The organism is Bacillus cereus group sp. BceL220 (assembly GCF_051776965.1).
GTDB lineage: Bacteria > Bacillota > Bacilli > Bacillales > Bacillaceae_G > Bacillus_A > Bacillus_A cereus.
The window spans coordinates 1-40,944 of record NZ_JBPWBC010000025.1 but is presented as its reverse complement, the minus strand read 5'-3'; the positions used below and the strand labels follow the sequence as shown (position 1 = coordinate 40,944).

Here is a 40,944-nt window from a genome sequence, read left to right as displayed (position 1 = left end):
CTGATGAAAGAGGAAATATGCCAGGTAGTCCAGTTGGAGATAGTTTAGAAGAAATCCAAGGAAATGAATTACTTAACGCAGTTGGAGCTGGGGATGTTCAAGCTAATACTAGCACAGTACAGATTCTTACACCAAGAACTCCTATTATCAGCAATACTTTAGGAAATAAAGGCCATGCATGTACCATTACTAAAGAATGTCAAAATATGTGCAATTAAATTTTTAAAATTATTAACAACTTAGATTTAACGTCCAATTTATATATATAAATTGGACGTTAAATCTATTCGTTGTCTTAATTTCATTAAAAGCAGTTTTAATTACTATGTATTTTTATTACTTTTCTTTAATTAATACATATTAGAGTAGAGAGATAACCTACTTATCTTTTCATAAATCATCTATTATAGAAAGGTGTTACATAAAATGATTACTCATCCAAATAAGTTAGCAACATTTTCAGCTGAACGAAAGATAAAAAAGGAAGAATTCAATGAACATGGTAAACAACGTGTGAAATTGTGGGAGAGTTATTTTAAAGAAAAGGAAGATAAATTTCATGAATCTGTAGCTACCCTTCTTTCTTTATCAAAAAATGAACTAACAGCCTTAGCATCTAGTGAAATTTATGATATCAAGAAAATCAAATATGGTAATGAAGAATATATTCAGTATTTAGAGGATTTATTTACTTCTAAGTATGAAAATATAGATTTAAATCCTTTTTTAAAATTAACAGTACCGAACATCCCTTTCCATAATTTTTATGTTCCTTTTATGAAAATAGCGGTAGGAAAATTAAAGCAAGGACTGAATACTCTCTTCCCATCCAATATAATTTCAAATATGTTGTCACACCTTGAACAAGAACTATCAAAAATATGTTTTAAAACTTTAATATTAGAATTAAATGTCGCAAGACTTTCAGGACATTTAATTGGAGAATCCCCTACCAATAGATTCGAGTATTATTCAGATATTCTTTTGAACGATCAAAAATTTTTAAATGGTTTTTACAATGAATATTCCGTTCTTGTCCGAGTTGTCTTAACTAAAATACATTACTGGATTGAAAATATCAAAGAAATTATTGAAAGATTTGAACAAGATAAAAATTTAATAACGCAGGAATTTCATCATGGAAAATCTGTAGGAAGTTTAATAAATATTAATTTAAGTTTAGGAGACAGTCATAAACAAGGAAAGGGAGTTGCTTCACTAGAATTTGATAGTGGCTTAAAAATAGTATATAAACCTCGTTCTTTAGAGATTGATATTAAATTTCAAGAGTTTCTTTATTGGATTAATCATAAAAAATCTACTAATTTTTATAATTTAACGGTACTAAATCAAAATACCTACGGTTGGATTGAATTTATTGAGTACAAGGAATGTCTCAATCAAGAAGAAGTTGAGCAATTTTATATTAAAATGGGGCATAATTTAGCACTTTTATATGTATTAGATGCGGTAGATTTTCACAATGAAAATTTGATTGCATTTGGTGAACATCCAGTATTAATCGATTTAGAATCTCTTTTTCACCAGATACCTGATGATGGGAATCCTGATGGTGAAACAGCTGTTGAACAAGCTTACTCTATACTTAATAGATCAGTTAAATCTACAGGGTTATTACCATCTTTATCCTTTTACCAAGGAGAAAATCCAAATTTAAAAGGGATTGATGTTAGTGGATTAGGTGCATCCGTAGAACAAATATATCCATTTAAAGTTCCTTATATTTCTCAAGAGCATACTGATACAATGCAACTTCTTAAGGATTACACGACAATAGGTAAGGCTGAAGCAAATAAACCTAAGTTAAATGGCGTTGAAATTATTGCAAATGATTACTTGGAACAAATTAAATTAGGGTTTAAAGAACTTTATTCTTGGTTTTTAGAAAATAAAGAAGCTGTAAAGAAAAAATTAAGTCTATTTGAAGATACCGAAGTACGTTGTATTCTACGACCAACTGTGCATTATGGTGAACTTCTAACAACTATGTATCACCCTGACTTCCTTCGGGATGGCTTAGATTATGAATTTGTAACTCACCAATTATGGTTAGATACAACTGTTCGTCCTAGTTTGAAACAAATTGTTTCATCTGAAAAAAAAGATATTCTTAACGGTGATATTCCTTTCTTCACCTATAAAACAAATCAACGTCATCTGTATGATAGTACAGGAAAAATTATTAATAACTTCTTTAAAGAAACTGCACTCAATAAAACTTTAAAGAAAATTGATAAATTAAACATCAAAGATTGCGAACAACAATTGCAAGTTATCCACATGTCTATGCTTGCAAGTAATGCCAAATCTAATGCAGATCTTACTGATATTGATCCTTATAAAAAAATAACAGGGAATATAAATAAACAAGATTTTTTAAATGAAGCTCAAAAAATTGGAGATTACCTATTATCAACAGCGATTTCTGGAACACGTGATGGTGAAGAAGAACTAAGTTGGATTAGTACAGTATTTTTAGGTGGTAATGAAATTAAATGGGAAGTACAACCTATTGGTACAGATTTGTATAATGGTAGTTCTGGTATTGCTCTATTTTTCGCATATCTATCAGAGCTAACAAGAGAAAATAAATATAAGGAAGCCGCAAAGAAAAGCTTGGTTCCAGTAAAAAATATGTTAAAAGATTTATCAGATATACCTGGTGAAATGACTAACATAGGAGCATTTGTTGGATTAGGTGGAAACATTTATACTTTAAATCACCTATCTAAATTATGGAATGATCAATCCTTATTAAATAATGCTATATCGACCATACCATTTATAGTTAAGGGAATTAAATATGACAATGTATTTGATTTTGTAGCAGGTGCCTCAGGTACTTTAAAAGTTTTAATTGGATTATATAAACAAACACATGATAATGAAATTTTAAATGCTGCTATAGCTTGTGGTAACCATTTATTGGAACATATTGAACTGAACAAAGATGGAGCTGCTTGGGTTACACCTTGGGATCCATTAGCTTCTATTGGTTTTGCACATGGAGTAGCGGGAATTATCAGTTCACTGTCAGAGTTATATTCTATTAACAAAGATGATAAAATACTTGAAATCATTCGAAAAGGCCTAATGTATGAAAGAAAATGTTTTGTGCCCTCTGTTGGTAATTGGCGGAGTCCTCAGAAAAAAAACGTTTCAACCGCTTGGTGTCATGGGGCTCCTGGTATTTTACTTAGTCGTTTATTATTAAAAGAAGAAGGCTACTATGATGATCTCCTAGATAATGAAATTGAAGTAGCTTTAGAGACAACTATTAAACAAGGATTCGGTAATACTCGTTCCCTGTGCCATGGAGATTTTGGTCAAATTGAGATTTTACAATTTGCTGCAGAAGTGCTTGGTCGTAATGAATTACTTGATATAGCTAAATCTGTCTCATGGCAAGTCCTTAATTCATTAAAAGATAAAGGCTGGAATAAGGGAATTTGTCGGGGAACAGAATCAGTGGGGTTAATGGTAGGCTTATCCGGCTTAGGGATTGGATTATTAAAACAATATAACCCAGATATCATTCCCGGAATTCTTCGTCTAGAAAATAAATTAACAAATTAATTATGTCATAGCTTAAGAGGGATTTTGAGAGCTTTATTCCCTCTTAGACTATGAATATATAGAATCTTAATATACAATAATTCTCTTAACCATAGAAGTTAAATCCATGTAAAGCTATGGTCTACTAAAATATCTTCATTAAAAGGGTGATTTAAATTGAATATTATTAAAAAAATAATGCTTCTAACACTTCTATTAACTATATGTTTACCTTCATATTGTAATTCAAATCAAATCAAAGCAGAAACAAATAATAGTAAATTCTTTTTAATATTAAAAGATTCAAGTAAAACAGTGAAGGTAGAAGAATTTATAAATAAAAATTTCCCTACTATTCAAACAGATGTTATTGAAGAAATTGGGATAATTAATTTAATATTAGACAATCCCAAACAATTAAAATCCATTTCACAAACATTAAAAAATAAGTACCCAAATCTTATTGATTCTTTTGGAGCAAGTTCTAAAATATCTTTACCAAAAATAGAGAAAAAACATCAATCTAAAAAGTATACGTTTCAAACAAAATTAGCTAGTATAGATGCAATTAATGATAATAGTATCTATACTAACTATACATGGAATCTCTCAGATGTTACCAATAACTATCAATCTTATAAATTAAGCAAAGGTGATAGTACGACTTCCATTGCATTGTTAGATAGTGGTATCGATATTAATCATCCTGATTTAAAACATAGTATTAGCTTAAGTAAAGCAAAATCTTTTGTAGAAGGAGATCCTAGTTTAGAAGATAAACTGGGGCACGGTACCCAAGTAGCAGGCATAATTTCAGGAAATGGTAATATAAAAGGTATATCTCCTAAAACTCAAATTATTCCTTATAAAGTAATAGGAGAAAAAGATGGTGAATCCAAATGGGTAATTCAAGCAATTGTACAAGCGGCTAGAGATGGAAATGATATCATTAACCTAAGTCTAGGTACATTTAAATCTGTAGAAAAAAATTCTGATAAAGCAACCATACGTGCATATAAAAAAGCAATTGAATATGCTGAAAGTAAAGGATGTGTAATTGTTGCTTCAGCGGGAAACGATAGTATAAATCTGGATGAACCAATTGAAAAAAACAATTCAGATGGAACTAAAGATTTTCAAATATATTTACCTAGTAGTCTTCAAAACGTTATTACAATTTCAGGTAGTGCAAAAGATAACACAATAGCTTCGTATTCTAACTATGGAAATATTATTGACTTTTCAGCCCCATCTGGAGATTATGGACCTAATTTCAAAAAAAATTTCCAAATAGATTTTAAGGAATGGATTATTACCACATCCCCTACTAATATAGAGGGTTCCGAAATAGACCAGTACTTAGGAATACCAACGGGATATACACTATCTTTAGGAACTAGTTTAGCTTCACCCCAGGTAAGTGCTACAGCCGCTTTAATTATATCTAAATATCAGGAGATACATCACCATAAACCTACTGCAAAACAGGTCATTCAATATTTAAAGGATGGTGCAATTGACTTAGGTAATGATGGAAAGGATTCATTTTTTGGGTATGGTAAAATTAACGCATATAATAGCCTAATGTCTATTAAATAGAATCTATATCAATTTAAATCCATTCAGTTTTAGATATTTAAAGCATTACCCTCCCCAACAAGTTTAAGTTTTAAAGAAATCTAAAAAACATCTTCTTATTTTTCATTCACAGTCATAATGAAAAATGGGAAGATATTTTTATATTTTTATAATATGTTTTTTTGATTTTATCCTAATTTGTGAAATATTATACGATTTTTATAAAAGGTTTAATCAAAACTTACTTAGAGTTATTTACTTAAGGGAGTAAAACATCGTAACTTTATTCCAAATTAACATGTAAAATCAAGGTTATTCTCTATTAATTAGATATAAAATCTAACTTTCTTAATATAAATTTCCATATCTATTCTTCTCCTTTTACTACAGAAGCTTTGCCTACCATTCCTGTATGTAGCTCATACAATACCTGTTTTTCAATTGTTGCCTCCAATTCATAAACATACCCTTTAGAATCTTTATCAAAAATAGGATGTGCTGATATGTACGTCACTTTTCCCATTTGTTTATCCGTTTTATTTAACTTAAACGAATACTGTACCTTATCCCCTTTTTTAATCCCTCTTATCACTTGAGCAGTGAACAAAATTTTCACTTTTTTTCATCTTCTCTTGGAATAATTGAAACGACCTCTTGGCCTGAATCAATTAAATCACCGGGTTGTAAATTGGAAGTGAATTGTACAACTCTATCTTGATGCGCTTTTATAGTCATCGTTTTATCTTGATTATATAATCCAGACAAGTCCTGGTTTTTTATAAATATCTCTTGTTCTAAAGATTGAATACACTGGTTTACAGAAACAATAGCACTTTCTCTATATTGATTTAAAGCGTATTCCTTTTACTTTTGTTTCCCTTCCTTCGTTGTATCAACTTTCTTTCACTATCTAACGTTCCTTTTCTTTGCTCTATTCTTTTTTCTATATTATTTTGTTGAGATTCTAAAGTTAAAATTTTATCGTCCAATACTTGTTTTTGTTCATCTAATATGTTTTCTTTATCTCTCTGTTTATTTATGAATTTAATTTCTCTTTGTATATTTTCCTTTTCTGCAATCAATTCTTGTAAAGTCTCATCTTGTTCATTTGATAATTTACTATTACCTATCACATTTATTTCATTCTCTTTTTCATTTTGCAAGGATTGATAACCTTGCTCATATGCTTTATATTCTTCCCTTATTTTTTTATCCACTTCATTAGTAAAAGATAATTTATGGGATTGAATACTCTTTTTCAACTGTTCTAACATTTCTTTTTGTCCTTCTAAATGCTTAACAATTTGATCCATTTGATTTTACTTATCCATTGATTCCTTGTTTTTTAATTGAAGCAAAGTATCTCCCTTTTTCACTGCATCTCCGGATTTAACAGAAACAGTATCTACAACACCTGGAATTTGAGTTCGAGAAACACTTATATCTGACTGATTTTGTATTATTGCAGTTCCTTTACTCACAATGTCTACTTTTCCAGCATATGCCCAAATCATAAATCCAAATAGACTTATACAAAGAAAACATAGTAATCCCGTAATAAACCGAGGGGGCTTTTTTTCCAATAACTCCACACTATCTGTTAATTGATCAAAAGAAGATATTTTACTCATGTTGACCACCTCGCATTGCATATGATTGTGGTTCTATATGTTCTACGTGAACTGTTTGGTTCTTCCAAAGACGATAATACTTACCTTTATGAAATAATAATTCTTCATGAGAACCTCGTTCTATAATATTTCCTTTTTCCATTACAATAATTTGATTTGCATGCTGAATTGTGCTTAATCTATGCGCAATCATGATAACTGTTACTCCTTGTAAACCTAATTCTTTTAACATATCCGTAATATATTTTTCAGTTGTAGAATCTAAATCACTTGTGGCCTCATCTAATATTAAAATATACGGTTTTTTAATAAATCTCTCACTATTGCCAAACGTTGGCTCTGCCCACCCGATAAATTCGAAGCATTTTCCTCTAATAAAGTTTCATAACTTAAATGTAGTTCACTAATAAACTCATGAATACAAGCTAATTTACAAACGTGTATCATCTCTTCTAACGAAACTTTTTGTTCTAATCCAAAACGTAAATTTTCATAAATAGACGTACTAAAGAAAAAGGATTCTTAAGAAACATAAGCAATACGTTCTCGTAATGCAGTACGATTTATTTCTTTAATATGATAATCTTCATAATATATATTTCCTTCTTGCGGTTCATAATAATTCATTAACAATTTTGAAATTGTTGTTTTTCCGGAACTACTTTCTCCTACAAATGCCACTTGACTACCTTGTTCAATAGAAAAACTTATATTGTTTAAAACATTCTTACGTGTTCCATAACAAAATGTAACATTTGAACATTCAATTTTTCCAGATAACTGTTTAGGAGAAACTTTCTTATGTTCTTTTTCATTTTTTTCAGCATCTAAATCAAAGATTTCATTTAATCGTTCTCCTACAACCAATGCCGATTGCATAGTTGGCTGAATTCCTATTAAATTTTCAATCGGATTTAAAAAATAGCCTAAAAGGGCATTATATGTAATGAGTTCTCCTATAGTCATACTCCCTTTTAATACTTGCATAGCACCAACCCAAAGAATAACTGTCCCCCCAATTAATTCAAGCCCCATCTTAATAGAACCTTGTAAATTAGATAACATACCTCTTTTAAATGTACATCTTAATAGATTAACAAAACGATTTTCCGTTTGAAAAAAACTTCTTTTTCAGCGTTATAAGATTTTATAGTCGCAATCCCATTTAAAGACTCTACTAAATATGAATTTAATTTCGCATTACTTTCCATCTCTTCTCTATTAATATGTTGATATGGTTTACGAAAAGCAAAAATAATACCTATATAAAAGGGAATTAATAATAAAGTAACACTAAATAAAACGGGACTATGTATATATAATAAAACAGCTCCTAATGTAACCATTACCGTATCTATCATTAATGTAACTGTTATTGTTGATAATGCATCTCTTATTTTGCTTGCATCCATAAATCGAGAAATGATTTCCCCTACTTTTCTCGTTTTAAAAAAATTCATTGGTAATCCAAAAACATGTCGATAATATCCAAGCATCAATTGAATGTCTATTCGTCGACTTAAATATAAGATCAAATGAGTACGAAAATAGGATAAAAAAACTTTAAAAATATACAATATAACAATCCCAATTGATATAATATGAAGTGTCTGTAATAACTGATTTGTCACAATATCATCAATTAAAAATTTAAAATAAAACGCTCCTAATAATCCAAATAAAATAAAATAAAATAAAAGCAAAGAATAAACTTTAATATGTATTAATCCAAACAAGAGAAGATGATTCATGTGAAACAATTTACTAAATTTCCTCTGACATTTTTAGTTATGTTCCTAGCCAATTTAGCGAACTATTATTTTATCCTATTTATGTAATAATAAAAGCCTTCCTAATTATAGGAAGGCAACGTTCTAAAATGAAAACCTATATTTGATTTATAATTAAATTACCTCAAACTGATAATATACACTTTTCCCATTTTCCCTAGTTACTTTAACTTCAGCAAACCCTTTGCCAATGACATCCATCCTAACCATTCCATCGTCTTGTAATGTAACTTTTACAACTTTTTCTCCACCTTTTATTGTATGCTTTGCTGCAACTCCTTCCTCAACTCTAGATTGACCAACACGCCAACAGTCACTGCACTTTTTTTTGGCTCTTAGATGTCATTTCATTTTTTACATGTACACTGTTAGTAGATGCATCAGCAATACCATTTGTACTCAACAAAATTAAGGAAGTTACTAAACCTATTCCCAGTTTCTTTAACACTATTTCATCCCTCCTGTGTTAATTTATACTTTTATATTAAACTGAGATTCTTTCAGGTAACTTTCATTTACCTTACAATAACCTTAAATACCTTTCTGTAGATATTGAATTCTTTGGAATAAAGAATTCACATATTCATCAATTTAAAAGTTGTAAAAGGAATTCAAGGCAAAAAATTATACACCTTCACTTGAGAATATCAATTTTCTCATTTTAGGCATTTCGTTTATTATCTTATTAGGAATGTGGAGACATATTAGGCTTTAGAAACCTTATTTTTTCCGTCTATTACGCTGACCTTTCCTTAACGACATACAAGACATCCAGTGTTAAAGTCACCTCTTATTTCCTTTACCAATATCCATTTGGTCCAAAATAAAAAGTTCACCAATTAAGGCGAACTTTTTATGTACTATTGCTGCGAGTTTCGTTCACATCATTCTGTCCGTTATTTGAAAAACAAAGAAGTTTTTCATGATATATAATATGTATCTCTAAAAATAATGTGCTTATACCCAATTTCTTTTTAGGTGTTAAATTTATTCATTATTGTGTAATTTCTATATAACAAAGAAAACATACTAAGATTAGTAGTGTAGACCAAGGCATTGGTTCGCACTACTATTTTTTATATAGTAGAAGTGAAGAAAGGGTCGTGGGTGCTTTGGGATTTTGAATCCGTAAAAAACTGACCTTCTTCACTTACCTTATTTGAATCAGTTTTTAGTATGTTGGTCCTCGAGATCGTGTATAAGAAATGGGAATCGATAAGTGTAAGATGAAGACTTCAATTTTCCATCAGGAGGAACTTTATGAGACACGTAATTGCTTTTGATATCAGTATGGGTAAAAGTTATATGGTAATTTATAATGCACAAAAACAATGTATCTTTGAAAAGGAAATCCAACATTTGAAGCCTGATTTTAAAGAGCTACAAAAAAAGATATATGAGCTTACCGAGAAAACTGGTAAATTACCTGAAATTGTGTTCGAGGCAACAGGAATTTATTCTAGACAGCTAGAACGATTTATGCAGGTAGTTTTTCTGTAAAGAAATATAATTCATATTAAACCAATGACTAAAACTAGGTTTTATGAGGATGTTTTCAGTTTGATCACACACTAAGTTTAGACTTCTTGAATTTGAAAGTATAAACATTGCCATGTTCAAGTAAAGGTTTGAACATATTTTCCATATAGATTGGCCCTACATTATTAGCTAATGAAGGTGAAATTTCTTTATAAATTAAAGAAGGAAAATTTATTATAGTATTTTAACTTAATATACAAAACAATATTAGTACACCTATGACACTCTAAATTGTCACAGGTATATTTTCTAAAACTCTTTTTTATCACCCTGTTTTAACTCCCTCCCCAGCCCCCTACATTGTAATTTTAATAATCTAGTCTCGGCACATACCTTTTTTTTGTAGAAAAACTATAGTAAAATAAATAACCAAAAGATCTATTTCCAGATTGTCCCCATTTATGTACCTTTCAGTTCATTTTCTGCTATTAGTTCCTTTGTTACATACATCAAATACATAATGACTGGGAAAATTAGATAACTAACAGTTTTACCTTTATCAGTAATAGGATGCCTTTCTTCGACTAGAGCGACTTTTATTATTAACAGAGTTCCCCTAGATCAAATGTAACAATTTATGAGTAGAAGAATATTTTCTGAACTTTAATGTAATGTAAAATTAGTAAAGAACGTATTTCATGAAAAAATGTTAACTAATAAAGAATTAGAAGTGATCATGTGAATAAATTATTACTATCATGTTTATTAGTTACATTCTGTCTAAATACCGCAGGATGTTCTAATGATATGACTATACTAAAGGATAGTTCTAAACCTTCAACACCTACGAAGGTTAAATGCATTAACAAAGCGTGGTACAAAAAATATATACCATGTAATAGTTTATGATAAAGGTCATAAGGCGAAATTATTATATATTAATCATGCTATAAACATGTTGTAATTAATTGTTCTACATTTACCTAAAAAGGCTATCAATAATGGTGGTCTTGTTTATATTGGTGAGATTGTACTAGTATGATGGAATAGATTTAACTGTATGACGTAGGGTGGTTGGTTGCTGTCCTTTCTCTTTTTTATATAGAGGGAAAGGAGGTAACTCCTATGATGGAATATTTACTGTCTTTGCTACAGGATTTGTTGAAAGTATTTTTGACAATTCTTGTTACTGGTTATGGAAACAAACTAGTGAGTAATATTAGCAAAAAACGTAAAAGAACCTCCCTACGCCGTCGGAAGCAAAAGGGAAGTTCTAGAAAAAGAAAATAACTTTATTTAGTAACTATCCGCCTTACGGCAACAGTTACCAGAAGAGATGTATAGAGCATCTCTTCTTTTATTATATACCCAAGGTATTACTGTAATACTACTGTAGTAATAATTATATCAAATGAACATAAAAAATCAATGTGTAAACAATGGGTGTAATGGATAAAAGAAAAGACACCCTAAGGTGCCCTCCTCCGACTTATAAATCAAATCTATATTTTATTCACTTTATTCAGTATGGTGATGATGGCCTTTGTATAGCACTAGAACCAAATCACGCTATAAGCATTAGTGGACATCATGACATTCAAAATCAGTCTTTTATCGTTTTCCGACAGAAGACTCCTTCCTCAAAAATGTGAAGGTGTGAAACACCAATTTTAGGTGGAAGATGAATGTCGGTTGGCATAAGCCAACATATTTGTTATCATTTACTTGTACAGATTGCTCTTCGAAAACTGAAGATATGAGGTTGGTTGCAGAAAAACGTTGCAACCGTAAAATCTTCAACGTTCTATCGCCCCACGCTTCTCAAAATTGCGAAAACCAAGCTAAAGTAGATAGTGTGGTGAGTCAGCGTACAAGATACTTATGTTCTCACCGTAGGGACTGCGGGTAGAGCCTGCTAAGATAACTGGTGGATACATCGGTGTTCGCAGGAATCTCCCACTTCAAACGTCCGTTAGGACGTTAAGTGGTGAGTAGTTCAAGTCCGCTAATACTTAACGTAAGTTTTGGTTTTGTTATTACACAGACTACTATATCCTCTCTAATGACTGTGGTTGCATTGTCAAATACTAAAAGTATAAAATCTATTTATATCATTTTAATGATTTTATTTCCTCGTATTCCCTCATTTTCTTTTAAAATATCGCTTTCTTTATGCCAGCCTTGTCCATGAACTCAACAGCTTTGATCTTCCCTGCCTTCCATTCCTTGCTTGTTATCCTCTTTCATGTACCAAGCATTAGAATTGAAACCTTTGAGATTACTGTTTCCTTAACCGCAAAGAAAACGCTAAACTTCATATATACTTTTGAGGATGTTCTGTAATACTAATCGGTTTTTATGATAATTATTCATAAGTGGATAATTCACTACGGACCTCGTCTATTGTATCCCTAGCACTTCTTAACGATTTTAAACATTTTCCTAATTTCGCTAAATCTGTTTGGCTCGCAGCATCTCCATAGTTGTCTATAACAAATTGCAAGTTATCCATCGCCTTTAAAATAGATGAATGTAGACCCTTTAATTCTGTTGGGGGTTCTACATATCGTACACTTGAGATGAGATAAGACATTTTATAGAAAACATCGCCTACATCTGAAACCCATGATTTGTTTATAGTACCCTTAATTTCTGCATCAGCCTCTAAAATACTAAATCTGTTCGCCACATCAGATAGGTCCTTTAAATAATCATCCATTACCCATGCATAATGCTGCTTGTCTAAATGTTTATAATCACTTGTTTCGGCTCCTTGCTTTACTTCTTTTTGATTTCCTATATTTTTTTTATCCGCAGTGAATTCCTCAACTGCTGCTGTAATGGTTTTTATACCTTTTTTGCTACCAACAAGAGCGTCGATAGTTAAAATACTACAGATAAAAATCACAAACATGGCAATCCACTTAGCCCATTTCAGCATAAAAAAACTCCTTACTTAATATATTTCTCCTAAATTATAATAAAGGATTAACGACCATCATAAACACTATGTCTCTTTACCTAATACCTTACCTTCTGTTTTACCAAAATCGACATCTTTAAGTAAATCTATATCATGTCAAAAATTCATTTTTAAATAACAAATTATTAAATCATAATATAACACTATATTATTTTTATATCAAGAATATTTTTCCAAACTAAAGATCATTCATAGCCCCTCTTTTCACCATTAAACCTAATTTATATATGATAAATAAAAAAAGAGGATCGCCCCATACTAGAGCAGATCCTCTCTTTCACTTCACATACACATAGGCTTCTTTTGCTGTTATATAATATGTTTTACCTTTACTATTGTGCACTCTATATTGTGGTGAATTATTTACAATTACCTTTGTATCAATAATGAATCCTAAACCCATATCTACAGTACCGGCAACATCTTTATCCTGCCAAGATGGAGAATCATAGAAACGTAAATTATTTACTTTTGAAATAACTCTTTTACCAATTACTGTAGCAGGTTCATTGCCTTGGCAACGAATATATGAAGAATTATAATAAATCCATTGGTTACCACCAAAATGTAACCAGTTCCCTAATTTATTCCATACTTTATAAGCCTCACCTTTTTGTAGCTTACGAATAACACTATTTTCTGTTGATGGTCCAGAGCGGAGATTTACATTGTATCCTTCAATATATGCAATACCATTCGACTCTACTGTACCAGATATTTCATTTGGTTTTTGTGGTTTGGTATCCACTGTAACCGTGCTCCCGTTATAAACCTTTAACACGTCTGCTCGGAACTTAGCCTCAGATACGCCATGACTACGAAGATAATCCAGTGGATCTTCATGGTCTGTCCCACCTAATTTATAAGTAATATCCCTATGTGTCCATAATCCTTTAGAGGGATGAATATTTCGTTCTCGCAAGATTTCCCCAATTAATTCTATATATTTTTCATATGAACGTTTAAATTTCAATGGATCACTTGTCTCACACAATTCCACATGAACAAATCTAGCATTTGCTGCTGGACCTGCCCCCCATGCCTGATGTTTTGTAGATGCAATTTGAATCTTCTCATCCCAATCCACTGCGTAGTGAACAAACGCTGAACGCCATGTACGAGACTCATATTTTTGAATATTAATTGCTGGCGCCTCTGGGGTAGCTGTAGAATGTGCTACAACACCTTCATAGGCTCCAACACCATAACGGTATGGTTGTTTTGGTAAATCAGGAATAAATAGAATTCTATCAGCAAATACATTTGTTTCAATTGATAATACTAAAATAATAGCAACAACTATGGATAAAATATGCTTGTATTTCTTTTTCATTTTCTATCGGCATCCCTTTTTATAATTTTTGTATGGTCAAATAATCCACTAGCTGACAATCCGATAATCATTCCTTGAAATAGATTCATTTTAATATCTTGAGACAAAAATAAAACACCTAGCGTAATGCCAAGTGTTAAATTAAATAACGGAATATATTTTGTTTGCAGTCCAGTTGTTTTTGCAATTTGTGAAATCCCTACAACAACCCCAATCATTGCTGTAATTTCAATCATTACATACCTCCTCCTTTCAAAAAGAAGGTAAGAGCAGCTCCAATTAGTCCACCAATAATAAGGCGTAGGATCCAAGTTGTATTAGCACTGATTTTGTCTAATTGCTTATTAATATTAATAATGTCCTTTTCATTACCTGTCGTCCGCATTTCTAAACTTCTAATCTCTAATCGTATTTCCTTAATATCTTGCCTTATTTCCTGAACATCACCCTTCACCTCTTGTAAACTATCCATTTTACCACCTCTTTCCTACTTCTTATTTAATTCAACATAAACAAATTACGCACTAAACTACTCCTTTTATTCTTGAATCGATACATAAAAACAACTTAGTATAGAACACTACTTACATTTTCTATTTCCAATCATACTCCAATCCAAAAATTAAATAGCCACTCATACGAGTGACTCTAATTCTTTAACCTTATCTCACATCAAAATGTTCTTCTTTTACCCATGCATTATTTCCAATCGCCAAATAACCATCTTTTCGTGCCAAAATTCTATATGGAACAGACCCGTCTACAAAGCCTGTATAATTTCCGTTAGGACCATCATACGTGTTAATACCGCCACCTGGTGGATATTTTGAATAAGCACTGAACCATTGTACATCGAAATGTTCCAGAGCAGCCCATGCCTCGTTTCCGAGACAAATCATAGGATTTTCATACCACGCTGCATCTATAATAAGATACGGTGTTTTATCATAAATTACCCTCGTAAAATATCCTCCTTGCGGTTGGCTATATAAATTAATCCCTCCATTATTCGGATATTTATTTACAGCAATCCCCAGACCTACTGGCTGTATTGGTTTATTATTATTGTTGTTAAATGCTTTATTTACTTTCTCAATGAATTGATCCAACCTTCCCTCGTCAAGCATACGGTGTGGACAATGTTTCCCACTCCACGATTTATGTGTACGTACATTACTAATTGGAATGTTGAATTGTTTCATTAACTGAGCTATAACGATTGCTGCATTATCTTCCGCCTTATAATATCTATCCCCACCGCTTAAAGAATAGCAAATTTCCACTCCGATGGATTTACGATTACCATTTCCGTTACCATCACCAGCATGCCAAGCATTACGATCAAACGGAATACCTTGTACTGCTTCTTTGTCATCTACTGCAACATGGAACGAAACTGCATTATTATTTCCAATCATATAAGAAATTTCATTTTCAGCTGATGCATCATTGTACGTATTATGTACTGTGATGAATTCTGGCTTCATTGCATTGGGACATTTTATAGCATATTTACTTGAATCCACTAATTTTTTTCTAATCTCCATTACTGAACATCTCCTTTTTATTCTCTCGTTTTTATTACTTAAAATTCTCACTGCATTATTTAGTACATCTAGTAACCTAATCTCCATACGGCCAGCATTATCTCTAATAAATTCCTTGTCTTCACCTGCTAAAAAAGAAAAAGAGCAACTGTTTATCAGTTGCTCTTCCTTTAATTCCTCTCTACACTCCTACACCATCGTTTTAAACGAATTCATAAAAAAGTATCACACTGCTTCTTCCATTTAATTTGATATTTATAGATTTCAAAATACTATCTCACATTAAAATGTTCTTCTTTTACCCATGCATTATTTCCAATACCCAGGTAACCATCTTTTCTTCCTAAAAGTCTATACGGAACAGACCCATCTACAAAACCTGTATAATTTCCGTTAGGACCATCATACGTATTAATACCGCCACCTGGTGGATATTTTGAATAAGCACTGAACCATTGCACATCGAAATGTTCCAGAGCAGCCCATGCCTCGTTTCCGAGACAAATCATAGGATTTTCAAACCATGCTGCATCTATGATAAGGTACGGTGTTTTATCATAAATTACTCTCGTAAAATGTCCACCTTGTGGTTGGCTATATAGATTAATACCCCCATTATTTGGATATTTATTTACAGCAATTCCAAGACCTACTGGTTGTATCGGTTTATCAGTATTGTTGCCACTGTCACCTTTCCCCAAATAATCTAGTGGATTCACAGCATTACTCTTACTAGCATCCCAGCGCCCTTTATGCAATTCAAAATGTAAGTGTTGGCCACTAGACTCCCCTGTGTTCCCCATAACCCCAATAGTTTGTCCTTGTGTAACATAATCGCCTACTTTTACTGTTCGAGAACCACTACGCATATGAGCGTATACAGTTTCCCATGTAACTCCATCAATAGTATGCACAATCATAATACATTCACCATAACTAGATGAAAGATAAGAACGGCTAACCTGCCCGCTAGCTGCTGCATAAATCGGATGATAGCCCGCTTCAGCAAGGTCTACCCCATGATGATCTGGTCTACTACCTCTAAAACCACTTGTTACTCTTGTTGTATCTGTAGGATAAATAAATTTTGCCATATTAGTCTTCCTTTCTATTTTTACACAATATAAAAAAGGTGCTTGAATGAGCACCTTCGTTCACTGTCTATATTTATTATTTTTTGGATGTATTTTAGTTTTTCAAATCTTAAGATTAACCGAACGAAAAGCTCCCCGTTATTATCTAACATCAAAATGTTCTTCTTTTACCCATGCATTATTTCCAATACCCAGGTAACCATCTTTTCGTCCTAAAAGTCTATACGGAACAGACCCATCTACAAAACCTGTATAATTTCCGTTAGGACCATCATACGTGTTAATACCGCCACCTGGTGGATATTTTGAATAAGCACTGAACCATTGCACATCGAAATGTTCCAGAGCAGCCCATGCCTCGTTTCCGAGACAAATCATAGGATTTTCAAACCATGCTGCATCTATAATAAGGTACGGTGTTTTATCATAAATTACTCTCGTAAAATGTCCTCCTTGTGGTTGGCTATATAGATTAATACCACCATTATTCGGATATTTATTTACAGCAATCCCCAAGCCCACCGGTTGTATTGGTTTATTGTTATTACCAGCTTCATCAAAATCTACATATTGTTTAACAATTTCAGAGTAGAAGAAATTCCCTCCATTTTTATATCGATAGCCACCATTATATGCAACAGCAATAGGTTGACTATATTTCACCATAACACCAGTCGTATTTCCAAGTGATGGAGCAACAACTGTTTTAGAATACAGATCTGCCACCGGTAATGAATGCTGTTTATTGTTAGAAGCTAACCAGCGAAGGTAAGCTCGTCCAAAATTATACGATTGAACAATGGCACTTAAATCTGTAATACCATTTTTCTTTGCATCATCAAAAGCTCCTTTTAGATGCTTTACTCCATAATAAATTGAATCTTTAGGATTTTTAATTGTATTCATCGCCCAACCTTGTGATTCACTAGACTGCATAATATCAGGTGTTGTCTCAGAGTTTCCTCCACTCTCCACCATAATAATTCCAAGCACGTAAGGAACTAACTCAGGTACACCTTGTGCAGAACATTCGCTTTCTACCATTGATTGCCAACGTAACACTTGCTGTGGCAGATTTTTTGTTTTAACTGAAGTAGCTAATATACTCATTACTAAATCTCTCCTTATTTTCCTATTATTTTTTTCTATAAAACTCTTAATCTACTAAGTACATCTAACACTTAAATGAAAAAATTTTTTAAAATTACTTCATGTTGCCCACCTTCTTTCACAACAAAAAGAGCAACCATAAAAATAGTTGCCCTTTCGTCGAAATCTTATATTACTACTATAAATCACTTTTTCAATACTTTCTGTACACTGCATGTATCCTACAAAAAGGTAACATTAAAACCCATCTACAAACTTGACAATCTTTCTTATTTCAGCATGTTTTCGGCGAATATAGCCTGTACTATAATGTAATTCAAACGCTATTTGTTCTAAAGTCATTCCATCAACATACTTCATTTTGAGAATTTGATGATCTAATCCTGTAAACTTATTAATTAAAATCTTTAAATCAAATACTTCATTGATCTTATGTCCTAATTCATATTCAATCGCTTCAATCCGATCTTCTACTTTAGCCCCTTCGGATTCAGCAGTTAATCGTACATTTTGTAAGTCCCCACTAGTCCAGCGCTTTAATTCTGCTTTTGATTTGTCTAAGTTATATTCTAAATATGCAATTTCTTCTTCTAGTTTCTGATAATCTTTGAGCCAGTCAAACATATAATAATCCCCCTACTTTTCTTTATTTAAATCCTGCTTTTATTTTGATCACCAAAGATAAACTAACCTTTATTATCAATTTAATAAAATTTATAAATATTAATTATGATTTATATTTTTTTAATAAAGTTTTTAATCTCTCACGCTCTTCTTCAATAGTTAACTCATTATTTTTTATAGGCTGATCTTCTGGAACATCTTCTTTTTCATGTAACCATTCTGGTACCATTTCACTTCGATTAGTATTCCTTGATCCAAATTGTTTTTTATTCTTACCAAGATCAAACTGTGCATCTAGCATAGCTACATCCTTGAGTGTTTTTACCTTTTTGGTTTCCCATTTTTTAAGAATCCCACGTACATATCTCCACTTTGGTACATTTTCATCAATTGATCTATTTACTGCTTCCCCAATTAGTTCACTACCTAATGATTCACAAAATACACCAAGCTCTCTAATCGCTATTTCACTTAATGAAATTCTATTCTTCATTAAAAATTGATGACTTATTTTAAAATCATCATTTATTAACCTTTGTGAGATTAATTTTTGTTTATTATCATGACGATGATTTATATTTTGTATATCAGTATTTAGTTCTTTCGTACTTTGTATATTAATATTTAGTAGCTTGTGATTTTCCACCGGTAGGTTACCAGCAACAGGTTTTCCAGCAGGTGGGTTTTCCACTGGTGGATAATCATCCACTGGGATTTCGTAAATAATTGTCTCCCACCTAACAATTTTGTTTTTTTCATCTCTAACAGGAAATCTTTTAATATATCCGTATTCTTTTAATTCCTGCATTCCAGCTCTTAAGCTATTTATACCGTCTTTTGCATGTTTCGATAATTCCTCTCTATAAAACACCCAATCATCTGGAAGTGTGAGTATGTAAGCTAATATCCCTTTCGCCTTCCAAGAAAGTCTTTTATCCTTTAAACCGGTATTATTAATAACGGAATAATTATTATCTTTTTTTACTCGGAAAATCCCCATAGTATCTACCTCTCATATTTTAAAACCTTTGTTTACCTACTTATTACATTCTTTAACTGTCCATTCACAGTTCTCTCATTCTGTCAAAATCAATAAATTCTTTTGCAATACCAATATGTCATTAACAAACCTTGTGCATTTATTACGATCTCTAATCCACTCCCTCCATTATTATTAAAATTTAGAAGGTCCGTACTCACTACTTTTAGCTTCCACCTAACAAAATCTACTTTTCATTATTTTCAAACCAGAGTGCGCTTAAAAAGAACTTAAAGTTCGATTTATTACTAAAAAAAATATTATCTACACTCTTATCAAAAAACTTTGCAATCTTCCTAGCTGTCTCCATTGATGGAGTTCTTTCTTTTTGATCAATCATTCGAATATAGCGTTCAGTTACTCCGCAATAGCTAGCAATTTCTTTATATAAGTTTTTTTTCGGATCGTACATTTTATTTCCCATTATCCTACCTCCATAAGAACAATTAGTTCTAAATACAGATTAAAGAACTAATTGTTCTTTGTCAATGCATAAAAGAACTTTTTGTGCTAAAATGAATTCAAAGAGAACAATTAGTTCAATTAGAGAGGTGAACAATATGATAGGACTTAGAATAAAATCCTTACGAAAAAAAGAGAATTTAACCCAAAAACAACTGGCAGAAAAAATTGGGGTATCCCAAAGAATGATAGGTTACTACGAATCAGAAGAGAGGTTCCCTCCACATGATGTTTTAACTAAATTAGCTGATTGCTTTTCAGTTTCAGCTGACTATTTACTTGGTCGATCTGTTACAGACGAACCAAACGAACAAGTAACGCCAAAAGATGAGAAAGATATAGCAAAAAGAATGGAAGAAATAAAGAAAGATCTACAAGGCGAAGATGGCTTAATGTTCTCTGGTGAACCTATGAGTCAAGAAGCGGTAGATTCATTATTAGATGCGATGGAGTACATTGTAAAACAAACAAAAGTAATCAATAAAAAATACGTGCCTAAGAAATATCGTAATCCAGACGATAACTGATGCAAGCTTAGGAGGGAAAACATTGAAATTCGTCATTAGAGATCTAGTCCAACAACTTTGCAACAAATACAACACGACAAACCCCTATGAGCTTGCAGATTACTTAAAAATACATGTACTAACATCGGATTTACATGAAGAAATAAATGGTTTTTATAAATATGAAAAAAGAAATCGTTTCATTGTTATTAATACTAATTTATCTCCATCTATGCAGAGAACTGTTTGTGCCCATGAATTAGGACACGCGGTTCTACATACTCATGCAAATACACCTTTCCTGCGTAAGAATACATTCTTTTCCGTTGATAAATTAGAGATAGAAGCAAATACGTTTGCTGCGCTTTTGTTAATTGACAAAAAGACCATTCAACCTGGTGATACAAAAGCATGTATAGCATACAAAAATAATATTCCAGTTGAACTATTAGAATTCTATAAACCTTTTTAAAAGGACTACAAGCTTCATATGGCTTGTAGTCCGTCTTATTCATCATCAATTGATTATCCTTTATGCGTTTAACTTAACACTCCAATCCTCATGATAGTATATTTTAAAGAAAATTAAGCAAAGCCCCCCTAAAGTGCCTTTCTCCGAATTGAAACCTCTTAATTGATGTTAAGAAAATACGCATTGCCTAAATACGATAAAAAAAAGACGCCATAAGGCGTCCCCCACATTTGGGTAGATAAGACTTTAGTTTTCCAACCTGAAGAAATTATGTATCAGCTCTTTAAGATTATATAATAATATTTATCTATTTTGATATTCATCGTTACATATTACCGTAAACCCCTCTATTTCCCATTAGATAAAGTAAACTACAACTTTAAAAAATTTCAAAGCATGTGTTCACATATATCAGTGTAATTCATCAAAAGTTGATAGATTCACCATCCTTTCTGTAGATTTCTCAAAAAAATAGCGTGCTTCTCGGCTTTAGAGAGTTATCTCACCCCCAAAATGGTACTGCATCCCTTATAGTATAGAACCATTAAAAATTTATAAAAGAGTGTTTTACCGCGATTTTGCTCTGAAATTCCACTTAACTCTCCTTTGTTAAATTTAATATGCCATTCCCTATCCAAAATGGATAGCAGTTTTTCATTAATTGGATATAACTCTATCCATTTCGAAATTAAACCATTTATAAATTATTTTAAGCTTTTCTTGATGGCCCTAATGATTTATCATTTCATTAAAATGGAATTACAAGAAAATATAGATTTTTTCCTCACTGAATATATAAGCACTAATTGTAAATTCTAATCGATGTAATAACATGATGAAATTAGGAGGATTTATATATGACATTAAGAAATTATAAGGTTTTAAAAGGAAAAGCTGTTAATACAGACATAGCTACGTCTGGAAAACCACATTTTGAAATCCATATTAAAGATGAACAGAACCACGATTACAGAATAGCTGTTAATATTAAGTCGGGGGCGCGTCCATCTGAAGTCCTTTACTTTGCTAGTGAAAATTTCAATTCTGAACAAATTACCAAATTACCAAATTTAAATTCTGGATTTACTTCAATAACCGAAAATAATAGAGATATTGCTCTAGACTATATTCGTGGTGGTTTATTTGATCCAAAGAAAATGATTGCTCTTCCTCATAATAAACCAGGTGCTGATAATGATTTGAAGGAAAAAATAGAGGGCTACATAAATGAAGCAATGGATCAAAACGCAACTATTTACGCTTTTGGCGAGGCATGGGGACCCGAGAAAAATGAGCCAGATAAATATTTTGATTTTGTACCTGGTAGCGGTATACATGATATTCATATGAATCAAGGTAATATCGCTAGATGGAAATCTGATGATGGAATATGGCAAGATGGTGGTCTTCTTATTCATTTTGAAGATGAAAATAGATGGGTAGGAATATTCTTAGCTTTCCAATCTCAATCGTGGTGTACAGATGAAAATGGCCACGCCACTAAACCAGCCAAACAGTGTGATCATTTACATTCAAATCATTAAGTTATAACATGGGTACTTTTAGACATGCATTAAGTTGCATTCTAAAAGCACCCAAACTAAATGCTTTATTCACTTATATTACTATTATATAAGCTAATTCTTATTTTCATTTCCTAGTTATCGTTCCACGTAATCTCGAACTTACTTTTTAGGTTTTTTAATCTATTCCCCTCTTCCATTTTCTATACTGTATCATAGGCTACACCTGATACACCATTTTCAATACCGTTGCACACGTAAATATATATAATTAAATATTTAAATTAACTTTTAAAATTGTCTTTCTTATATTATAAAAATCTAATATTAACTTTTAAATCTAATACATTTTTAGAATTAAATAATTATAATTCTCTAATCATAAAATTATCATGGTATATCTATACTTTCAATATTAATTCCAAATGGCATTTCCTTCCGAAAATAGCACGTAACTTCATATATATATCAAAAATAAATCACTATAAAACATGTAAATTTACCAATTAATACTTGTATAAATAAATGAGTTCATTCACAAGTTATATTTGAAATACTGCTTTCTAAGAAAAATATAATTAAGGTGGTGAAACTATAAGAATGAAAACATCCATTTTTCCTGGTGGTACTAATGATTCTCATAACGAATTACATGTTTCCGACAATTTCCCTAATCACTCTTCACCTGTTAACTCTATACAATCACTAGTGAATGAACTAAGCGAAAATCAGTTCCGGTCATATTTAACCCACTTGGTTTCATATCCAACAAGATTTTCTACTAGTTCTTTTTATGAAGAAGCTGCAACATGGGCTCGTAAGATATTAGATGAAATGGGATATAAAACTAGTAGTGAAACAATCTCTGTAAATGATAAAAATAGCCAAAATATTATCGCTGACAAATTGGGTACGAATCGTAATGATGGAAACAATTTGATTATTCTTACTGCACATCTTGATTCAGTTAACCATAGTGGAGGACCCTCATCTAATGCTCCTGGAGCTGATGATAATGGGAGTGGTAGTGCAGGAGTCCTTGAGATTGCTCGCATATTCAAAGACGTACCTACACAGCACGATCTTCGCTTTATCCTTTTTGGGGGAGAAGAACAAGGTTTATTAGGTAGTAAACAACATGTTGAAAATCTCACTACTCTTGATAAGAATCGAATTCGCGCAGTTATCAATATGGATATGATAGGAACATTAAACACCTCAACACCAGCAGTTTTAATTGAAGGTTCACCTTTATCAGAAGAGATCATTAATGGATTAAGAAATGTAGCATCTTTATATACCAATCTTGATGTCAAAATATCTCTTGAACCATTTGATAGCGATCATGTTTCTTTTCTTAATAAGGAGGTCCCTGCTGTTTTAACAATAGAGGGCGAAGACTCATTAAATCCTAATGAACATACCGCAAACGATACTCTTGAGCATATCCATTATCCACTTGCTCTCGATATTTTACGAATGAATGTAGCTTTTATTGCTTCTCAAGTTACAAATTTAGAATGAAAGAGGGAATTTTCATGAACAACTTTATCCATGAAGAAAGTTTCAATAACTCATCAGATGATTCTAAAGAAACTTCCCCTACCAGACGTAATTGTGGAACTATGAGTATGCACGAAAAATTATTGAGGGAATCAGAAGAATACAGAAAAGAGCGAGAAAAAATTGAAAAAATGACTGAAGAATATATTAAAAATAAAAAACGCTAGACATTTATATGATAACTTTTTAGTACTAAATTACCGTATATAATTACTAAAAATTTAAATACAATCTAAAGGAGAAATTACTATGACAAATCATACTAACTCATCAGAAAAAACAATTACACCTACTGTGCGTAGATGCGCAACTATAGATCTTCACCATAAACTACTACAAGAGTCCGAACAATATAAAAATGCACGTGTTGAAATAGAAAGTATGACGAATGAATACCTCAATAGCGCACGTGTACAAGAAGAAAGACCCGTTGTCAAAATTCCTGTTGTAGTTCATGTTGTATGGAATACTGAGGAACAAAATATCTCTGAGGAACAAGTTCATAGTCAAATTGATGTTTTAAATCTTGATTTCCGTGCAGCGAACCCTGATATAGCAAACGTGCCTTCTGTCTTTAAAGATTCTGTAAGTGACGCTAGAGTTGAATTCTTTCTTGCTACAAAAGATCCTAACGGAAATCAAACAAATGGTATCACTCGTACCCATACAACTAAGCAATCTTTTTCATATTTAGATGATCCCGTTAAATCACAAAGTACAGGTGGAGTAAATGCATGGCCAGCTGATAAATACTTAAATCTGTGGGTTTGTAAGTTAGAGGATGGACTTTTAGGATACGCCCAATTTCCTGGTGGTCCATCTAAAACAGATGGTGTAGTTATAGGATACAACTATTTTGGCACTACAGGTACTGCGACAGAGCCTTTCCATTTAGGTCGAACAGCTACTCATGAAATTGGACATTGGCTTAACTTATTTCATATTGGTGGCGATGATGATGGTGCATGCAGTGGCACTGATCGAGTTGCGGATACACCAAATCAAGCAGATCAAAATACTGGAAAGCCTACATTTCCTACAATTTCTTGTGATAATAGACCGAATGGCGATATGTTTATGAACTATATGGATTATGTTGACGATGACACTATGGTGATGTTTACAAAAGGTCAAGTAGATCGTATAGACGCATGTCTTGCTGGACCACGTTCATCCTTTCTTACAAACTAAAACATCAATCTAATTTTGTATCCGTACAGCTATAAGAACATGACGTAAAATAAGCATACTATACAAAATATATCAAATTAAAACTAAGGGCATGTACCTAGTACATGCCCTTAGTTTTATTCACCTTATAAATAACCTATCTAAATTTCCAAATTCCTTTTTATAGTTCTTGACTTATGCGCAATATTCCCTTCAAGTGTCTCTGCATATTTTGATTTCCTGCATGGACATAATGACCCCAGAATACATTAAAAATTAAAAACACTAAACATTCACATCACTTTTTAGTACTAACTTACCGTATATATTTACTAAAACTTCAAATAACATCTAAAGGAGAAATTCTTATGTCAAATCATACCAACTCATCAAAAAAAAAAATTACACCTACTGTGCGTAAATGTGCAACTATAGATCTTCACCATAAACTATTACAAGAGTCCGAACAATATAAAAATGCACGTGTTGAAATAGAAAGTATGACGAAGGAATATCTCAATAGCGCACGTGCACAAGAAGAAAGACCCGTTGTCAAAATTCCTGTTGTAGTTCATGTTGTTTGGAATACTGAGGAACAAAACATCTCTGAAGAACAAGTTCATAGTCAAATTGATGTTTTAAATCTTGATTTTCGTGCAGCGAATCCTGATATAGCAAACGTACCTTCTGCCTTTAAAGATTCTGTAAGTGACGCTAAAGTTGAATTCTTTCTTGCTACAAAAGATCCTAACGGAAATCAATCAAATGGTATCACTCGTACCCATACAACTAAGCAATCTTTTTCAGTTGTAGATGATCCTGTCAAATCACAAAGTACAGGTGGAATAAATGCATGGCCAGCTGATGAATACTTAAATATATGGGTATGCCATTTAGAAGATGGTCTTTTAGCATACGCCCAATTTCCTGGTGGTCCACCTAAAACAGATGGTGTAGTTATAGCATACAACTATTTTGGCACTACAGGTACTGCGACAGAACCTTTCCATTTAGGTCGAACAGCTACTCATGAAATTGGACATTGGCTTAACCTATTTCATATTGGTGGTGATGATGGTGGTGCATGCAATGGCACTGATCGAGTTGCGGATACGCCAAATCAAGCAGATCTAAATGTCGGAAAACCTACATTCCCTACAATTTCTTGTAATAATGGACCGAATGGTGATATGTTTATGAACTATATGGATTTTGTTGACGATGAAATTATGTTGATGTTTACACAAGGCCAAGTAGATCGTATAGATGCATGCCTTGCTGGACCACGTTCATCCTTTCTTACAAACTGATGCGGTTATCTAATTTTATAGCGCTATAGTTTTAGTGTTAAGTTATCAAAAAACACGAAATAAGTACTCTATAAATAATAGTAAATTAAATCTTGTTAAAACAAAAAGAGATGTCCTAGTATCATGTCTAGGACACCTCCTTTATTTTACTTGTCTAAATTTCTAAATCCTATATATCTCTATCGATTAAACAATTATTAAATAGATCTTCTATCTAAAACATAGTATTATCATTAACTGCCTCATTTGGAATCTCTTGAATTACATCCCAGTGTTCGACAATCTTACCATCCTTTATACGAAATACATCAACTATAGCAACTCCCTTATCTTGAGAGTTAGCACGAGAATGTACATGAAGAGCAACTATATCTCCTTCAGCCACTACACGTTTAATTTCTGCAGAGGAGTTAGGGTTTTTAACAAAATCCTCCTTAAAGAAATCCATGAAAGCTTTTCGTCCATCAGCCACAAAAAGATTATGTTGCTTATAATCTTCACTTACATATTTAGGAATGATATCGATATTATGTTTTTAAAAACTTCATTTTGTGGGTATCAAAATAAAGACGTTAAAAATCTAAACCTACATGAATGGGACTGTCCTTCTTGTTGTACACACCATGATAGGGATATTAACGCAAGTATCAATCTAAAGAATGAAGCGATAAGTCTTCTAACCGCAAGGACTGTGGAGATAGCCTAATAAATTAGAGTTCGATAGAACTCTTTACTTAGGAATCCCCCTCTTCTAAACGAAGTGAAAGTGGAGGTAGTTCAAGAAAAGAGACTTTTAATTCTGCATAAAAAATAGTTATTATTATCTCCGAAAATTTCTTGAAAATAAAAGCAGTTATGATTTGAAAGATAGCTTACCCATTAAATAATACATGCAGTTTCCATATAAAGTGTCAAGTGGTTTCAAGATAGTTTCTAACCCTATTTTTCAACTTTCTTTTCATGAAATTAAGTCTAATAATATTAATAAAATTCATTACATTAAGAGAAATACATGAAAAATATTGTTTTTTAAATTACTAATTGTACTATCTATGGTTATGATATGTAACCGGTTTAATATCAATCTTCATGCCGAAAATAACAAAAGGTGCATATACTAAATAGTATATATGCACCTTTTGTTATTTTTTAAAAAATCCAACTGGCATCGTTACATAGGATCTACATTCAGTTTTTGCATCTGTTAGAGAGGTCCAAGTTAATGAGCAAGAACCATAAGTTACATTTACAAAAACGAATGCACTGTTATAATCATATTAAAAATATTAAGTATCTCTTTTTCCAATTTCTCAAATTGTTAATACTCATTGGATTTCTGCTTGTTGCCAAACTCTTACTACAATATCTTTATCAACGTGCTTACTAATAGTTCTTCCCTTTCTCCTTTTAGACTAATTAGAAATAAAATCCAACTCGCGTAAAATAAATTTCCAAATGGATTCTTCACCCGTCACGACAGAAACTCTGCCTACCATTCCCATATGTAATTCATCAAATTCATTTGTATCAATTGAAGCTTCCATTTCATACATATATGTTTTGGAATCTTTATCAAAAATAGGGTGGGCAGATATATAAGTTACAGTCCCAACCTGCTTATCGGTCTTTTTTAATTTAAAGGAATACTGCGCTTTGTCTCCTTTTTTTATCCCTTTTACTTCTTGTGCAGGCATTAATATCTTTATCTTTTTGATATTTTCCTTTGGAATAATCGATATTAACTCTTGACCTGGGTCGACTAAATCACCTGTTTGTAAAATAGAGGGAAATTGTATAATACCATCCTTTTGTGCCTTTATAACAGTCGTTTCACCTTGATGATGTAAGCTATCCATTTCTTGTTTTTTTACAAATAGTTCTTGCTCTACTGACTGAATACGCTGATTAATTGAAACAAGAGCATCCTCTTTATATTTTCGTAAAGTAAATTTCTTTTGCTCTTGTTTTCCTTCCTTAACGGATTCAATTTTACTTCTTTCATTTTCTAATGTTACTTTTCTTTGTTCGACTCTTTTTTCTACATTAGTTTGTTGCGCCTCTAATGATTGAATCCTTTCATTAATTGAATCGATTTGTTCTAATGTCGTCTTTTCTTTCTGTTTTCGAGTAAATTTTAGCTCTCTTTGTATGTTTTCCTTTTCCGCAAGTAACCCTTGTAAAACCTCATCTTGTTCGTTAGGTAACTTATTATTCATGAGAGATTTAATCTCATTATCCTGTTCTTTTTCTAAAGCTTGATACCCTTGCTCATATGCCTTGTATTCATCACGTATTTTTTGATCTAAATCCTTAGAAAAAATTGCTTTTTCAGATTTAATACTCTGTTTTAGCTGTTCTAACATTGTTTTTTGTTCTTCTACATGTTTTATAATGTTATTTAGTTGCTTCTGTTTACCTGTTAACTCCTGGTTCTTCAATTGGAGTAAGGTCTCTCCTTTTTTTACTTCATCACCAGATTGCACAGAAATAGTGTCTACAATACCTACAATTTGCGTACGAATTGTACTGATATTTGATTTCCCTTCAACTATCGCAGTACCTTTGCTAACAATATCTACTTTACCAACATATGCCCAAATAGCAAAAACTAATAGACATAAAAAAAGAAAACTCAACAATATAGCTATAAAACGAGGCGGTTTTCTTTCTAATAACTCAACACTATCAGTTAATTCATCAAAAGAGTATATTTTAACCATATTGTCCACCTCGTATTGCATCAAATTCAGTCTCCAGATACTCCGCATGAACGGTTTGATTTTTCCATAGACGATAATACTCACCTTTTTGAGTTAATAATTCCTCATGAGATCCTTTTTCTAGGATATTTCCTTTTCCCATTACAAAAATTCTATTGGCATGTTGAATGGTACTAAGTCGATGCGCAATCATGATAACCGTTATGCCTTTGGATCCTAAGTCTTTTAACATATCTGTAATATGCTTTTCTGTTGTTGAATCTAAGTTACTGGTTGCTTCGTCTAAAATAATAATATCTGGTTTTTTTAACAGTGCCCTTGCAATAGCTAATCTCTGTCTTTGACCGCCAGATAGATTTGAAGCATTTTCCTCTAAATGAGTTTCATAGCGTAAAGGTAAATCACAAATAAATTCATGCGCACATGCACTCTTACAAGCTTGAATAATTTCTTCTAACGAAAGCATTTGTTCTAATCCAAATCGTAAATTATCATAAATAGATCCACTAAAGAAGAATGAATCTTGTGATACATAAGCAATACGATCTCTTAGTGCTGTACGATTAACCTCTTTTATATGAAATTCGTCATAATATATGTCACCTTTTTGTGGTTCATAATAATTCATTAATAACTTAGCAATAGTCGTTTTACCTGAACCACTTTCTCCTACAAATGCGACTTGGTGACCTGATTGAATCGAAAAGTTGATATTCTCCAACACGTTTTTACGTGTTCCATATCGGAATGTAACATCTGACCACTCTATCTTCCCAGATAATGCTTTAGGAGAAACTTTACGATATTCTGTTTCATCTTTTTCTCCATCTAAATCTAAAATTTCATTTAATCGTTCGCCAGCAACTAATGCAGATTGCATCGTAGGTTGAATACCGATTAAATTTTCAATTGGATTTAAGAAATATCCTAAAAGTGCATTATATGTAATTAATTCGCCAATTGTCATATTTCCTTTTAGGACTTGTATTGCTCCCACCCAAAGAATAACAGTACCTCCAATAAGTGCTAAAACCATTTTAATAGAACCTTGTAAATTTGATAACATTCCTCTTTTAAATGTATGTTTTAATAAGTTTACAAAGCGATTTTCTGTTTGAAAAAACACTTCTTTTTCCGCATTATAGGACTTTATTGTCGCAATTCCATTTAATGATTCCACTAAATACGATGTTAATTTGGCATTACTTTCCATCTCGTTACGATTTATGGTCTGATAGGGCTTATGAAATAAAAAAATAACCCCTATATAAAATGGGATGAGAAGTAATGTAACTACAAATAAAGTAGAGCTTTGCACATATAATAAAATACCACCCAACAAAACCATAACTGTATCAATCATTAATGTAATAGTAATTGTCGATAAAGCTTCACGTATTTTACTTGCATCCATAAAGCGGGAAATAATTTCACCGACTTTTCGGGTTTCAAAAAAATTCATAGGTAAGCCTACAACATGATGATAATATCCAAGCATTAATTGAATATCCATCCGTCTACTTAAATATAGAATGAGGTGCGTCCGAAAATAGGAGAGTAATACTTTAAAAATGTATAAAATAACAATTCCTATAGATACTATATGCAGTGTTTGTAACAATTGTTTCGTCACAATATCATCAATTAAGAACTTAAAATAAAATGCGCCAGCAAAACCAAATATATTAAAAAAAATAGAAGCTACAAATAGTGGAAGTAGCAAGCTCATTTGAGGTCTTAATAGTGAAAAAAATCGAGATAATGTCCCTTGAGATTGCTTCCCTTTTTGGAAATTCTGACGAGGAGCCAGTAGTATCAATATTCCTTGCCAAATCTGACCGAAATCAACCGATGTATATGTAACAAGGCCTTGTGCTGGATCTGCTACATAAATTTTACCGTTCTTTACTTTGTGTATGACTACATAATGAAGTAGTCCACCGTCCATAACGACATGAGCAATAGCTGGCAAAGGTATTTCTGACAATGCATCTATACTCTCTGCTTTTACACCCTTCGTATCAAAATCCAATCTATTAGCAGCTGTTAGTAAACCCTTAATGTTTGTGCCATGTAGGTCCGTTCCAGCAATTTCTCGAATTTTTGATATGGATATTGTAAGGCCATAGTGACGTGAAATCATAGCTAAACAAGCTGGACCGCAGTCTTTTAAATCGTGTTGTTTGATACAACGAAACTTCTTTCGAACCAATATACTACCTTCTCTCTCAGTGATAAAACTGCTAAGTTACAAAACATTTTATTATCTAAGTAGCAGATACGAAGTTTGCTATTACTTTTTACGTAGGATATTTACTGTTTCTACAAATGTAGTAGCATCTGCATTCGTAATTTTATTAAATTTCAAGAATTCATCATTGTACTGCATTCGGATTCGAATTCCGAAAATATTCTTTTTCAATGTGAATGAAGAGATCCCTTCATAAAGGAATTCTTCAACTATTTCGTTTTTAAAATTCATAAAAGGTGTTCCGTAAAAAATCATTCTTTGCTCAGTGGCAACTAATATGCCGGGACGAGCACAATTTCGGTTGACATATTGGTCGAATGAACATTGTAATGTACACAATATGTTTTCAGTAGAATCCAATTGTTCCTTTATTTTTCCTAATGACTTTTGCATTCCAAAAACTCCTTACAATTTTATTTTGAGTTAGGATCTATCTCTCTTAGCCATAAATCCTAACTCAAAATAAAAGTATTTACAGTAGTTAGGATATACTATTTATTTACTTAAAAAATTTTCAATACTATCTTTTAAAGCATTTAAGTTTGATTTGATTTCATCTAGCATAATGTCATCCTTTATTATAGAAAACATTTGAAAAGCCTTTGCATAATTCCCCACATTAAAATACAACATGCCTAATAGATAAAAGATATGATACCCATTAGAATTTATTATGGAATAAGGAGATTCGACCTTTCTCATATGTTGAAAACTTTTCTCGGTAAGAAGTGAAATTTGAGATGACTGGTATTCCCAGCTACTGATTAAATTATAGTATAATCCATCAATACAATACGGGAATCCATTAGATAATTCATTAGCAATTCCATGTAGCGCTTCAAAATTATGATTATTATGATAGAGATCTGCTAACATTAAAAGAGATAATAAATAAAAATGATTATTTTTTTGCTCATTTTTACTATTCTTTATTCCTTGTACGAGTGTATGAATTACTGCTTCATCAGAATAACCAGCTAATTTTCTTTCTCTGGCTAAGAAATAAAACCATCTGATGTTGTCTGGTTCAATGCGTACCATTTCATTTTCTAAATCTAGATTTCTTTTATATTTGTTTTTTAATTCAATTATTTCTGGCTTATACCCATCATGGTTAAGTACAAAATCAGTAGTAAAATAGATTAAGTCGTCCCCTTTTTTCTGGATATTATAACGTAAATCTTCATGGATCATTCCAAAGTATCTGAGATTATCATTCTTTTTAAAAATCCTTTTATTAAAATCCAACTCTTGGTTATCATGATTTTTAATTTTCGGACAGATAACCATTGGAGATTTAGGAAATTCATAAAATAATTCTAAGAAATCTCTTAAATCCTCTTGGTTGATTTCTAAATCCTCATCCGCATCAATCTGAAATATCCAATCGCCCGTCGAATAATCTATTAACTGATTTCTACATTCCGAAAAATCATCTTTCCACTCTGTGCAATATAATTTTACATCCGGGAATTTTTTTTGTATGATTTCTAGTGTTTTATCAGTAGAACCAGTATCTAAAACAATAATCTCATCTGCAAAATTTTTAATACTTCTAATACATCTCTCAATACATCTTTCTTCATTTAAAGTCATGATATTCACAGAAACCTTAATTCTTTTAGTGACTAGAAAGCTTTTTAACATTTCTATAAATTGTATATCACTTAAATGATTTATCTCATCAACTGTGCCTGAATGTAATTCAGAAAGTAATTCGTTAACTTCTTCTGAATATTTATGAATGTGGTTTAACAATGCTAATCGTTTCTTAACCTTTTTTAATAAGCTATTATCATCAATATTCATTGTTAATAATTTATTACATGCTATTTCAAAAAAATTTATATTATATCTTAATTCTTTTGAAACATAATTAAAGTTTGTCATATATCATCCCTGCTTTAATGTAATAGCTACAGGGTTAGTTTTGTAAACTAACCCTGTAGCTATTATTTATTAATAAAAGTTATTAACGGCTACCATATGATCCTTTTAAGTAACCACCGCCACTAGAAGTGTATGTGCTACCTTTAATATATGCGTCGCCCATACCGCAACCATAAGGGAAAGATACAAGTCCTCTACCAAAGTCTGCGCCCCATCTTAGATGGTCTCTCCAGCCTCCACCATTAATTTCTTCTAATTCAATTTCTTCTAGATTTTTTAATAAACTATTTTCTTTGTTTAAAGTTTTCATACATAACATCCTCCATTTTCAAAAATCATTATATAAATATATTGTAAGCTTACGATATTCATTGTACACCTATAAGGAAACGTTTTCAATAGTTTTTTTACAAAATATTAATCTTAGATTATATTTGCAGAATAATATATTCAGTACACATTTTCCAAGTTTGCCCATCATTATGATTAATAGTATAGTAAAGTAAAATACATAGTTCCTAACCAGGATTTATAATTTCACAACATGCCAAAGGAGTAGATCATGCAGAAACGTTTACATCATTTTATTTATAACTTAAGATTCCCTTATTTCATCATACTTATGACTATAGCTACATTTGTACTACCATTGTTATCCTTTCTTATACCAATAGAAGACGCGCAACAAAATCCGATTGAGGATATCTCTCTTATTCGGCAAGTTATATCTGGGTGTGTCGTAGCCCCGCTAATAGAAACAGCCCTTTATCAAATGTTTTTGTTTTGGATTTTAAAAGATATTCCATTTGTGCGTAAATACGATAATATCCCAACAATTTTTCTTTCAGCCATTATTTTTGGAACTATTCACTCATATGGGCTTTCCTATATAGTTTATAGCGCCCTAATGGGTGTCATACTAGGATACTCATATTGGATTTATCAAAAAAAGAAAGAAAAAACATCCAAAGCCCCCTCCGCCTATTGGGTTGTTTTTTTAATCCATGCATTACATAATTTATTTACCTTTCTATTAAAAAATTTCTTTTAAACAGATTATGATTTGAACAGCAATATAAGGAATTTTCAAATTAAAAATTATATTTCACCTCGAATTAAAAAATTCATAAAAAACGCTATTCTTTCTGTATATTTCTACAAGAAGAATAGCGTTTTTTTGATTTAAATTAATATGAGATTATATTGGTTTAATAATTTTTATTCTAGTTTAAACTTCTTGCAAAAACTTTACAGAATTAAATCCTTGTACAGCAAAGTTATGCTTCCTGTTGCTGACTAAAGTCCTGCATGGACTTTCCCGTATCGTAAATTCTGTAATCCCTTTTCATAATTATTGACTTACTTTTACTATCTCCTTTAAATATCTTTGCATATTTTGATTTACTGCATAGACATAACATCCATTTATCCCACGAGATAATAGCACGTAATAAATACGTTTAATATAGGATGTTAACTCCCCATTATTTATATCTGTTCCCTTAATTGGAAGACCATTTCGATCTTTATATTCTTTTGGGTTCACTACAATTTTAGCTTTATTTAAATCATAGTCTCCATTTTCTTCACCTGTATAGTCACAATCAATTTCAGCTCCTAAAATCACACCCACATAATTTAAATCCGCACCTTGGGTAGTATGTATACATCCTATTTCCTCTATACTATTCTCAAAGTTAATCCAACCTTTTACCTTTGAGTTCCATTTGAATGTATCGCCTGTAACAGGATCTTTTATATCATAATGATTTTTGTCCTTCTGTGTAATCCATTTCCAAGAATAACCGGCGACTACACGACATAATTCATATTTTTCATTTAACGCTTTCATAGATTGATTCAACTCTGTAATAGAGTCCATTACCTTAAAGTCATAACCCCGCAATAACCCTTCTTCATACACTCCAACATTATTTGCTATTTGTAAATATTTACGAAGCCATGCTAAATATTGATCTCCAGATTTTAAACGGAATTGTTTATGTAAAGGATGCCTCTTATAATTCGCTGTCAACTGCTGGAATACATCTGTATCTATATCTGCTGGTCGAATTGTTTGGTATGGATCATAAACCACAGTTAAGTGATACGCAAATGTTTCTATTAATTCCAACTCAGTTGTATAACCATTATCGGTGACTAAATGTTTTAAATCACGTGCTTGTTTACCAAAATATTGTTTTAGACGATGTGCTTCGTCCACAAAAACATATTTATATTTTGTGCCCCTACTTTTTGCCTGCTTAATAAATTGTGAAGGTGACAGTACTGTAATACTTTGTAGACCTAGTTTGTTCATCAAGCTCTTATATAAATTTAATGAGTGATTTTGTGGAACAACAAGTGCTATATCCTTATAATTCAATCCCTCTCTCGCTTTACCAGTTTCACTGTCATAAGCAAGCGCATATAAGATGTTTGTTAATACAATTGTTTTACCAGTACCCGGGTCCCCTGTAATCAAATGTCGACTATTTGATGTAGTAAGCATTGTATTAAAAATGTCTTTACAAACCTCAATTTGATTAGCCGATAACTCTTTAAACGGTGAATATTTATAAATAAATTTATTATGTATCTCACCTAAATTCTCACTTGCTACCCCTTCTTTAATTAACTCATTCCAAATTTCTTTAAACATACTTTGAACATCTTCAATGCCGTTATAAGAATGAATCTTTTGGCCCCTTACTTTATTCAGTAAGTTAAATTTATCATCTGCAGATAAATATTCAATTAACAATGTTTCAATATGCTTAATTGAACTTTCATTAAATAATTCACTTTTTATTACAATAACTTCATTGAATGTTTTAGCTTCATCACTTATATGTGCAACAAAACGCTCATATATATCTGTAGACTTACCTACATATAAATTCTTCTTATCCCGCTGAATATAGACTACTGGTATTCCATCTATTTTAGGATCTCTGATACAACCTTGCTCAAACTCTTTTCGCTTCTTTTTAATTATGTAAAATGAAGATAATTTTGCTGCAAATGATAGCATTTGAATAACTCCCTACTTTTTAATTTTAAGAATACTTAAGGATGTGTGGATTTCATACTTTTGAAATACAATCCGTACATCCAAATCATGATCTCAACCATCTGCTTTCTCATAACCATTTTAAAAAACTGTAAAACGATTTTCGCTTTACAGTTCGTTATATTTTTTATTACTCCCAAATGCTTTTTCTACAGGATATTTCTCTGCATTCTTTTCCAACTTAGCATGTACTACTTCTTCTAGATCGATATCTAATTTATCACTTAGCATAAGTAAATAGATCATTACATCGGCCATTTCTTCTTTTATTTCCTGCATTTTCGTCTCTGTTGCTTCTTCACTAGACTTCCATTGAAAAGTCTCAAGCAACTCTGATGCTTCTAAATTTAAGGAAATTGCTAGATCCTTCGCATTATGAAACTGCCCCCAATTTCTCTCATCTCGAAATTTTATAACTGCCTTTTGCAAATCTTCCATCATTATTAATCTCCTCTCAATTACTTACTATTTCTTTAAAACAAAATTCATTACATCTATAATTCCATTTAATTAACCTTGATCCAGATATAATCATCTTCATATTTAACAGTTAATTTTAATCGAATCCCCTTGATATAGTCCTCTAATTGTCTTGCAAAATCCTCATCATTGAATTGGTCATATTTATCTATGGCCAGATATAACTTAAATATATTCCCTTTCGTTAAATCAAACTCCCATTTCAAAAAATTATGTAGCATATTTTCCTTACTCATATAGTGATTAGCTTCCATATAATCTAGTAATTCATATAGATTATAGTATACCAAGTTATTTGGTTTAAGCTCTTCACATTTGGGACAATATTCTCTATATCTATCTTGTAATTGCATAATCATTTCTGTTCCACATTGACTACAGTTATACATGTACCATTCCCCTTTACTGGATAACACAATTCGTCTCTCTTATGTACTTCCTGTCCTTGAAGTTAAAAATTATACTATTTCACTTTAAAAATATTCCTCTTATGCCACTTAAAGTATAATTTATTTTCCGGTTGAATTCCTATCTTAGCTTTTGGTATTAATCCAAATTTCAAATAATCCGTTTCCACTATTAATGAGGAAATATGCAGTCGTCCCTGTCCATCAAATGTGATAAATCCTTTATCATAAAGAGCATCATGATTACAGCACAGTAGTACACCGTTATATGGATCTAAGCGTTCCATACTTGTACTATCTTTCCATGGCTTAGAATGACTTGCTCTTAACAATTCTGGTAAATCTATTCCACATAATGCACATTTTCCGCTCCAAAGCTCCATTAATTCCTCTCTAAATTTTTGCTGTCCAATTCGGATTTTCGCTTTTACTTCGGATTCCGTCTCAGCTATAACCGGAATTAATGTGTTGTTTTCTGTCCTTCTTACCGGATCAACTGCTAACTCTAATTGCTCATCATTTATTTTATAAATGTTTGAATCACCAATTAGTTCCATTAATTTAAGGGCTAATTCTTCATTACATGGATATAAATAACCTTGGTTTCCATTTGCATCTGATTGAAAAGGTGAATATTTAATTGGCAACAGGTGCGATATTTCTTCAAATTTCTCACGTATATTAATTGGTTTTTCTAACTCATGATATTTTAAAGATACCAAATAGCCTTCATCATTCCATTGATCATGGCTTTTCATAATCGATGGTTTATTCGATTCCTTGCAATCTTCTTCAGCGATACCAACTGCTACAATATTCCCTTTTACATAATGAAAGATCCGATCCCCCTCTTTTACATCCATCATTCTTTTCCATGAATGTGGTACATTACCGCCTCTATCCTTTTTAGGTGACCAAATAATTTCTAATCCTTTTTCCTCTTGATATGTATGCCCCTGCATAACAATAAAATGATTCATATACTCTCTCCTAAAGCGTTAACTCATTACGCTATTTTCTATTTAATATAATACTAAAAAACTCTCCTATGATTAGCAAATTGTCTGTTTCATTTTTAATACCAAACAACCTTCTCTACAGAAAAATTCTGCAATTCCTTTTACTCAACAATTGAGAAATCCAACTTTATATCCATTTATAAAAACAAAAGAGTTGACCCAAAAGGTCAACTCTTCTATTTTAAATTTTTTATTTCTCTTCTTCTTCTTTTTTTGCAATTTCCCGTTCATTTTTAGCGATTAAATCATGAAAATGTTCTTCTTTGTTTTCTTCAATATAATTCATAAGGTCTTTAAGTTCCATTTATATCGCCTCCTGTATTTATTATATCAATAATATAATAAAATGTCAGGATAAAATCTATTAATTATTTTATAAAATTTATACGATATAAATCATCTAAAAAACAAGGACTGATTTCTCGATAAATTGATTATTTCGAGATTCATCAACAATAATTTCTTTTACTCGTTTTGATTCTTTAAACGCAAAAACTTCTGGTTCCTTTCCTGTATTATCATATAAAGTATAGCAATCTATTAAATCTTTAATTTTAGAAAATGTAGTAGCTACTCTCATATGACTTTCTTCAATAATATGTTCAGGAACCAATCTTCCTGTTACTTTAAAACGCATATTAGATCGTTCCAAGGCCAGTTTTATTGGGACATCCACAATGATTGCTTTAATGCTGAAACCCGCTTGTCTTAATTGTTGAATTAACTTTATGTATTTCACTTCATTTTTCATTGTACCATCATACATGAAGTTTAGTTTTCTTTTCATGCAGATCTTTAATAGTTTCATGGTAATATCACTACTTTCATCATGAACTAAAAAAGCTGCTTGTTTCATTGACTCAATATCTTCAGATTCCATTGCATCTTGATACTCTGGTATTTTTTCTTTAATCTTATCAGGATCTATCCAAATCATATTTTGTTTCTGAAGTTTATACCCCTTACTTACTAACTCTCCAATTGAGCTTTTTCCAGCAGCAGAACCACCACCAAGTAATATAGCCTCAGGTTCTTGCTCTTGCTGCGGTTGATCATTTAGAAATAATTTAATGATTTCATTATGTAAAAGCTTACGTTCTATTGTATACTCCCCATTAATCACGTACTTTTCTCTAGTTGGTTTCAATTTTAATTCTCCTCTTCTATAGATGCATTATTGTGTCCCTTTAAAAATTTGAGACCTTTCCCTTTAACTGCACTTATTACTTCGGTATTTTGAAATCTCTATAAGAAATTTAACTTACTATAATTTCATATAACTCTTTTTGTTAGATGCTATAGGTTTCAATTCATCACCATATATCCCTTCTAAACAATCATATTTCTCTTTAGCTTAAAACCTACTTTATACATCCACTTAAACAAAAAAGGGCTCCTTTAAGTCGATTAATCGTGCATAGCAAATAAGCTATATACACTAATCGGCTCAAAGAAGCCCTTTCAAAATTGAAACAAGAAAAAACTTGCTTCTACAACTCAACCACAACACATAAGATGTGGGAATAAACGGAATCAAATAAACTAACAATATAATTATATATTACATAATAAAATTATAATTCTCAAGGATATTTCATTAAAATATTCCTACAGTGCTTCTACGGTAGGAATATCAGCAGGTGCCCACTTTAAATGCTTTAAATCTTTAATACTCATCCATTTTAGCTCTGCATGCTCAAGAGCTTTAGGCTTACCTGCCATGATTCTAGCTTTATATGTAGTAAGATGAACAACAATAGTTTCATACTCGTACTCGACTTCCTCTACCTTCTTATCTACAACTATTGTACATCCAAGCTCTTCTTTAATTTCACGAATTAATGCAGCTGGTGGCTCTTCTCCCTTGTTTATCTTACCACCTGGAAATTCCCAATAATTCGGTAACGTCATTGTAGGAGAACGTAATGCACATAAGACTTCATTATTTTCATTAACAATTACCGCACCAACCACTGATACTTTTCTCTTCATACTTACACACTTCCTTATACAGATTAATTAATACTTACTATCTTATATTAATTCATATTTTAATACCAAATTTTCCTTTTAAATGATGATTAACCTTTCATTTGCTAATGAATGAGCCAAAATAAAGCATCTAAAATCTCTAATATACTAAAATCTTTCGATTGACACTCCCACGGCTAAAGCCGCAAGTCCTACACCTTACGGTGTAACGGGATGGGATTCTTGAATGACTAAGCATTCGCAGTCCATTTCTGTTTTGAACAGCCTTCAAGATGAGGGTGTGCCATCACCCCTCCTAAGACAGACCATATAGGCTCTTAGG

34 protein-coding genes and 5 pseudogenes are annotated in these 40,944 nt (G+C 31.7%); 14 read left to right on the top strand and 25 right to left on the bottom strand.

Going from position 1 to position 40,944, the window contains the following annotated elements; all coding sequences use genetic code 11:
* The 3 genes from ACS2FK_RS29045 to ACS2FK_RS29035 form a co-directional block, all read left to right on the top strand.
* Positions 1-218: plantaricin C family lantibiotic (locus ACS2FK_RS29045; protein WP_438899938.1), on the top strand; the 218-nt coding region annotated here is incomplete at its 5' end.
* A 208-nt stretch (positions 219-426) separates the two neighbouring features.
* On the top strand, positions 427-3,597 hold the full coding sequence (locus ACS2FK_RS29040) for a type 2 lanthipeptide synthetase LanM family protein (protein WP_063549725.1): 3,171 nt from the start codon (positions 427-429) through the stop codon (positions 3,595-3,597).
* Between the two features lie 156 nt (positions 3,598-3,753).
* The gene (locus ACS2FK_RS29035; RefSeq protein ID WP_080469977.1) at positions 3,754-5,175 is read left to right on the top strand and encodes a S8 family serine peptidase; all 1,422 of its coding nucleotides are present in this window, start codon (positions 3,754-3,756) and stop codon (positions 5,173-5,175) included.
* 346 nt (positions 5,176-5,521) lie between these two features.
* Here ACS2FK_RS29035 and ACS2FK_RS29030 read toward each other — a convergent pair.
* The 3 genes and pseudogenes from ACS2FK_RS29030 to ACS2FK_RS29020 all read right to left on the bottom strand — a co-directional run bounded on the left by ACS2FK_RS29030 (position 5,522) and on the right by ACS2FK_RS29020 (position 9,023).
* Positions 5,522-6,785: pseudogene (locus tag ACS2FK_RS29030) on the bottom strand (HlyD family efflux transporter periplasmic adaptor subunit).
* Positions 6,778-8,476: pseudogene (locus ACS2FK_RS29025) on the bottom strand (peptidase domain-containing ABC transporter); the annotation flags it as partial. The pseudogenes ACS2FK_RS29030 and ACS2FK_RS29025, both read right to left, overlap by 8 nt.
* A gap of 412 nt (positions 8,477-8,888) precedes the next feature.
* Positions 8,889-9,023, bottom strand: a complete 135-nt coding sequence (locus ACS2FK_RS29020) for a hypothetical protein (RefSeq protein ID WP_268865621.1) — start codon at positions 9,021-9,023, stop codon at positions 8,889-8,891.
* An 812-nt stretch (positions 9,024-9,835) separates the two neighbouring features.
* On the opposite strand from ACS2FK_RS29020, the pseudogene ACS2FK_RS29015 reads away from it, so the two are divergent.
* Positions 9,836-10,060 (top strand): annotated as a pseudogene (locus ACS2FK_RS29015) (hypothetical protein); the annotation flags it as partial.
* A gap of 1,119 nt (positions 10,061-11,179) precedes the next feature.
* The gene (locus ACS2FK_RS29010; RefSeq protein WP_165375055.1) at positions 11,180-11,344 is read left to right on the top strand and encodes a hypothetical protein; all 165 of its coding nucleotides are present in this window, start codon (positions 11,180-11,182) and stop codon (positions 11,342-11,344) included.
* 1,075 nt (positions 11,345-12,419) lie between these two features.
* Here ACS2FK_RS29010 and ACS2FK_RS29005 read toward each other — a convergent pair.
* The 10 genes from ACS2FK_RS29005 to ACS2FK_RS28960 all read right to left on the bottom strand — a co-directional run bounded on the left by ACS2FK_RS29005 (position 12,420) and on the right by ACS2FK_RS28960 (position 20,208).
* Entirely contained in the window at positions 12,420-12,995 is a 576-nt protein-coding gene (locus ACS2FK_RS29005) for a hypothetical protein (protein ID WP_063549723.1), read from the bottom strand.
* 319 nt (positions 12,996-13,314) lie between these two features.
* On the bottom strand, positions 13,315-14,370 hold the full coding sequence (locus ACS2FK_RS29000) for an N-acetylmuramoyl-L-alanine amidase (protein ID WP_063549721.1): 1,056 nt from the start codon (positions 14,368-14,370) through the stop codon (positions 13,315-13,317).
* Entirely contained in the window at positions 14,367-14,606 is a 240-nt protein-coding gene (locus ACS2FK_RS28995) for a hypothetical protein (protein ID WP_000570185.1), read from the bottom strand. The genes ACS2FK_RS29000 and ACS2FK_RS28995 overlap by 4 nt, the downstream gene beginning before the upstream one ends.
* Positions 14,606-14,842: a hemolysin XhlA family protein gene (locus ACS2FK_RS28990; RefSeq protein WP_000377827.1), complete on the bottom strand. Its 237-nt coding sequence runs from the start codon at positions 14,840-14,842 to the stop codon at positions 14,606-14,608. The genes ACS2FK_RS28995 and ACS2FK_RS28990 overlap by 1 nt, the downstream gene beginning before the upstream one ends.
* A 190-nt stretch (positions 14,843-15,032) precedes the next feature.
* The gene (locus ACS2FK_RS28985; protein ID WP_000405795.1) at positions 15,033-15,917 is read right to left on the bottom strand and encodes a peptidoglycan recognition protein family protein; all 885 of its coding nucleotides are present in this window, start codon (positions 15,915-15,917) and stop codon (positions 15,033-15,035) included.
* Positions 15,918-16,189: 272 nt separating this feature from the next.
* Positions 16,190-17,011, bottom strand: a complete 822-nt coding sequence (locus ACS2FK_RS28980; RefSeq protein ID WP_063549719.1) for a M23 family metallopeptidase — start codon at positions 17,009-17,011, stop codon at positions 16,190-16,192.
* Positions 17,012-17,152: 141 nt separating this feature from the next.
* Positions 17,153-18,121 carry a lysozyme family protein gene (locus tag ACS2FK_RS28975; RefSeq protein ID WP_063549717.1) on the bottom strand — a complete coding sequence of 323 codons (969 nt, stop codon included), beginning with the start codon at positions 18,119-18,121 and terminating at the stop codon, positions 17,153-17,155.
* A 237-nt stretch (positions 18,122-18,358) separates the two neighbouring features.
* Entirely contained in the window at positions 18,359-18,745 is a 387-nt protein-coding gene (locus ACS2FK_RS28970) for a DUF1492 domain-containing protein (RefSeq protein ID WP_000460736.1), read from the bottom strand.
* A gap of 103 nt (positions 18,746-18,848) precedes the next feature.
* Positions 18,849-19,745: a DnaD domain protein gene (locus tag ACS2FK_RS28965; protein WP_063549715.1), complete on the bottom strand. Its 897-nt coding sequence runs from the start codon at positions 19,743-19,745 to the stop codon at positions 18,849-18,851.
* A gap of 226 nt (positions 19,746-19,971) precedes the next feature.
* Positions 19,972-20,208, bottom strand: a complete 237-nt coding sequence (locus ACS2FK_RS28960; protein WP_000527099.1) for a helix-turn-helix transcriptional regulator — start codon at positions 20,206-20,208, stop codon at positions 19,972-19,974.
* 136 nt (positions 20,209-20,344) lie between these two features.
* On the opposite strand from ACS2FK_RS28960, the gene ACS2FK_RS28955 reads away from it, so the two are divergent.
* The 7 genes from ACS2FK_RS28955 (at position 20,345) to ACS2FK_RS28925 (ending at position 26,790) form a co-directional block, all read left to right on the top strand.
* The gene (locus ACS2FK_RS28955; protein WP_000579787.1) at positions 20,345-20,773 is read left to right on the top strand and encodes a helix-turn-helix domain-containing protein; all 429 of its coding nucleotides are present in this window, start codon (positions 20,345-20,347) and stop codon (positions 20,771-20,773) included.
* Between the two features lie 22 nt (positions 20,774-20,795).
* Positions 20,796-21,224: an ImmA/IrrE family metallo-endopeptidase gene (locus ACS2FK_RS28950; RefSeq protein ID WP_000673773.1), complete on the top strand. Its 429-nt coding sequence runs from the start codon at positions 20,796-20,798 to the stop codon at positions 21,222-21,224.
* An 857-nt stretch (positions 21,225-22,081) separates the two neighbouring features.
* Positions 22,082-22,768 carry a YukJ family protein gene (locus tag ACS2FK_RS28945; protein WP_063549713.1) on the top strand — a complete coding sequence of 229 codons (687 nt, stop codon included), beginning with the start codon at positions 22,082-22,084 and terminating at the stop codon, positions 22,766-22,768.
* Between the two features lie 579 nt (positions 22,769-23,347).
* Positions 23,348-24,271, top strand: a complete 924-nt coding sequence (locus tag ACS2FK_RS28940; RefSeq protein WP_000858089.1) for a M28 family metallopeptidase — start codon at positions 23,348-23,350, stop codon at positions 24,269-24,271.
* Positions 24,272-24,285: 14 nt separating this feature from the next.
* Positions 24,286-24,477, top strand: coding sequence for a hypothetical protein (locus tag ACS2FK_RS28935; protein ID WP_001058667.1), 192 nt, complete (start codon positions 24,286-24,288; stop codon positions 24,475-24,477).
* 82 nt (positions 24,478-24,559) lie between these two features.
* Complete coding sequence (locus ACS2FK_RS28930; RefSeq protein WP_063549711.1) at positions 24,560-25,501, top strand: zinc metalloprotease; 942 nt, start codon at positions 24,560-24,562, stop codon at positions 25,499-25,501.
* A 347-nt stretch (positions 25,502-25,848) separates the two neighbouring features.
* A complete protein-coding gene (locus tag ACS2FK_RS28925; protein ID WP_063549709.1) occupies positions 25,849-26,790 on the top strand; it encodes a zinc metalloprotease in 942 nt (313 codons plus the stop codon).
* Positions 26,791-27,004: 214 nt separating this feature from the next.
* Here ACS2FK_RS28925 and ACS2FK_RS28920 read toward each other — a convergent pair.
* Positions 27,005-27,325, bottom strand: a pseudogene (locus tag ACS2FK_RS28920) (nuclear transport factor 2 family protein); the annotation flags it as partial.
* Between the two features lie 9 nt (positions 27,326-27,334).
* Here ACS2FK_RS28920 and ACS2FK_RS28915 point away from each other — a divergent pair.
* Positions 27,335-27,496, top strand: a pseudogene (locus tag ACS2FK_RS28915) (zinc ribbon domain-containing protein); the annotation flags it as partial.
* A gap of 706 nt (positions 27,497-28,202) precedes the next feature.
* Here the strand turns inward: ACS2FK_RS28915 and ACS2FK_RS28910 are convergent.
* The 5 genes from ACS2FK_RS28910 to ACS2FK_RS28890 form a co-directional block, all read right to left on the bottom strand.
* Positions 28,203-29,510 carry an HlyD family efflux transporter periplasmic adaptor subunit gene (locus tag ACS2FK_RS28910; RefSeq protein WP_063549707.1) on the bottom strand — a complete coding sequence of 436 codons (1,308 nt, stop codon included), beginning with the start codon at positions 29,508-29,510 and terminating at the stop codon, positions 28,203-28,205.
* Entirely contained in the window at positions 29,503-31,722 is a 2,220-nt protein-coding gene (locus ACS2FK_RS28905; protein WP_063549705.1) for a peptidase domain-containing ABC transporter, read from the bottom strand. Before ACS2FK_RS28905 ends, ACS2FK_RS28910 begins: the two co-directional genes overlap by 8 nt.
* An 81-nt stretch (positions 31,723-31,803) precedes the next feature.
* Positions 31,804-32,154: a PH domain-containing protein gene (locus tag ACS2FK_RS28900; RefSeq protein WP_063549703.1), complete on the bottom strand. Its 351-nt coding sequence runs from the start codon at positions 32,152-32,154 to the stop codon at positions 31,804-31,806.
* A gap of 102 nt (positions 32,155-32,256) precedes the next feature.
* Entirely contained in the window at positions 32,257-33,651 is a 1,395-nt protein-coding gene (locus ACS2FK_RS28895) for a glycosyltransferase family 2 protein (RefSeq protein WP_063549701.1), read from the bottom strand.
* A gap of 82 nt (positions 33,652-33,733) precedes the next feature.
* On the bottom strand, positions 33,734-33,961 hold the full coding sequence (locus ACS2FK_RS28890) for a hypothetical protein (protein ID WP_000854592.1): 228 nt from the start codon (positions 33,959-33,961) through the stop codon (positions 33,734-33,736).
* Between the two features lie 252 nt (positions 33,962-34,213).
* Here ACS2FK_RS28890 and ACS2FK_RS28885 point away from each other — a divergent pair, with 252 nt between their 5' ends.
* Positions 34,214-34,702: a CPBP family intramembrane glutamic endopeptidase gene (locus ACS2FK_RS28885; RefSeq protein ID WP_063549699.1), complete on the top strand. Its 489-nt coding sequence runs from the start codon at positions 34,214-34,216 to the stop codon at positions 34,700-34,702.
* A gap of 300 nt (positions 34,703-35,002) precedes the next feature.
* Here ACS2FK_RS28885 and ACS2FK_RS28880 read toward each other — a convergent pair whose 3' ends face one another.
* From ACS2FK_RS28880 to ACS2FK_RS28855, 6 genes are all read right to left on the bottom strand, one after another.
* Positions 35,003-36,685, bottom strand: coding sequence for a DUF2075 domain-containing protein (locus ACS2FK_RS28880; protein ID WP_063549697.1), 1,683 nt, complete (start codon positions 36,683-36,685; stop codon positions 35,003-35,005).
* Positions 36,686-36,832: 147 nt separating this feature from the next.
* Positions 36,833-37,162 carry a nucleotide pyrophosphohydrolase gene (locus ACS2FK_RS28875; RefSeq protein WP_000389841.1) on the bottom strand — a complete coding sequence of 110 codons (330 nt, stop codon included), beginning with the start codon at positions 37,160-37,162 and terminating at the stop codon, positions 36,833-36,835.
* A 68-nt stretch (positions 37,163-37,230) separates the two neighbouring features.
* Entirely contained in the window at positions 37,231-37,593 is a 363-nt protein-coding gene (locus tag ACS2FK_RS28870) for a hypothetical protein (protein ID WP_063549695.1), read from the bottom strand.
* Positions 37,594-37,667: 74 nt separating this feature from the next.
* Positions 37,668-38,591: an HNH endonuclease gene (locus ACS2FK_RS28865; protein WP_063549693.1), complete on the bottom strand. Its 924-nt coding sequence runs from the start codon at positions 38,589-38,591 to the stop codon at positions 37,668-37,670.
* Between the two features lie 439 nt (positions 38,592-39,030).
* The gene (locus ACS2FK_RS28860) at positions 39,031-39,777 is read right to left on the bottom strand and encodes a zeta toxin family protein (RefSeq protein WP_063549691.1); all 747 of its coding nucleotides are present in this window, start codon (positions 39,775-39,777) and stop codon (positions 39,031-39,033) included.
* 461 nt (positions 39,778-40,238) lie between these two features.
* Positions 40,239-40,622: a (deoxy)nucleoside triphosphate pyrophosphohydrolase gene (locus ACS2FK_RS28855; protein ID WP_063549689.1), complete on the bottom strand. Its 384-nt coding sequence runs from the start codon at positions 40,620-40,622 to the stop codon at positions 40,239-40,241.
* Positions 40,623-40,944: the final 322 nt, after the last annotated feature.

Bases quoted from the DNA above. Each gene is read 5' to 3' on its own strand.
- ACS2FK_RS28885 (WP_063549699.1), top strand. From the start codon at position 34,214: ATGCAGAAACGTTTACATCATTTTATTTATAACTTAAGATTCCCTTAT.
- ACS2FK_RS28895 (WP_063549701.1), bottom strand. From the start codon at position 33,651: ATGACAAACTTTAATTATGTTTCAAAAGAATTAAGATATAATATAAAT.
- ACS2FK_RS28985 (WP_000405795.1), bottom strand. From the start codon at position 15,917: ATGGAGATTAGAAAAAAATTAGTGGATTCAAGTAAATATGCTATAAAA.
- ACS2FK_RS28880 (WP_063549697.1), bottom strand. From the start codon at position 36,685: ATGCTATCATTTGCAGCAAAATTATCTTCATTTTACATAATTAAAAAG.
- ACS2FK_RS28970 (WP_000460736.1), bottom strand. From the start codon at position 18,745: ATGTTTGACTGGCTCAAAGATTATCAGAAACTAGAAGAAGAAATTGCA.
- ACS2FK_RS28890 (WP_000854592.1), bottom strand. From the start codon at position 33,961: ATGAAAACTTTAAACAAAGAAAATAGTTTATTAAAAAATCTAGAAGAA.
- ACS2FK_RS28960 (WP_000527099.1), bottom strand. From the start codon at position 20,208: ATGGGAAATAAAATGTACGATCCGAAAAAAAACTTATATAAAGAAATT.
- ACS2FK_RS28965 (WP_063549715.1), bottom strand. From the start codon at position 19,745: ATGGGGATTTTCCGAGTAAAAAAAGATAATAATTATTCCGTTATTAAT.
- ACS2FK_RS28940 (WP_000858089.1), top strand. From the start codon at position 23,348: ATGAAAACATCCATTTTTCCTGGTGGTACTAATGATTCTCATAACGAA.
- ACS2FK_RS28875 (WP_000389841.1), bottom strand. From the start codon at position 37,162: ATGGAAGATTTGCAAAAGGCAGTTATAAAATTTCGAGATGAGAGAAAT.
- ACS2FK_RS29005 (WP_063549723.1), bottom strand. From the start codon at position 12,995: ATGCTGAAATGGGCTAAGTGGATTGCCATGTTTGTGATTTTTATCTGT.
- ACS2FK_RS28870 (WP_063549695.1), bottom strand. From the start codon at position 37,593: ATGTATAACTGTAGTCAATGTGGAACAGAAATGATTATGCAATTACAA.
- ACS2FK_RS28865 (WP_063549693.1), bottom strand. From the start codon at position 38,591: ATGAATCATTTTATTGTTATGCAGGGGCATACATATCAAGAGGAAAAA.
- ACS2FK_RS29040 (WP_063549725.1), top strand. From the start codon at position 427: ATGATTACTCATCCAAATAAGTTAGCAACATTTTCAGCTGAACGAAAG.
- ACS2FK_RS28925 (WP_063549709.1), top strand. From the start codon at position 25,849: ATGTCAAATCATACCAACTCATCAAAAAAAAAAATTACACCTACTGTG.
- ACS2FK_RS28910 (WP_063549707.1), bottom strand. From the start codon at position 29,510: ATGGTTAAAATATACTCTTTTGATGAATTAACTGATAGTGTTGAGTTA.
- ACS2FK_RS28855 (WP_063549689.1), bottom strand. From the start codon at position 40,622: ATGAAGAGAAAAGTATCAGTGGTTGGTGCGGTAATTGTTAATGAAAAT.
- ACS2FK_RS29010 (WP_165375055.1), top strand. From the start codon at position 11,180: ATGATGGAATATTTACTGTCTTTGCTACAGGATTTGTTGAAAGTATTT.
- ACS2FK_RS28955 (WP_000579787.1), top strand. From the start codon at position 20,345: ATGATAGGACTTAGAATAAAATCCTTACGAAAAAAAGAGAATTTAACC.
- ACS2FK_RS28975 (WP_063549717.1), bottom strand. From the start codon at position 18,121: ATGAGTATATTAGCTACTTCAGTTAAAACAAAAAATCTGCCACAGCAA.
- ACS2FK_RS28935 (WP_001058667.1), top strand. From the start codon at position 24,286: ATGAACAACTTTATCCATGAAGAAAGTTTCAATAACTCATCAGATGAT.
- ACS2FK_RS28930 (WP_063549711.1), top strand. From the start codon at position 24,560: ATGACAAATCATACTAACTCATCAGAAAAAACAATTACACCTACTGTG.
- ACS2FK_RS29000 (WP_063549721.1), bottom strand. From the start codon at position 14,370: ATGAAAAAGAAATACAAGCATATTTTATCCATAGTTGTTGCTATTATT.
- ACS2FK_RS28990 (WP_000377827.1), bottom strand. From the start codon at position 14,842: ATGGATAGTTTACAAGAGGTGAAGGGTGATGTTCAGGAAATAAGGCAA.
- ACS2FK_RS28980 (WP_063549719.1), bottom strand. From the start codon at position 17,011: ATGGCAAAATTTATTTATCCTACAGATACAACAAGAGTAACAAGTGGT.
- ACS2FK_RS28945 (WP_063549713.1), top strand. From the start codon at position 22,082: ATGACATTAAGAAATTATAAGGTTTTAAAAGGAAAAGCTGTTAATACA.
- ACS2FK_RS28995 (WP_000570185.1), bottom strand. From the start codon at position 14,606: ATGATTGAAATTACAGCAATGATTGGGGTTGTTGTAGGGATTTCACAA.
- ACS2FK_RS28900 (WP_063549703.1), bottom strand. From the start codon at position 32,154: ATGCAAAAGTCATTAGGAAAAATAAAGGAACAATTGGATTCTACTGAA.